The following is a 57671-nucleotide window of genomic DNA, read 5'->3' as shown; positions in this document are numbered from 1 at the left end:
TAACAATGCACGTGCAATTCCGTGACGGATAGCTTGTGCTTGTCCTGTGAAACCTCCACCTTGTACGTTAACTAAAACATCATAGTTTCCTTTAGTTTCAGTTACATCAAATGGTTGGTTTAAATCTAAAATTAATGATTCAAATGGTAAGTAGTCACGTACGTCACGTTTGTTAATTGTTACGTTACCTTCACCAGGTACTAAACGTACACGTGCTACTGAATTTTTACGACGACCTGTGCCTTGATATTCAACTTGTGCCAATGTAGTATCCTCCTCTTAATTAACCACGTAACTCGTAGTTTTCAGGTTGTTGTGCAGCATGTGGATGCTCTGCACCAGCATATACGAATAATTTTTTACCTTGTTTTTCGCCAAGTTTATTTTTAGGTAACATACCTTTAATAGATGTTTCTAATAAACGAACTGGGTTTTTCTCTTTTAATTCACCAGCAGAAACTGATTTGATTCCACCTGGGTGATTTGAGTGACGGTAGTAAATTTTATCTTGTTCTTTGTTACCTGATAAGTAGATTTTTTCAGCGTTAATAATAATAACGTTATCTCCTGTATCAACGTGTGGTGTATAAGTTACTTTATGTTTACCGCGTAAGATTGTTGCGATTTCTGATGATAAACGACCTAACGTTTGTCCTTCAGCATCAACAACATACCATTTGCGATCGATGTTTGCTTCATTAGCCATAAATGTTTGACGCATTGTAGTGTCCTCCTAAAATTTAAAAAAGTTCTTGGTTAAGATGTATGAATTAACCTGTACCAAAGAAAAAAACATACATCTTAAATTCCGTTATCTGATTCCTGCTTCTATATCTTAAAACACAATAAGATTCCGGGGCTTATCGTGGTGGTGGATATAAAACAATACCGTTAACTATAATATAATTTATTTAGCTTTTTGTCAATTGGTTTTAAACATTTTCTGATGAATTTTTATTATATATTTCTATATTTCTTCCAAATTCATTAATTAGTTCTTCTTTGTCTAAATATATTTTTTCTAAATACAGTCCATGTGCTGGCGCAGTATGGGGTATTTTTTTTCTATCACGCTCTTCAAGTAAAGTATGAATTTCGTTGCCGCTTCTCTTTTCTTCACCTACAAGTATTAGATAGGCAACCATCACACGGACCATGTTATAAAGAAAACCCGACCCAGTTACGACAAATTCAAACCCATCTTGTGTTTCGTTTACTTCACTTTGATAGATTGTACGAATTTTATTTTGCACTTCCGTTTTTTGAGAACAAAAACTTGTGAAATCATGTGTTCCTAAAAAGTGTTTTGCTGCTTCTTTCATCTCTTGTATATTTACCGGTTTCTTTTGTTGAACTTTTGTATCATGTTCAAATATATGTTTTGCTTCGTCTATATACACTTTGTACCGATATTTCTTACCTACACAATCATATCTACAATGAAAATCATCTTTAATTTGTTCGACACTTTGTACATATATATCTTTAGGCAATGCAGAATTAAAAGCATACATCCATCTATCTGGCGCGATATTTAAATGTGTATCAAAATGAAAATATTGTTCGATTGCATGAACACCTTTATCTGTTCTACTTGAAGGGTGTATTCTAACAAATGTCTGATGCATTCTCTTTAGAATTCTTTCAAATTCATATTGCACGGTACGCTCATGATGTTGAACTTGAAATCCCATAAACTGACCACCGTGATATGAAATTTTAACTAACATCCTCAAAGTTTGCACCTCAATTCCTTAATAAATATAATAATATGGCTATTAGAAGAATAGTTGCTAATGCAAGGCTATCTCGTAATTTCCATTTTAGTTTACGATATGTTGTTCGTTGATTGGAAGCATTATATCCTCTAGATTCCATGGCCACTGCTAAATCATCAGCCCTTTTAAACGCTGAAATAAACATCGGTATCAATAAAGGTATAATAGCTTTTAGTCTACTGAAAATACTTCCTGCTGTTACATCTGATCCTCTTGAAGTTTGAGCTTTAATAATTCTATCTAATTCATCCATTAACGTTGGAATAAATCTTAGTGATATAGACATCATCATAGCTAATTCATGTACTGGAAACTTTATTTTTTTAAGTGGTCTTAGCATAGATTCTATAGCGTCTGTTAAGCTTATCGGACTTGTAGTTAATGTCATAATTGTTGAAATCATCACTAATAATACAAGTCTTAATACAATAAACGCACCTTGCTTAATACCGTTCTCTTCAATTGTAAATATCTTTAAATCTAATACAACAGGTCCACCTTTAGTTACAATTAAATGCATAATAAATGTAAAAATAAATAAAATCATAACCGGAGTTAAACCTTTAATAAGAAACCAAAATCTTATTTTAGATAAATACATAATAACGAATACAGACAAGAGCATAAAAGCATATGAAGCCCAAGTGTTACAAAAGAAAATTAATACCATAAATAAAAATACGTATATCATTTTCATTCTAGAATCTAAACGATGAATGATTGTATCTCCAGGTATATAACGACCAATTATCATTTTATCAGTCATAACGTTTCACCTGCTTTTCATACATATCTTTAAACATCTCTTCAGAAGTTGCTATCTGATCAAACTTCATATTGTATTTATTTTCAACTGCTCTTTGAAGTTGAATAATTTTAGGCGCTTGCAGGTGAGTTTGATTAAGTAGTTCTTGATTCATAAATATATTAACAGGCTTATCCTCTGCTACTATTTCACCAGCTTTTATAACTTTAACCTCATCTGCATACTTAAGTACAATATCCATTTGATGAGAAATGAGTATTATTGTAATACCTAGAGTTTGATGAATTTCATTAAACAATTCCATCATGTCATGTTGTCCTCTTGGATCTAAGCCAACTGTAGGCTCGTCAAGGACAAGTATCTCAGGTTCCATAGCTAATACACCTGCGATTGCAATCCTTCTCTTTTGGCCTCCTGAAAGCTCAAAAGGAGATCTCTTTAAAATGCTTCTTTCCATTCCTAATAAATCTATTAATTCTTCAGCTTTATTAATAGCAGCTTCTTTTTCTATTCCATAGTTAAGAGGACCAAATATAATATCCTTTTCTACTGTATCTTCAAATAATTGATGTTCAGCAAATTGAAATACGATACCAACCTTCTTACGAACAGGCGCTAACTTCTTAGACTTTGTCTTTTTAGTAATAATTGTATCATCAATTATAAGTTGTCCGTCAGTCGGCTTTAAAATAGCATTTAAATGTTGAATCAATGTCGACTTACCAGAACCAGTTTGACCAACTATTGCATAAAATTTAGATTTATCGAATGTTGTTGAAATATTTTTTAAAGCTCTATATTGAAACGGCGTTTTTATACTATAATCATAAGTTACATTATCAAAGATTATTTTCATAGACGATTCACCAACTGTTCAAAAGTCGTGAATTTATAATTATTATGCAACAAATAATTCATTCTCATTGAGAAAGGCAAGTCTAATCCAATTTCATTTAAATATGCGCCGTCTTTAAATATTTCTTGTGGCACATCTTGTTTATATACTTGACCTTTATTCATCACAATAATTTCATCTGCATTGATAGCCTCTTCTAAATCATGTGTGATAGATATTACAGTTAACTGATGTTGATCTTGGATAGATTTAATTAAATTCATGATACTTTCTTTTCCTTCAGGATCTAACATAGCTGTCGCCTCATCAAGAATCATAATATCTGGAGACATTGCCAAAATACCAGCAATCGCTACTCGTTGTTTTTGACCACCAGATAAATGACTCGGCTCAAAGGACTTCATATCAGACATATCGACTTCATTTAATACTGAGTCAACAGTTTGATGCATGATGTCATATTCAATACTTTGATTTTCCATACCGAAAGCAACGTCATATTCTACTGTAGAACCAATAAATTGATTATCTGGATTTTGAAAGACTATACCAATATGTTTTCTGACTTCATCTATTGAGTCTTCAGAAAGTGTTAGATCACCTACATTAATGCTGCCAATATATTTTTGATTAATACCCATCAATAATTTAGCAATTGTAGATTTCCCTGAACCATTATGCCCCACAATTGACGTCCACTTACCTTTTTCGATATCAAATGTAACATCGCGTAGTGCAGCTGGTTCATTTTCATCATATTTAAATGTAACATTAGCGAACCTAATAATTTTTTCCTGCACCATTTAAATTCATCCTTCAACAAGTTAATTACTTCTTTATTTTACAGCATACATACGAAAATGTAATCATTAATTGCCTCAAAAGTGTGATGAGTTATAGCAGATAAATTTATGCATAAAAAAAATCCGTATAAACGGATTTAAAAATAAAAAAGCGCGCACTCCACCATAGACGAGTTCACGCGATAAGTCATTCAAATGTGGTGGAGTACTCTGAGCTAGACAATATCTATGTGTGGTAAACATTATCATTGCACTCATTTGCTTTGTGTGTGTTAAATAAACTGTATTTATAAAGAATGATTGAAGTGACTTACGCCACTTCAATAAAGAATAAATTATACTAATTCAATAATTACTGATTCAGCACCGTCACCGCGACGTGGACCAACTTTCATGATACGAGTATATCCACCTTGACGCTCTTCATAGCGTGGCGCAACATCATTGAATAATTTTTGTAATACTGTAATTGTTTTGTCATCTTCTAAGATTTTAACGTCACGTAAAGTTTCAGCTGCTCTACGACGTGAAGCTAAATCACCTTTTTTACCTAAAGTAATTAAGTTATCAACAACTTTACGTAGTTCTTTTGCACGAGCTTCTGTAGTCTCAATGCGTTCAGAAACGATAAGTTGAGTAGCTAAGTCACGTAACATTGCTTTACGTTGATCAGAAGTACGACCTAATTTTCTGTAACCCATGAATTAACCTCCTTTATTAGTCTTCTTTTCTTAAACCAAGACCAAGATCTTCTAATTTATATTTAACTTCTTCAAGAGACTTACGACCTAAGTTTCTAACTTTCATCATATCTGCCTCAGATTTGTCTGCTAATTCTTGTACAGAGTTAATACCTGCACGTTTTAGACAATTATAAGAACGTACTGATAAATCTAATTCTTCAATAGACATTTCAAGTACTTTTTCTTTTTGGTCTTCTTCTTTTTCAATCATGATTTCAGCATTTTGTGCTTCATCAGTTAAATTAACAAAAATGTTTAAGTGTTCAGTCATGATTTTAGCACCTAAAGAAACTGCTTCTTGAGGAGATAAAGATCCATCTGTCCAAACATCAAGTGTTAATTTATCATAATCACTACTTTGCCCTACACGCGTATTTTCAACTGTGTAGTTAACACGATTTACTGGAGAATAAAGTGAATCAATTGGAACGACACCAATTGGCAAATCACTTGTGTTATTTTTTTCAGCTAAAGCATATCCGCGACCTTTATTAGCAATTAAGCGCATCTTTAGGTGTCCACCTTTAGAAACAGTTGCAATTTTTAAATCTGGATTTAAAATTTCAACATCACTATCATGCATGATATCTTTCGCAGTAACTTCACCTTCATCTTTAATATCGATTTCCAGTGTTTTGTCTTCTTCTGAATATATTTTAAGAGCTAATTTCTTGATGTTCATAATGATAGTTGTAACATCCTCAACTACATTTTCAACTGCTGAGAATTCGTGAAGAACACCTTCAATTTCGATATTTTTAACTGCCGCACCTGGTAATGAAGATAATAGGATACGACGTAAGGAGTTGCCTAGTGTTGTACCATAACCACGTTCTAGCGGTTCAACAACGAACTTACCGAATGTAGAATCATCACTAACTTCTATTGTTTCAATTCTAGGTTTTTCGATTTCAATCATTTAAATATATCCTCCTTATAAACGTCGATTAAACTTTATTAATTTCTATCCAGTGACTCTTGAACGTTAGAACTAACAAAAATTATACACGACGACGTTTTGGTGGACGACATCCGTTATGAGGAACTGGTGTTACGTCTCTGATAGCTGTAATTTCTAATCCAGCAGATTGTAACGCACGGATCGCTGATTCACGACCTGGGCCAGGACCTTTAACTGTAACTTCTACAGTTTTCAAACCATGTTCCATAGCAGCTTTTGAAGCTGTTTCTGAAGCCATTTGAGCTGCAAAAGGAGTTGATTTTTTTGAACCTTTGAATCCTAACGCACCTGCTGAAGACCATGATAATGCATTACCAAACTCATCAGTGATCGTTACGATTGTATTGTTGAATGTTGAGCGAATGTGAGCCATTCCATTTTCAATATTCTTTTTCACTTTACGTTTACGAGATACTTGTTTACGTGCCATTTATATGTGCCTCCTTTACTTATTATTTTTTCTTGTTCGCTACTGTTTTAACTGGTCCTTTACGCGTACGCGCATTGTTCTTAGTGTTTTGACCACGAACTGGTAAACCACGACGGTGGCGAATTCCACGATATGAAGCGATTTCCATTAAACGTTTGATGTTTAAGTTTCTTTCACGACGAAGGTCCCCTTCAACTTTGTAACCATCTACAACTTCACGGATACGACCTAATTCGTCATCAGTTAAATCACGAACACGTGTGCTTTCAGATACATTTGCTTCTTTAAGAATTTTTTGTGCTGTTGTTTTTCCGATACCATATACGTAAGTTAACGAAATTACTACGCGTTTCTCACGTGGTACGTCAATACCTGCAATACGAGCCATTTATTTACACCTCTCTTTTATTAGCCTTGTTTTTGTTTGTGTTTTGGATTTTCACAAATCACCATTACTTTACCTTTACGACGAATTACTTTACATTTTTCGCAAATTGGTTTTACTGATGGTCTTACTTTCATCTTTGTATACCTCCTTGTATTTGGAGTGACGATTATTTATAACGATAAGTGATTCTTCCGCGTGTTAGGTCATACGGAGACATTTCAACTGTTACTTTGTCGCCAGGTAGAATTCTAATATAGTTCATACGGATTTTACCACTAACGTGTGCTAAAATTTCATGTCCATTTTCTAATTCTACTTTAAACATAGCGTTTGGTAAAGTATCTAATACAGTACCTTCTAATTCGATTACATCTTGTTTAGCCATGATCATTTCCCCCTTTTTCTATTCATTCTCGTGAAATACGGATGTATTTCATGTTATAAAACCTGGTCCAAAATTAGAGACATACTTTAGGTGATTAAATCACATAGAATAAGCACAGGTTTATAAAATTGGGATGATTTAATACTTAAGATTTGCATTCGACAACACTTCAAATACTTATCGCTTCTCGTAATCACTCCGATTGTATTTCAAAAACCTAAATACTATCTTGATTCTTAAAATTGAACGCATTCACGCGTTCAAGAACCACCTAAAGTTAGGCGAATTCGGGGTGAAAGCGTCATTACTATAATGATTCAAGAATTTGAATAACATCTTCAGTAACATTATCAATTTGTCGAGAACCATCGATGTTTTTAAGGACACCTTGATTTTCATAGAAATCTAAAAGTGGTTTTGTTTGTTTAACGTTAACACTTAAACGATTTGCTACTGTTTCAGGGTTATCATCTTCACGTTGGTATAATTTACCTCCGTCTAGATCACAAACACCTTCAACTTTTGGTGGATTAAATACTAAATGATACGTTGTGCCACATACTTCACAAATACGTCTGCCAGTTAAACGATTCATAAGTTCTTCTTCAGCAACTTCAATGTTAATAACAGCATCTACTTTGCGGTCTAATTCACTTAAGATTTCATTTAATGCATCAGCTTGTTCTACTGTACGAGGAAAACCATCTAGCAAGAATCCTTTTTTTGCATCTTCTTCAGCTAGTCTTTCTCTAACGATACCTATAGTCACTTCATCTGGTACAAGTTCTCCACCATCCATGTAAGATTTAGCCTCTTTACCAAGGTCAGTCTCATCTTTGATAGCTTTACGGAACATATCACCAGTTGAGATATGAGGAATAGGGTATTTCTTAACAATTTCACTCGCTTGAGTTCCTTTACCTGCACCAGGTAAACCCATTAAAATGATGTTCATAAAAACCCTCCTACTTGCTTATCGTCTTCTAAAGCCTCTATATTCTCGTTGATTGAGTTGAGCTTCTAAAGTCTTCATTGTTTCAATTGCAACACCGATAACGATTAGTAAGCTTGTACCACCAACTTGTATTGCTTGAGGCAAACTCATTAACTTAATAGCTAATATTGGAATAATAGAAATTAAAGCTAAGAATATTGATCCCACAAACGTTAAACGATAGAGCACTCTAGTGATGTATTTTTTAGTTTGTTCTCCAGGTCTAATACCCGGTACATAACTACCTTGTTTTTGTAAGTTTTCTGCCATTTTCTCAGGATTAACCTGAACAAATGCATAAAAGTATGCGAACGCTATAATTAAAATAACATAAACAATCATACCGATATTATGAGATGGATCTGCGTAAGTCGTAACTGTTTGCGCCCAATCTTGATCAGGGAAGAACAATGTTAATGTCTTCGGAAGCATGAAAAATGCCATCGCAAATATTACAGGAATTACACCAGCTGCATTAACTTTCAAAGGTAAATATGTTGCATTTGCAGATAATGAACCACCAGTACCTTGTTGTTGACGCTTAGCATATTGGATAGGAATTTTACGAATAGCTTGAAGTACATAAACTGCACCGACTGTAAGTAAGATCATTCCAACAAATAAGCCAACCGCTTTTAACCAAGCCATAGTTGTATCATCTGCACCAACAAAACTCTGTTGGTAAAATTGAATTAATGAGTTTGGCATAGAAGATAAAATACCAGCGAAGATAATAATAGAAATACCATTACCAACTCCGAATTGAGTTATCTGCTCACCTAACCACATTAAGAAAGCTGTTCCTGCAGTTAAAACTAATGCTATTAACAAATAATTTAACACTGAAGTATTTTGAATCAAATTACCGCCCAGCATATTATTAAATGAATACGACATACCTAAGCCTTGAACGAATGCTAAAACAATCGTAAAGTAACGCGTAAATTGATTAATCTTTTTACGACCAACTTCACCTTGTTTAGCCCATTCAGTAAACTTAGGTACAACATCCATTTGTAATAATTGCATTACGATTGAAGCAGTAATATAAGGCATAATACCCATTGCTAATATAGAGAAGTTCTGCAAGGCACCTCCACCGAATGTATTAAACAAATCGGTAATACCTTGCGAACCTTTATTTTGATTAAAAGCTTCTGGATTAACACCAGGTGCTGGAATATAAGTTCCAACTTTAAATATAACGAGCATTGCTAGTGTGAATAATATCTTGTTACGAATATCTTTAGTCTTCAAAAAACTAACGATCGTTTCAAACATTAGATCACCTCATGCGTTCCGCCCTTACCTTCGATTGCTTCAATTGCTGAAGCTGAGAATTTATGAGCTTTTATTGTTAATTTCTTTTCTAATGAACCGTTTCCTAAAACTTTAACACCTGATTTTTCAGATTTAACAACACCTGACTCTACTAATAAAGCTGGAGTAATTTCAGTTCCATCTTCGAAACGATTTAATTGATCAAGATTAACAATTGCATATTCTTTACGGTTAATGTTAGTGAATCCACGTTTTGGTAAACGACGGAATAATGGTAATTGTCCACCTTCGAAACCTAAACGAACACCGCCACCTGAACGTGCTTTTTGTCCTTTAGTACCACGACCACTTGTTTTACCATTACCTGTAGCCATACCACGACCAACACGGTTACGTTCTTTACGAGCACCTTTAACTGGTTTCAACTCATGTAATTTCATTTTGGCACCTCCTTAATACTTTAGATGAATTTATTTTTCAGAAACTTTTAGTAAGTGACTTACTTTTTCGATTTGCCCACGAATCGCAGGATTATCTTCAACTACTACAGTTGAGTTTGTTTTTTTAAGTCCTAGCGCTTGAACTGTCTTGCGTTGTGTTTCAGGACGACCAATAACGCTACGAGTGAGGGTAATTTCTAATTTAGCCATAGTCTTTGTTCCCTCCTTAATTTAATAATTCTTCTACTGATTTACCGCGTAGACTAGCTACTTGTTCGGCATTTTTAAGTTCTTTAAGTCCTTCAATTGTAGCACGAACCATATTAATAGGTGTGTTAGAACCTAATGATTTACTTAAGATATCAGTGATACCAGCAAGTTCTAATACCGCACGAACTGGTCCACCTGCAATAACACCTGTACCAGGTGCTGCTGGTTTAATTAAAACACGACCTGCACCAAAACGTCCAATAACTTGGTGAGGAGTAGTTCCTTCAACACGTGGAACTGTTACTAAATCTTTCTTAGCATCTTCCACTGCTTTTTTAATTGCTTCAGGTACCTCTTGAGCTTTACCAGTACCGAAACCTACGCGACCATTTTTATCTCCAACAACTACTAAAGCTGTAAAACGGAAACGACGACCACCTTTAACTACTTTAGCTACACGGTTAATCGTAACTACGCGCTCTTCAAATTCTTTAACTTCTTGTTCTTTACGACGCATGAGTGTCCCTCCTTTAAATTAAAATTGAAGTCCGTTTTCACGAGCTGAATCAGCTAATGCTTTGATACGTCCGTGGTATAAATATCCCCCACGATCAAATACTACAGCTTCAACGCCTTTTTCTGACGCACGTTTTGCAACGATTTCGCCTATTTTAGCTGCTGCTTCTACATTACCTGATTGCTCTAGGTTTAATTCTTTATCTAAACTTGATGCTTGAGCGATTGTTACGCCATTTAAGTCATCAATAATTTGAGCATAAATATGTTTGTTTGAACGATATACATTTAAACGTGGTTTTTCGCTTGTTCCAGCTAATTTTGAACGCACGCGAGCATGTCTTTTCAAACGAACTTTATTTTTGTCGATTTTAGCGATCATGTTAGTGCTCCTTTCTTAATGTTAATGATTACTTACCAGTTTTACCTTCTTTACGACGAACATATTCGCCTTCGTAACGAATACCTTTACCTTTATAAGGTTCTGGTGGACGGATTGAACGAATGTAAGAAGCAGTTGCTCCAACACGTTCTTTTGAAATACCTTCTACTTTAACTTTAGTGTTTTTGTCTACTGATAATGTAATTCCATCTTCAGCAACGATTTCTACAGGATGAGAATAACCAACATTTAAGATGATATTTTTACCTTGCATTTGGGCACGGTAACCAACACCAATAAGTTCTAAGTTTTTCTCGAAACCTTTAGATACACCTTCAATCATGTTAGCGATCAATGCACGAGTTGTACCATGTACAGTTTTGTGCTCTTTAGAGTCAGATGGACGTACAACTTCTAAGCTGTTGTCCTCTTGTTTATATGTCATTTCTTCATTAAAAGTACTAGTTAATTCACCTTTTGATCCTTTAACTGTAACTGTATTATCTTTGATAGTAACAGTAACATCAGCAGGGATCTCAATTATTTTCTTACCAACACGGCTCATTATGTGGGCACCTCCTTATAATTTTATAATTACCAGATATAAGCTAATACTTCTCCACCGATTCCACGTTGTCTAGCATCTTTATCAGTTAAAACACCTTCAGATGTAGAAACAAGTGCAACACCTAAACCGTTAAGAACTTTTGGAAGTTCGTCAGCTTTAGCATAAACACGTAAACCTGGTTTAGAAATACGTTTTAAACCTGTGATAACTCGCTCGTTGTTTTGACCATATTTAAGGAACATACGGATAACACCTTGCTTATCATCTTCGATATATTCTACGCTTTTTACAAATCCTTCTTTTTTAAGGATTTCAGCGATTTCTTTTTTAATGTTTGATGCAGGTAACTCTAATTTTTCGTGACGTACCATGTTTGCGTTACGCACGCGAGTTAACATATCTGCAATTGGATCTGACATTGTCATTTGTGTTTCCTCCTTTCATTCTTTTGAGTTTACCAGCTAGCTTTACGTACGCCAGGAATCTGGCCTTTGTATGCTAGTTCACGGAAACAAATACGGCAAAGTTTGAATTTACGATATACTGAGTGTGGACGTCCACAACGTTCACAACGCGTGTATTCACGAACACCGAATTTTTGTTTACGTTGTTGTTTAGCGATCATTGATTTTTTAGCCACTTAATTAGCCTCCTTTATAATTAGAGATTACTTTTGAAATGGCATACCGAATTGTGATAACAATTCACGAGCTTCCTCGTCAGTGTTAGCAGTTGTAACGATAACGATATCCATTCCTCGTACTTTACTTACTTTATCATAGTCGATTTCAGGGAAAATTAATTGTTCCTTAACACCTAAAGTGTAATTTCCACGACCGTCGAATGCTTTTTTAGAGATACCACGGAAGTCACGTACACGTGGTAATGAAACTGAGATTAATTTATCAAAGAATTCATACATTCTTTCTCCACGTAATGTAACTTTCGCACCGATAGGCATGCCTTCACGAAGACGGAAAGTCGCAATAGATTTTTTAGCTTTAGTTACTAATGGTTTTTGACCTGTGATTGTTTGAAGTTCTTCAACAGCAGAATCTAAAACTTTAGAGTTTTGAACTGCATCACCGATACCCATGTTTACAACTATTTTTTCGATTTTTGGTACTTGCATAACTGAATCATAGTTAAATTTCTTAACTAACTCAGCAGAAATTTCATTATTAAACTTTTCTTTTAAACGTGTCAAAGTGGATCCTCCTTTCACTTAATAATTATTCTTTTGATGATTTAATTTCTTCGCCAGATTTTTTAGCGATACGAACTTTTTTACCATCTACTACTTTAAATCCAACACGAGTTGGTTCATTTGTCTTAGGATCAAGTAATTGAACGTTTGATACGTGGATAGTACCTTCTGTTTCTAAGATACCACCTTCTGGATTTAACTGAGTTGGTTTTTGGTGTTTTTTAATAACGTTAACACCTTCTACCACTACGCGTTCCTTTTTAGGTAATGCTTCTAAAACTTTACCAGTTTTACCTTTATCTTTACCTGAGATAACGATTACGTTGTCACCTTTACGTACGTGCATGTGTAGGCACCTCCTTAGGAATTTTGTTTTTTATCATTATAGATTAAAGTACCTCTGGCGCTAGAGAAACGATCTTCATGAAGTTACCTTCACGTAATTCACGCGCTACAGGACCGAATATACGTGTACCACGTGGACCTTTGTCATCACGGATGATTACACATGCATTTTCGTCAAATTTGATGTAAGAGCCATCTTCACGACGTACACCTGATTTAGTACGTACAACAACAGCTTTAACAACTTCACCTTTTTTAACAACGCCACCTGGTGTAGCATTTTTAACAGTAACGACGATAACATCACCAATGTTAGCTGTCTTACGACCAGATCCGCCTAAAACTTTGATTGTTAATACTTCACGAGCACCAGAGTTGTCTGCTACTTTTAAACGTGTTTCTTGTTGGATCATCTTTGTTTGACCTCCCTTATCTTTATACTTCTATTAAATAATTACTGATTCTTCAACGATTTCAACTAGACGGAAACGCTTAGTTGATGATAAAGGACGTGTTTCTGCAATCTTAACGATATCGCCCATTTTTGCTGAATTGTTTTCATCATGTGTTTTATATTTTTTTGAATATTTTACACGTTTACCATATAATTTATGAGTTTTGTAAGTTTCTACAACTACTGTAATAGTTTTGTCCATTTTATCTGAAACTACTTTACCAACGTAAACTTTGCGGTCATTTCTTTCACTCACAGTAATGAACCTCCTCTACTTGATTATTTATTATCTGCTGCTTTCTCTTCTTCGATTTCTCTTTCACGTACGATTGTTTTAAGACGTGCAATCGTTTTTTTAACTTTTCGAATGTTAGCAGTCTCTTCAAGTTGACCAGTTGCTAACTGAAAGCGTAAGTTGAATAATTGTTCTTTAGCTTCTTTGATTTCTTTTTCAATTTCAGTAGTGGTTAAATTTCTGATATCCTTAGCTTTCATTTGTGTCACCACCCAATTCTTCACGTTTTACAAACTTAGATTTTACTGGAAGTTTGTGTGCAGCAAGACGTAATGCTTCACGTGCTACTTCTTCTTGAACACCAGCGATTTCGAACAAGATACGTCCTGGTTTAACTACTGCTACCCAACCTTCAACTGCACCTTTACCTGAACCCATACGTACTTCTAAAGGTTTTTTAGTATATGGTGTATGTGGGAATATTTTGATCCATACTTTTCCGCCACGTTTCATATAACGTGTCATTGCGATACGAGCTGATTCGATTTGACGAGATGTAATCCAAGCTGCTGTTTGAGCTTGTAAACCATATTCACCAAATGTTACTTCATTTCCGCCTTTTGAACGACCAGTTGTTTTAGGACGATGTTGACGACGGAATTTAACACGTTTTGGTAATAACATTATTATTTTCCTCCTTCACTAGACTTCTTTGTAGGAAGAACTTCTCCACGGTAGATCCATACTTTTACACCTAATTTACCGTAAGTAGTGTCGGCTTCTTCATGTGCGAAATCAATGTCTGCACGTAGTGTATGAAGTGGAACAGTTCCTTCTGAATATTGTTCTGCACGAGCGATATCTGCGCCACCTAAACGACCAGATACTTGTGTTTTGATACCTTTAGCTCCCAATTTCATTGCACGTTGGATAGCTTGTTTTTGAGCACGACGGAAAGATACACGATTTTCTAATTGACGAGCAATGTTATTTGCTACCAATGTTGCATCTAAATCAACTTTTTTGATTTCAATAACGTTGATGTGTACTTTTTTGTTAGTCAATGCGTTTAATTTGTTACGTAATTTTTCGATTTCAGAACCGCCTTTACCAATAACCATACCTGGCTTACCAGTGTGGATTGCGATATTGATACGGTTTGCTGCACGCTCAATTTCAACACTTGAAACTGAAGCTTCTTTTAATGCTTCTGCGATATATTTACGAACTTTTAAGTCTTCATGTAAAAGTGTTGCGAAGTCTTTACCAGCATACCACTTTGCTTCCCAGTCACGAATTACACCGACACGAAGTCCGATTGGATTAATTTTTTGACCCACTATATTCCCTCCTTAATGATTTAGTTAATTATGCTTCTTTAACTTCTTCTTTAGCTTCTTTTTCGCCAACTACGATTGTAATATGACTAGTACGTTTGTTGATCGCACTTGCACGACCTTGTGCACGTGGACGGAAACGTTTTAATGTAGGTCCTTCATTAGCATAAGCTTCTTTGATAACTAATGTGTCAGGATTTAAATCATAATTATGTTCTGCATTTGCTAATGCTGACATTAATAATTTTTCAACTACAGGTGATGTTGCTTTGTTAGTTAATTTTAAGATGGCAATTGCTTCTGCCACTTCTTTACCTCTAATAAGATCTAAAACTAATCTCACTTTACGAGGTGCGATTCTTATTGTTCTAGCAACCGCTTTTGCTTCCATTGTGACTTCCTCCTCTATTTAGAAATTAGCGTTTAGTCTTCTTGTCGTCTGCAGCATGACCTTTATAAGTACGTGTAGGTGCAAACTCTCCTAATTTGTGTCCAACCATATCTTCAGTAATGAATACTGGTACATGTTTACGACCATCATATACTGCTATTGTATGTCCGATGAAGTCAGGAAATACTGTTGAACGACGAGACCATGTTTTAATAACTGATTTTTTTTCACCTTCGTTTTGAGATTCAATTTTTTTCATTAAATGATCATCAACGAAAGGTCCTTTTTTAAGACTACGAGCCATTATGGCGCCTCCCTTCTTATTTATTGCGCGCGGCATCTAAGCCGCACACGTAAATAAGGTATTATTATTTTTTCTTACGACCACGAACGATGAATTTAGATGAACGTTGGCTTTGTTTACGAGTTTTCTTACCAAGTGTTGGTTTGCCCCATGGAGACATTGGTGATTTAAGACCGATTGGTGTACGACCTTCACCACCACCGTGTGGGTGATCGTTAGGGTTCATTACAGAACCACGAACTGTTGGACGTTTGCCCATCCATCTAGAACGACCTGCTTTACCAATTGTGATTAATTCGTGTTGTTCATTACCAACTTGACCGATTGTTGCACGACAAGTAGATAAGATCATACGAACTTCACCTGATTTAAGACGAACTAATACGTATTTACCTTCTTTACCAAGTACTTGAGCACTTGTACCAGCAGAACGGACTAATTGTCCACCTTTACCTGGTTTTAATTCGATATTGTGAATTGTAGTACCAACTGGGATATCTGTTAATGCTAATGCATTACCAACTTTGATATCTGCTTCTGAACCATTGAAAATTTGTTGTCCTACTTTTAAGCCTTTAGGCGCAAGTATATATCTTTTTTCACCATCTGCGTATACAACTAATGCAATATTAGCTGAACGGTTTGGATCATACTCAATAGTTGATACTTTAGCAGGAATTCCATCTTTATTACGTTTGAAATCAATTACACGGTATTGACGTTTATGACCGCCACCTCTGTGACGAACTGTCAATTTACCTTGGTTGTTACGTCCCGCTTTTCTCGGAAGCGGTTGTAATAGTGACTTTTCAGGAGTCGTTGATGTAATTTCAGCGAAATCTGAAGATGTCATATTACGACGACCATTTGTAATTGGCTTATACTTTTTAAGAGCCATTGTCGTTTTACCTCCTTAGTGGTAATTGTTTTTAGTTAAATAGGTCTATTGAAGAACCTTCTTTTAGAGTTACGATTGCTTTACGACGTTTGTTAGTGAAACCATTGTAACGACCAACACGTTTAGCTTTCGCTTTAACGTTCATGATGTTTACTGTGTCTACTTTTACGTCGAAAATTTCTTCGATTGCGATTTTCACTTGTGTTTTGTTAGCACGTGTATCAACATCAAATGTGTATTTATCTAAAGCCATATCTGATGAAGATTTTTCTGTGATTACGGGGCGCTTAATAACATCTCTTGCTTCCATTATGCGAGCACCTCCTCTACTTTATCCACTGCTGCTTTAGTTATTACGACTTTGCTAGAACCTAAAATATCTAATACGTTTAAGCTTTGAGCGTCAATAACTTTAACACCTGGAATGTTACGAGCTGATAATTCAACGTTACTTTCAACAGTATCAACGATGAATAAAACTTTTTTAGAAAGTTCTAAATTGCTCATTACATTTTTGAATTCTTTAGTTTTAGGCGCATCAAAGTTGAATGCTTCTAAAACAGTTAATTCGTTATCACTTACTTTTGCTGATAATGCAGAACGTAATGCTAAACGACGCATTTTCTTAGGCATTTTGTAAGAATAACTTCTTGGTGTAGGACCGAATACGATACCACCACCACGCCATTGTGGCGCACGGATTGTACCTTGACGAGCACGACCTGTACCTTTTTGTTTCCAAGGTTTACGTCCACCACCACGAACTGCTGAACGATTCTTAACTGCGTGAGTACCTTGGCGTAATGAAGCACGTTGTAAGTTGACTGCTTCGAATAATACGTGTTGGTTTGGTTCGATACCAAATACACTATCATTTAATTCGATAGATCCTGATTTAGAACCATCTACTTTTAATACATCAATATTAGCCATAATGTTGTTTCCTCCTTTCACCTAAATAATTATTTATTACCTTTTTTAATTGAAGTTGTAAGTTTTACTAAACCTTTTTTAGGGCCTGGAACGTTACCTTTAACTAAAATTACGTTATTTTCTGCATCAACTTTAACTACTTCTAAGTTTTGCATAGTAACTGTGTTTCCACCCATACGGCCTGGTAATTCTTTACCTTTAAATACTTTAGAAGCATCTGAAGCCATACCCATTGAACCAGAACCTCTATGATAACGAGAACCGTGACTCATTGGTCCACGAGAGAAACCGTGACGTTTAATTGAGCCTTGGAAACCTTTACCTTTAGAAACGCCTGTTGCATCAATAATGTCTCCTGCTTGGAAAGTATCTACAGTGACTTCTTGACCTACCTCGTATGCTGAAACATCAATGTTTCTGAATTCACGAGTGAAGCGCTTAGGTGCTGAACCTGCTTTTTTAGCATGTCCTTCAGCAGCTTTAGTTGCATATTTGTTAGATTTACGATCTTTTTTATATGCTTGTTTGTCTTCAAAACCGATTTGAACAGCGTTGTAGCCGTCTACTTCATCAGTTTTTGTTTGTAATACTACGTTTTGACTAGCTTCTACTACAGTAACTGGTATTAATTCACCGTTTTCTGCGAATACTTGAGTCATTCCAATTTTTCTTCCTAAGATTCCTTTGGTCATCGAAAGTCGCACCTCCTGTTATTTTAATGAATTATAATTTGATTTCGATGTCTACACCAGATGGTAAGTTTAAGCCCATAAGAGCATCAACTGTTTTAGGTGTAGGGTTAAGAATGTCGATTAAACGTTTATGCGTACGTTGTTCGAATTGTTCACGTGAGTCTTTATATTTATGAACGGCACGGATTACAGTATAAACTGATTTCTCAGTTGGTAATGGAATCGGACCAGACACTTGAGCTCCAGAACGTTTAGCTGTTTCAACAATTTTTTCTGCTGATTGATCGATCATACGGTGATCATACGCTTTTAAACGGATACGAATTTTTTGTTTTGCCATAATTTTCCCTCCTTGTTCGTCTACTTTATAGTGATAGACTTCTCCACGAAAACTCTCTTACACACCGCCATGGCAAAGCGGCCGGGTGTGTCAGTAACCTCTCGCTTCATCGCTTCTTAAAGTCCAACATTAGATATGATACATGATTTATACCTATTATGCAATAGATATCCATATATTTTTTCTAAATCCATCTAACACATACCCAAGTATTATAACGGATATTACCACCTATTTCAATAGATAAAATTTAATTAGATAATTTGTAATCTAAATGTTATAATATAACAAGCAATTTTCAATAGGTGGTGAAGTCATGAAAAGAGGAATTAAGTCTGTGTTACTTGTTCTTTCTATTATATTAGTGATATCTGAATTAATATTAGCAATACCATTTCTCGGCGGTGGAATTATACTTTCAACTGGTTACAACGCCCTAGTACTTAACGGTACGCTTTATTTTATTGCTACTCTTATTTTATTAATAGATAATCAAAACTCTGTGAAGGTCATTTTTGTTATACCATTAATAGGGTTAATAGCTAGTTTCGTTGCAGTTATTCCAATTATTGGATGGTTATTACATATTGTAATGGTCGTCTTAATGATTATATTCTTATTCACTATTATAATTGCACCTGTTTATATACCATCTAAATATTACAAGACAACATATAAAAGTTAATATATAAAACGAGGCTGGACATAAATTCTAACTCAAAATAAATAAGCGTATCACTTAACTGATTTTTTAAAGTTTACAGTGATATGCTTATTTTTTAATATCTTACGATTTTGTACGTGCATGCTTGCCTAGGGGTATGGCTCGAGCCTGTAGTCTCTCACTCATACTTTTCCTCAGGCGTCCGCACTTACAAAATCGGTGTAATTATCTATTTTTATAAATCTTACGATTTTGTTCGTGCATGCTTGCCTAGGGGTATGGCTCGAGCCTGTAGTCTCTCACTCATACTTTCCCCTCAGGCGTCCGCACTTACAAAATCGCTAACAATATCTATTTATATAAAAATAAGAGCAGAAATTCAATTTTAATAATGAATTTCTACTCTCAATAGAATTCTAAGATATTAATTGTCTCAGATTCTTTTTATATTTTAACCATGAACAAATACGAAATATGCGACGAACACAAAGAATAAACCATACATTATAGGATGAATCTCTTTATGTCTTTTTGCTACTATCATTGTAATAGGATAGAAAATAAATCCGCAAGCAATACCTGTCGCAATTGAATATGTTAATGGCATCATAATCATTGTTAAGAAAGCAGGTACTGCGATCTCAAATTTTTGCCAATCAATCTTACCTAAGTTACTTACCATCAACACACCGACGATCACTAGTGCTGGCGCTGTTACTGCACTGGTAACAACTGCCATTAATGGAGAGAACAATAACGCTGCTAAGAAACAAGCACCTGTTACAACACTTGCAAATCCTGTTCTTGCCCCTACTGCTACACCTGCACTTGATTCAATATAGCTTGTTGTTGTAGACGTCCCGAAAATTGCACCTACAATTGTTGCTAATGAATCTGCGAATAAAGCCTTCCCTGCTCTTGGTAATTTATTATCTTTCATTAAACCTGCTTGATTGGCTACTGCAACTAATGTACCTGCAGTATCAAAGAAATCTATAAACAAGAAAGTTAATACAACTATTAAGAATTGTACATTAAATATAGTAGATAAATCTCCAAATGCTTCAAAAGATGCTCCGAATGTTGGCGCTACACTTGGTACTTTTCCAATAATACTATCTGGCATAGCGATTAATCCTGTAATTAAACCTGCTACAGCAGTTAATACCATACCTACAAATATTGCACCTGGTAATTTTTTAGCCATCAAAATAACAGTGATAATAATACCAAATACTGCGAGTAATACTTCTGGGTTATGTATTGAACCTAGAGTAACTAATGTAGAATCTTCTTTTTGTACAATACCTGCTCCTTGTAATCCTACAAAAGTAATAAATAAACCTATCCCTGCTGATACAGCCATCTTTAATTCAAATGGAATTGCATTTATAATGACTTCTCGCAAACCACTCATCGTTAATACTGCAAATATAAGTCCAGAGAATAGTACTCCTGTTAATCCAGTTTGCCAAGGTATCCCCATAGTTAATACTACTGTAAATGCAAAAAATGCATTCAATCCCATACCTGGTGCCAATGCAATCGGGTATTTAGCGATAATACCCATAAACAAACAACCTACTAAAGCAGCTAAAGCAGTAGCAACAAATACAGCACCTTGATCCATTCTCATTGAATCAGGTATGTTCTCAACACTTGCTAAACTCAGCATTGATGGATTTATGGCTAATATGTATGCCATTGAAAGGAAAGTTGTTAAACCACCTAATATTTCTCTTTTATAATTAGTTCCCAATTCATCAAACTTAAAGTAACGTTTCATAGTAAGACTCCTTTTTTAATTTCAACACTGTACATTGTATTACTCAGCACATTAAAAATCAATACTTTTTACGAACATTTATTAATATTAAATTATCTATGTTCGTGTTATGCCCCCTACAAAGCTTTTGTGCTCTAATTTCATAATATGAAAAACACCCGTACTCATATTTAAAAGTACGGGTGAACCATATTAGAATTTCAAATCCTTTAATGCATCTTTAAATGGATTGTTTTCTACTTCTTCATTCTTCATGTATTGTTTCATTTCTCTCTTGCCTATTTTGCCAGTCTTTTTATTTTTCAGTCTTTCATCCATGTGTTCTTGTGTTTCTGTATGACCACATACACAACGGTAAGTTGCTTTCTTTCCTGTACCATATAAAGTTAATTTCTTTTTACAATTTGGACATCTTGCATTTGTTTGTCGTTGTTGATTCTTTTTAGTTTTACAAGTTGGATCTTGACATACGAGCATTTGACCATTTTTAGTTTTTACTTTAAGCATGAATTTTCCACAAGTTGGACACTCTGTTGTCGTAATATTATCATGTTTAAATTTATCATCACTATTTTTAATATCTCCAATAATTTCTCTAGTAAACCCTCGCATTTCTTTCATGAAAGTTTCTTTTGAATACTTACCTTTTTCAATTTGGTTTAATTTCATTTCCCAATTTGCAGTAAGTTCAGGTGAAGTCAGTTGTTCTGGAGCTAAGTTTAATAATTGTTTACCTTTAGGCGTAATTTTAATTTTTCCTTGAATTGCTTCTATAACATTAGAGCTATATAACTTTTCTATAATATCTGCTCTTGTTGCTACAGTTCCAATACCACCTGTTTCATTTAAAGTTTGAGCCATCTTTTTATCTTTAAGTTTGAAGAAAAGTTGTGGTGATTCCATAGCTTTAAGTAACGTTCCTTCATTAAAGTATGCTGGTGGCTCTGTATCCTTACTCGTAATGTTCAAGTTCTGAATTTTAACTAGTTGTTGTTCTTTAAATGGTAATTCTTTAACAATTGCTTTTTCTTGGTGAATTGCTTTATAGCCTAATTCAATCGCTACTTCTTGAACAAGTTTAAACTTCTCACCTTCACAAGTTAATTCTACTGTAGTTTCTTCATATTGATATGGTGGTAATAATACTTCTAAAAATCTTTCAGCAACTATCATGTAGATTTTTTCTTCTCTAGGCGATAATTGATCCATGTTAGGTCTTACCTCAGTTGGTACAATAGCATGGTGATCAGACACCTTATTATTATCTACAAAATGTTTTCCAGCTTTTATTTGTTTTTTAAGTAGTGGTACTGCGTAAGACTTTAATGATGTTGCACTTAGCGAAGAGACTCTTTCTTTTAATGAAGAAACCATATCATCAGTTAGATAATTTGAGTCAGTTCTTGGATAAGTTAATACCTTATGTTGCTCATATAAAGACTGCATAGTATTTAATGTTTCTTTTGCACTCATTTTATATCGTTGATACGCTGTTTGTTGCAAACTTGTTAAGTCATATAATTTTTGTGGATACTTTGTTTTCTTTTTCTTATAAACATTTTCAATTGTTCCCGTATTATTTTGTACTTTTTGTTTTATTTGTTCTATTAATTCTGAATCAAATGTTTTATCTCCATTTTGAGTTACCCATTTGAATTTATATCCATCTATATCAACATTCATTTGATAGTACTTTTTCGGCTTAAATGACTGTATTTCATTTTGTCTCATTTGAACAAGATTCAATGTTGGTGTTTGAACTCTCCCACATGACAATTGTGCGTCATATTTAGTTGTTAATGCTCTCGTAGCATTTATTCCAACTATCCAATCTGCTTCACTTCTACACAGTGCAGCTTGGTAAAGATTGTTGTAAGCTGCCCCAGGTTTTAAGTTTTGAAAACCTGCCTTAATCGCTTTTTCAGTAACTGAACTAATCCATAAACGATTCAATGGCTTTTTCACTTTAGCTTTCTCAATAATTAATCTAGCAACAAGTTCCCCTTCTCTACCAGCATCTGTCGCAATAATAATTGAATTTACATCATCACGTTTCATAAGATGTTGAACTGTATTAAACTGACTTCTTGTCTTCTTAATAACAACATGTTTCATATAATCTGGAATAATTGGTAAGACATTTAAATTCCATTCTTTGAACTTTTTATCATATTCTTCTGGTGTTGCATTTGTTACTAGATGCCCTAATGCCCATGTTACGATATATTGTTTATTCTCAAAATATCCTTTCTTTTGATCGTGCACACCTAATGCTTTAGCTATGTCACGACCAACTGAAGGTTTTTCTGCAAGAACTAATGCTTTCATATTCATTTCACCCATTCTTTTTTCATTCGTGTCATTATAACATGAATAAAAACTGTTCTAAAGCTATCAAAAACTTTTATAATTTTTCGTTTAATCGTATAATAGAATAAAATAATCGTTGAATAATAAAGGAGTGACTGTCATGCAAATATTGCCACTTAAGCAAATAGACCCTATCACCTCTTACTTATATGAAAAAAATCTTCAAAATAATTATTACGTTGAGTATATACCTACAGATATAGAAGAGATTAAGTCTGCTTTAACAAATAAATTTAATGAACAATCTTTCTACTATATCGAAGACAACAATAATATTATTGGAATTTTAGGATTTGAAAAAATTGATGATGAGACTGTCAATGTTTGGGGACCGATCGTTAATGATACAACAGAAGAAACTTTAAATGCGTTAAAAGAAATTTGGGGAATGTTACTCAATAATCATCGTGATATTAAATATTGTCATATATCACTACATAAAGACCACATTCTTAACAATAGTAAACTTAAAAGACTTCATGCTGGATATGTAGAAACGCAGTACACATTAGAAATTCAACAACCACCTCTTCCAATAGAGAAACAACATCAAATGACACCTTATAGCAAACCCTATTATTATTCATTTGATAAGTTGCACTCTAATAATTTTAAACATAGTGATATTAGTTCAAGAGATATTGTTAATTCTCTTGGTGAAAATCATGCTCTATATTTATATATTGCAGAAGGCCTTGTTAAAGGTTATATATATTTATCTATTGATATACCTAAAAAATTAGCAACAATACCTAATTTGGCATCTCATCACGATTATAGAAAGCAAGGTATTGCCTTTCAAATGATTCATTTTGCGACAAATAAAGCTTTTACGCATGATGATGTTGAAACTGTAAGAATATATGTAGATAGTAAAAAACATGAACAAATACAACTTCTTTATGAAAAAGTTGGTTTTAAAATTGTTAATGAAACACATCATTTTAAATATGTAAGACCTTTTTAAAGGGCATATGAAGAAGCTGAGACATAATTAATGATCTCAGCTTCTTTCCTTTATTAATATTCAGTGAGCTGTATGTTTTACAACTAATTTGTTTCGCGCGTATAATACACGGGTACTGTTTAAAATACAAATAAATAGAGAAAGCGAGTCGTGTGTATGGAATATCTTATAGCTCTGTTACCAGCATTGTTCTGGGGAAGTGTAGTATTAATCAACGTAAAAGTTGGTGGAGGTCCTTATAACCAAATATTAGGTACTACTATCGGGGCGTTCATCATTGGTTTATGCCTATTTGCATTTGGCGATGTTCAATTTACTGCTACTACAGTTATTATCGGTATGGTTTCTGGTGCTTTCTGGGCATTAGGACAAGGATTTCAACTTAGAAGTGTTGAATTAGTTGGTGTTTCAATTACAATGCCTATTTCCACAGGTTTACAATTACTTGGAACAACATTATTCAGCGCAGCATTTTTAGGAGAATGGTCTACAGGAACTCAAGTAGCACTTGGTTTATCAGGCTTAGCCTTATTAATTGTCGGTGTAATCTTTACTTCTGTTCAGAAAAAAGGTTCTGGAAACAGTGGTAATTCTAAAAAAATCGGTAAAGCTATTCCAATTTTACTTATCTCAACAGTTGGTTATGTTGTCTATGTTGTAATTGGTCAAGTATTTGGAGTTGAAGGTTGGGATGCATTATTCCCTCAATCAATTGGTATGGTAATTGGTGGTATCATTTTATCATTCAAACATAAACCTACAGTGAAATATACAGCATTTAATTTATTACCAGGTATTGTTTGGGCATTAGGTAATATGTTCTTATTCATCTCACAACCAAAAGTTGGTGTGGGTACAAGTTTCTCATTCTCACAAATGTTAGTTATTGTATCTACTTTAGGTGGAATATTCTTATTAGGAGAACAAAAAACAAAACGTCAAATGACATTTATCTGGATCGGTATAGTGTTAATTATAATAGCAGCATTCATTATTGGTGCAGCTAAAGGGTAGATTCAATTAAAAATATAGGAGTGTTTAATATGTATGAAGATTTAAAAGATAAAGTTGTCATTATTACTGGTGGTAACAGTGGTATTGGTAAAGCAACTTCAGAACGTTTCGGTAAAGAAGGTTCAAAAGTCGTGATTGGTTATCTTGATCATGTTGAAGAAGCTGAAAAAGTTGTTCAATCAATTAAAGATTCTGGTGCTGATGCAATCGCAATTAAAGCAGACGTTTCAGTAGAAGAAGATATTAAAAACTTAATACAACAAACACATGAAAAATTTGGACGTATTGATGTACTCATTAATAACGCCGGTTTCGAAAAGCCAATCCCATCACACGAAATGAGTTTAGCTGAATGGTCTAAAGTTATTGATATCAATTTAACTGGTGCATTCATCGGAAGTAGAGAAGTTATTAATTATTATTTAGAACATGATATTAAAGGTCAAATCATTAATACTGCTAGTGTGCATGACGTTATTCCATGGCCAAACTACGTCAATTATGCTGCAAGTAAAGGCGGTTTAAAATTGATGATGGAAACAATGTCTATGGAATATGGTAAAAACGGAATTAGAATTAATAATGTTTCTCCAGGTGCAATTGTTACAGAACATACACGCGAGAAATTCTCTGACCCAGCAACTAGAGAAGAAACATTAGGAATGATTCCTTTAAATGAAATTGGTGAAGCGGATCAAGTAGCTAACATCAATGCATTTCTTGCTTCAGAACAAGCAAGCTACATTCATGGTACAACACTTTATGTTGATGGTGGTATGACTAACTACCCTGCATTTATGGGCGGTAAAGGTTAATTCATTAATACGTAACATTATAATGCTAACAAGGTCTATGACTTTGTTAGCATTTTTTTATGCGCATGCTTACACTTCTTTCCACTTGTGTGAATATAGTTACCCTTGCTTACACTTCTACTGACTTGTGTTAACATAGGCATCCTTAGTTACACTTCTTTCGACTTATGTGACTATGGATACCCTTGCTTACACATCTCTCAACTTATGTGAATACAGATACCATTGCTTACACTTCTACTGACTTGTGTTAACATAGACATCCTTAGTTACACTTCTTTCCACTTATGTGACTATGGACATACTTGCTTACACTTCTCTCCACTTATGTGAATACAGACACTTAAGATTAATTGGCTTTGACATAAATGTCCTAGTATTTTAATGATAATCATTTAGCTAACTCTTAGAGACACCTGTTTTCTATATAAAAATAAATATTTCCAACGATTTTGTAGTGCGGACGCCTGAGGGAATAGTATGTGTGAGAGACTACAGGCTCGAACCATACCCCTAGGCAAGCATGCACATACAAAATCGTAAGATATTATAAAAAAATAAGCATATCACTGTAAAACTGAAAAGTTCAGTTAAGTGATATACTTATTTATTTTAAGTTAGGATTTATGTCCCAAGTTGTTTACTATTTTTTAATTTACCAAATATTTATTTTCAATATTAAACAAAGAAAAATTGATATACATACAATATAACGATGGATATAACGATACTTAAATTTGTTGCCATTCCTACAATTGGCAATGTCTTATATTTAAACGTAATAGCATATGATAATACTGAAACACCAATAGGTAATAACCAACCTATTAATAACGTTGTCTTAATCATTGGATCATCAACTGGTAAGAAGAAATGCACGAGTAAGCCCATTAATAATCCAAAACCATAATGGAATAATAAGTACTTAACAACGATTGGCAAATATGCTTTTTCTATTTTAAAGTTTAAAAATAAACCAAGTAATATCATAGAAAGCGGCATATTCGCATTTGCAATCACTTCAAAGAAATCTATCGCTTTTCCAGGAATTTTAATACTCATTATATTTAATATAAACATAAGCATATATGTCATGAGTGGAACTGTCTTAAATAAATTCAACACCATTTTTTTGAAATCAAATTGATCTCCACCATCATTAAAGTAACTTCCTACAAAGTAAGTTACACCGAACATAATAATTGCTGTACCAATGTCTAACATACCAAAGTATAGCAATCCGTTTTCTGGCCAAATTTGAGCTACAAGTGGATAAGCAAATAATCCTATGTTTACAGATGCTGCCATCATGCCAACTGTACCTCGAATTTGGTTATTATACTTTTTCTTGAACATCCATATAACTAAAAGCTTTGCGATAACTCCATATAAGAGCATCAATATAGGCAACCAACCTAGAGATAAATCTAAATCAGACCCATTTAAATTTACTATTACTAATGAAGGTAAAGTAACATTTAATACAAGTGTTGCTAGCACATTGCCATCCGAGGCTTTAAAGAATTTCATTTTCTTTAATACGTAACCTAAAGCAATTAATAAAATTATCATTATAAATTTTTCTGTCACTTTATCACTTCTTTCATCAAACTCACATTTATATATATTAACAATTGTTTAAATTCTATGCACACTTTTTGTTTGAAATATTAATAATTTATACTAAAATTAGTTTAGTTATCCTTAACAATATTATCAAAGCTTACGTTCAAAACTTTGTCTAAATCATGTGGATTTAGTTCTATTTGATATCCTCGCTTACCTGCACTTATTATAATCGAGGATAGTGATTCAGCACTTAAATCAATTACAGTTTGAAATGATTTTTTCATACCTATTGGTGAACATCCACCTCTTACATATCCAGTTACTTTTGTAAGTTGTTCTAATGGTAGAAGCTCAATTTTCTTCTGTCCAACAGCTTTGCTTGCTTTTTTAATATCTAAATGTTCAACTACAGGTATAACAAAGACAAAATATTCACTTTTGTTGTTCATAAATATAAGTGTTTTAAATACTTGGTTTTCTGGCTTCTGAATTAATTTAGCCACTTGATGACCATCTAAATGATTTTTTCCTATTTTAAATTCATGAGTATGATAAAATATATTATATTGATCAAGAATACGCATTGCGTTAGTTTTTACTTTTTTCAATTTATCACCTACTTCAATGATAATTTTAATTTAAAAGGAGTGTTTAAAATGGATTTAAACCAACAACTTTCTGAACTAAAATATGATTACGTACGTATACAAAATGATTTAGAAAAAAGAGAGTCTACTGGTCATGCAACTGATTTATTAGAAAAACAACTTGTTCAAATAGAAGAAGAAATCAGCAAAGTACGCTCTCAATTAAATCAAGATTAACGAAAGGAAAACATTATGTTAATTCTCATACTTTTATTATTTACCCTTACTTATCTTATTATAAGTTATTTAAGTATATATCAACTACATACAATGCTTACTCAAGCTTTAAGATTCATAATGGGACTCATGCTTATAGTATTTCTTGGAAGTATCGTGTTTGGGTTCTCCATACAAATTTGGTGGATTGTAGCAGTTCTTTTTTGTTTAGTCATTAACATAGAAATTACAGCATTCAAATATCGAATTAAAGATAAAAAAGCAACCAAGTTATTGAATTATATGACAATATTCATACTTATTATTTATGTCATATTATTATTTATTACTTTTTAGAATGACATTGTGGGTGGGACAACGAAATCTTTTTTATAAAATTAGATTTCTGTCCCACTCCTTTTTTATTTATATAAATGAGCAAGTTCTTGTAACCTTGAAGCACCTTCTGACAATTCTGAATCACTTAAAGCTAATGATATTCTTACATAGTTCTTTCCATTATCACCAAACGGAATGCCCGGTGCCACTAAAATGGATTGTTCTTTCAAGAGATATTCGACGAACGCTTCTCCATCATATTTAGGAGGAGTCTGTAACCATAAGAATATACCACCTTTCATTGGTTCAAAAGGTAAATTGGCTTCTCTTAAAGATGCTTCAAATTTATTTCTTCTGTTTTTAAAAATTTCATTTTGCTTAATAAGAAAATCATCACATTCATTTAAAGCGACCGTACTAGCATCTTGTAAAGCACCAAACATACCAGCATGAGTATGTGTTTGATACTTTTTCATGGCAGCTATCATTTCTTTATTACCTACTGCAAATCCAACCCTATAACCTGACATATTATAACCTTTAGACAGCGAATATACTTCTATTGCAGTATCTTTTGCACCTTCTGACTGAAGTATACTTGGATTTTTCTTATCAAATCCAAATGCACTATACGCAAAATCATGTACGATATTCGTTTGACTATTCTTAAATTTGTTAATTGTATCATCAAAAAATTGTTTACTAGCTACAGAACCAGTCGGATTGTTTGGATACGTTAAATAAATAAGTTTTGTGTTATCTATTATTTCACCCTCTATATCATCCCATATAGGTAAGTAGTGATTTTCTGAAGTTAATTCTAAAGAATATGGCTTAGCTCTAGCAAGTAATACACCAGCTAAATAATCTGTATATCCTGGATTTGGCAATAATACATAATCATCAGGTTCAACAACACAAAGAGGTAATTCAACTAATCCATTTTTCGTACCAAACAAAATACATACTTCCTCTTCTTTATCTAATGTCACGTCATAATGCCTTTTATAAAAATCAACTATAGCTTGTTTAAAAGCATCTTTACCATGAAATGCACCATATTTTTGATTTTCAGTTTTTTGAATAGCATTAATAAATTCATCAACAATAACTTTAGGTGTTTCACCATCAGGTATTCCTACAGCCATATTTATAAGAGGTAGTGGACCATGTTCAACCTTACGCCCCATTGTCTTTCCAAAGTAACTGTCTGGTATTTCTGATAATAGTTTTGATATCGGCACAGTAACGACTCCTCAAAATTAAAATTTTCTGACTAAAATTGTATATGAATATATTCTATCAAAGTATGAAAGTCGTACAAGCTTTTTCTTATTAACGTACTAAGAAATAAATAATAGAACATATAAAACCTCTCAATCCAGCAAGTGGATTGAGAGGTTAAAGTTTAGTCTATTTGTTCTTTAGAACCTTTAAATATTTTCTTTTTAAATTTCATAATAATTTCATAAGAGATTGGTACTACAAGTAAAGTTAAAATTGTAGATGAAATTAATCCACCGATTACTGTAATTGCTAATGCTTTAGAAATCAATACTGAACTACCTCCACCAAATAATAGTGGCACTAGTGCTCCTATTGTAGCGATTGCAGTCATGAGAATAGGTCTTAAACGGGTACCAGCCGCTTCAATTAATGCTTCCCTTGTTGACATTCCTGCTTGTTCCATATTAATTACTCTATCAATTAATACAATAGCATTGGTTACAACGATACCGATTAACATCAACATACCGATCATACTTGGTACTGAGATCGTTTCTTGAGTTACTAATAGTCCGACGATTACACCAATTATAGATACTGGTAATGAGAATAATATAGCAAATGGTGCTAATCCACCTTTGAATGTTAATACAATAACTAAGTAGACGATAAGAATTGCTGCCGCCATTGCCAATACTAACTGTTCTATTGCTTCATTAATATCATCATTCGTACCACCAACATTTAAATCTACATCAGATGGTGTATCGATATTTGATACTTTTTGATTTACATCTGTTGTTACTTTTGCAACATCATCTGCTGTAATTTTAGCATCTACAGATACTGAGATTTTATCATTTTCTCTAGTAATTGTATCCGGTGAAGTTGTTTTTTCTAGTGTTGCGATATCACTCAATGTAACATCTTTTCCTAATGGTGAAGTGATTTTTGTATCTTTCAACTTCTCTTCTGACCAATCTGTTTCTTTTTTCTTAGTCAGTTTTACATCAATAGACTTACCATCATCATTTAATTTAGTTACAACTTTATCTTGAGTTGTTTGATTAAGCGTCATCGCTATCTGACCTGCGGATAGACCTAGCTTACTTGCTTTATTTTGATCCACTTTTAAATCGTATTGCTCATATGACTCTGAAAGGTTTGAACTAACATTTTCAACACCTTTAACTTTCTTCATTTCATTTTCAACGTCTTTAACTGTTCCTTCTATTGATTCTGTAGATGGTCCAGAAACATTCACTGAAACTTCATTAGCTGTTCCACCAGTTGAAAAGTCTTGTTGTTTCCATTCGCCTTTATGGTTTAATGAGCCTACATGGTCCATTACATCTTTACCAACTTGATCCCAATTAGGTGTGTCTTTATCATACTTCACCATTAAAGCCATATCATTTTTAGCAGATGGATTGAATGGATTTTCCCCACCTACACTGTATTGTACAAACTCTACATTTTTATCTTTTGATAAATATTTCTCAGCTTGTTCTCCATTTTTTACTACTTGTTCTTCTTTCTCACCTGGAGATGGTTTATATGTGAGAGCTAACATTTTGTCTTCGCCTGTATCAATGAATGATTTACCTATATAAGGTGTAAATACAAGTGCAATACTTGCAACTACAAGTACTATACTCAATAAGATAACTAACCATTTATGATTTAAATTCCATTTTAAAATACCTTTATATTTATTAGCTAACCACTGACCTTTTTCTTTCTTCGCCTTTTTAATACCATTTCTAAAGAATATATGTGATAACACAGGTACAATAGTTAATGCTATAAGCAGTGAAGCTAATAAACTAAATGCAACTGCTAAAGCAAATGGTCTAAACATCTCACCTATTTGACCTGTTACAAATGCTAATGGTAAGAACACAACTATTGTAACGATAGTTGAAGACATGATCGGAATAAACATTTCTTTTGTTGCACTTGTTATGAGTTTACTACCTCTTAATGTTTCACCTTTATCTGACATTCTCCGATATATATTTTCTATAACAACAATGGAATCATCTATAACTCGTCCAATTGCAACTGTTAATGCTCCTAATGTTAAAATATTGAGCGAAACATCCATTGCCTTTAATCCTATTAATGCCATTAATAATGACATTGGAATTGAAACCATTGCTATAATGGTAGACTTAATATCTCTTAAGAAGAATAAGATAATAATAACTGCCACGATTGAACCAATTAAAGCTTTTTCTACCATGGTAGACACTGAATCTTTGATCGTAGATGCTGTTTCCATTAACTGAACAGATTCTATATTTTTATGATCTTTTTTATATGCTTCTACTTCTTTGTCTACGTTATCTACTACGTCTACTAAGTTTGCATCAGTTGCCTTTGTAACTTGTAATGCTAATGCATCTTTACCGTTTGTTTTAGAGATTGAGTCACGTTTTTTCTCTTTTTTCACATCTGCAATGTCTGATAATTTAACGGATGGGATACTTTGAGATGCGCTTGATTCTTCATCTCCTGATTGACTAGCTTGTTGTGCTTGACCTGCATCACCTTGTGAAGCTTGTTGTCCTCCACTAGACGCGCCACCAGTCATTGGAATTTCTAAATCATTTAATGCTTTTATTGAAGTGAATCTACCATCAACTACAATAGATTTTAAATCATCACCAAAAGTATATAAGCCCAGTGGTGATTCTTTTGTCGCACCATCAATATATTGAAGTACTTCATCTTCACTCATGCCGCGTTTTGTTAATTCATTTTGATCAAATTCTAAATTGACTTCTTCTAAAGTTTGACCAGATAATGAAACACTCTGTACACCATCAACTTTTTCAAGCTTCGGAATTAAGTCTGATTGCATTTGTTTTGTAGCTTTTTCTAAATTATTCTTCTTATCAGAAATAGAGTAACTTACGACTGGGAATGAATACATAGACATTCTACTCATGTCAGGGTCTTGTACACCTTCTGGTAAATCAAGTGCCTCTAATTTCTTTCTTAATTCTGTTTCTGCTTCATCCATGTCTGTTTGGTATGTATATTCTAACGTAATTGCTGAAGCATTTTCTAAAGATTGACTTGTTACATTTTGTACACCTTCCAGATTTTGTACTTCTTTCTCAACTGGTTCAGTTACGTTCTCCAAAACACTTTCAGGCGTTGCTCCTGGATAAGGTGTTGTAACTGTAATAACAGGTGTCGTTACATCCGGTAATAACTCTAGTTTCATTTTAAAAGCTGAATATATTCCACCAAGCAATATAATAATCGTCATTAACAAAATTGCGAACTTATTATTCAGCGAAAACTTAATCATTTTTTGGACCACTCAATTTCCTCCTATTTCTACTTTTGTAAATTATTTTATATTAAACTTCATTGTAATAACACCTTTACAGAAAGAAAGCACTAAAATTTAAATAATTTAAAGTTTTAGTGCTTTTAATCTATATTAGTTTCTTTTGATTTTCTTTTCTATTTTTCGCTTATAAGTTGTAAAAGCTGGCTTAACCTTTTCTATTGCTGTATATAATGGTCTATTCAGTACATAATCGAACTCACCAATCTTCTCACTTAAGTATGTTCCCCATACTCTCTTGAATGCCCATAAACCATAATGTTCGTGATCTTGATCTGGGTCGTTGTCTGTACCACCAAAATCAAATTTATCAGCACCTTTTTCTTTAGCAAAACGCATCATTTCGATTATCATACGGTGATTTGGTAAAAACTCACGATATTCATTAGATGAAGCTCCATATAAGTAATACGATTTCTTACCGGAGAAGATAAGTATTCCACCAGATAAATAAACACCATCAGGCTTTTTCTCTTTTAATTCTTCCATTTCTTGAATACGCTTTTCGTAATTACCTAATTTTTCATCAGCATCATTCAATTGGTTAACAACTTTTTTAGTTTGTCTTCTACCTTCAAGTTTTTCTTTTTCTTCTAATAATGCATCTCTTTCTTTAAATAAATCTTCCAACACATTATCAGGTACAACTTTCACTAAAAATAGTTCACAGTCTCCATCAGGATGTAAGTGATCATAAATATTCTCAAAATAAGACACATCTCTCGTTAAGAAGTTGTCTCTTTCTCCTGTTTCTTCCATGATTTGAGCGAAGATTTTTAAATCATCACGATTCCCGATAATTAACTCTGTTCCTCGTTTTAAAGAGTTTCTTACACGTGAGCGATTTCTTTTATCAAAACTTTGCATTAAATCTTCTTCAGATTGATCAATTTTAGTAATCATTGTCATACGTGGTTGAATATAAGTCTTACTTAATCCATCTTCAAATCCTTTATGTTCAAATCCTAAAGAAGTTAAATACTCAAGTACGCCTTCTGATTGGTCCACTTCTATATCTGGATCAATTTTGATTGCATAACTTTTTTCATGCCTTGCCATCTCTTTAGACAATTCAAAAAGTACTTTAACAGAAGTTTCATCTTTATAATCTACAACAAATCCTCTAGATATATAACATAGAGTATATGGTAATTTTGGTACTTTTTTAAATAATAGTTGTGCAACTCCTGTTAACGCTTCGCCATCACCAACAGCAATACGACGAGAATACCAACCTGTAAGCTTTTTGGATTCTGCCCACTTTGTAAGTTGCAACATATCACCATTTGGATGTTGCTTTACAAATTCATCATGTTGCTCATGAGTGATATTCATTTTCTTTATCGTCATTTATAAATCTCCTTTTTATCAATTCGTCTCTCAATTATACAATGAAACATACTACAATTTCACGCAAAAGCCCATTATTTGTTATACTTGTTTCATAAACCATACAGTTAGGATTGAAATACATGAGACAATTATTTCTATCACTTTTTATTATCCTAAATATTATATTGATTATCATTAGCCTTAACTTTGATGTCACTATTAATTATTTAAGTTATCGTATTATAGTTGTAGCTTTTACATTCTTATTAAGTATCGTATTTATACTTGAAAATGCTCGAAAATCCGTTTTATTTATAGCCATTCTCAGTACTATTATAGCATTAATCCATTTATCACTTATTATTCAAAGTGTTTACGTTAATGTTTATGCAAATTAAATTTTAATAAATAATACGCGCCTTTTAAAAAAATGCGCGTTTCTTATTCTCTATTACGTTGTTCTAAAAACTCTACTATTTATGAAATATAATATTATCAATAAAATAGACACAATAATAATTGTAAACACATAAGGAAATACATCATGTTCTCCTCTAATCCCAACTAACGGTGATACTAAGCCACCAAATAAGAATTGAGATAATCCTAATAAGCTAGCTGCACTACCTGCCCCGCCTTTATTGTTAGCCATAGCAATTGAAAATCCAGTCGTCCCAATTGCTGAAACCGGACTAACTAGAATAAAGAATCCAATTATTAACAGCCATAGTGGCCATCCATTTATTAAAGTTATTGACACAATGACAACACCTACTATTTGTATCATACCGAATAAACGCATTAATAAGTGTTCATCATAATAATCAACTAGTTTATTAATGACTTGACCTGATAATATTAATCCAAGTCCGTTAAAAGCAAACATCCAACTAAATGCGAGTGGTGAAATATGATATACAGACTGTGTGATAAATGATGAAGCGGATATGTAACTAAAAAGTAATGCATATGTACACCCTTGAATAAATAAAGGTAATAAAAACTTTGGACTTTGTAACAAGTTTTTAAAATCATTTAAAACTTCACTTATTCTGCCTGATGAACGTTCCTCTTCCGGCAAAGATTCCGTTAATTTGATTGATGACAAACTAAACATAATTAATCCAAACACAGTCAAAAGAATAAACACCATTTTCCAAGTTGAAAATGATAAAATAACGCCTCCTAATACTGGCGCTAATATCGGCGCTATACCATTCACTAACATCAATATAGCTAAAAATTTCGTCAGTGCTTTACCTTTATATAAATCGCTGGATATTGCCCGGGAAATAACCGCTCCTGCTCCACCTGTAAATCCTTGAATAAATCTAAGTGCCATCATGATGTATATATTCGGTGCAAACACACATAAAACTGATGCTATCGTATAAACAATTAAAGCAACCATTAGTGGTTTTTTTCTTCCAATAAAGTCTGAAAGTGGTCCGACAAAGACTTGCCCAATCGCTAGACCAATCATAAATAATGTTAATGTTAACTGAGTATTAGAAGTCGTCGTATCAAAGTCGTGACTAATTTCAGGTAACGCTGGTAAATACATATCAATTGAAAATGGCCCAAATGCTGTTAATAAACCTAAAATCACTATTAAAAATAGTGAGGGCTTTGTCATCTTTTGTTCATTCATGAAATACGCTCCTTTTATCACTCTTACCTTTCATTATATGCTTATCAAAATTCAAAAGGCAATGTAAATATAATCAATTACTAAATTGCTTTACTTTCATTATGTCATCATTCAAAATATAATAAGAAACTTAGAATCGGAGTGGAATCATGAACATCTTTTTAACTGGTGCAACGGGTTTTGTAGGTGCTGAATTAATAAAATCACTTTCAAAAGATGCACAGAAACATTTTTACATTTTATACAGATCTGAACAGAAAAAAACATTACTATTAGAAAAATTAGACCCTCAATTTCATTCAAGAATCCATTTTATTCACGGGGACATTACAAATGAATTTTGTGGAGTTAATAATCAAGTCATAAGTAATTTACCTCAAATAGATAAGTTTTATCACTTAGCTGCATTAGTCAAATTCAACTTTGAATTAGCAAATGAACTTTATCAAATCAACTACATTGGAACAAAGCATGCTTTGGATTTAGCTGAACGATTACATACTAAACATTTTATTTATGTATCAACAGCCTATACAGTCGGAGAGAAAAACAAAGCCGAAGAAACTTTACATTCACTTGAGTCACCTACACATAATCCATACGAAGCTACAAAAATAAGAGCAGAACATATCGTAGCACAACGAGAAACGATGGCAACTTCAATTATTAGACCAGCTATTGTTATAGGAGACTCTAAAACTGGAGAAGCAGATTCAAACTTTACTTTATATGGCTTTATGAAAGCATTAAAAGTTTTCAAAAGAAAAATAGAAAGACAACATGACAACAAAATTTATAGACTGTTTGGAAATGCGAGCCATACTTCAAATTTTGTGCCAGTCGATTATGTTGTTGACGTATTAACTGTAGCTAGTGATTACGCTGAAAATCATAAAATATATCATGCTACAAATAATCATCCACCATCGAATGAATTTATATTCCAAACAATAAAAAAACATTTAGACTTTCAACAATTAGAAGTTGCCCCACTTTCTGAAATCAACACAATTACAGATGATGAAAGAGTGCTTAATAGTTTTATTGATGTATTTGCGCCATATTTCTCGAAATCAATAGAATTTAATGATGATAATACAGCAGCAATGATGCAAAAAGCAGGACAAAGCACTTTAAAACTTTCTGAAGATACATTAGATATGATAATAGGAAAGTATTTTAATAAGTAGTCGTTGAAGATATCAGACAGAATGATATATGTATTGAACAAAAAGCTCGCCAATCCGTCATTTATAGTATACGGATTGGCGAGTTATTTATAATGTGAATTATATCGTACTTTTTATCCACCTATATAATTCATATTAATTTTATTATTTTTACGTCTTGCAACAGTAGCTTCTGTACGTTCATCTGAATATTTATCATCTCTTATATTCCACAAATGTTTCAAAGTAGCCAATAATTCAACATCTGTTTTATCGCTGCGTAGTTCCGACTTAATGTCATATCCATTTTTCTCAGCGAATAGACATCCATAAAATTTACCGTCTGAAGAAATTCTTGCTCTCGTACAAGAGGAACAGAATGATGCTGACACACTTGTTATTAGCCCAAATTGGGCATGATTGTCTTTATGACGGTAGTAAGTTGCAACCTCACCGAAATAACTCGAATCAACAGGTTCAATATCAAATGATGATTCAATTTTATTCAGCATTTCTTTCTTCGTCACCACTTTATCAAAGTTCCATCCATTATCGTTTCCTACATCCATAAATTCAATAAATCTCACAATGATATTTTTATCTTTAAAATATTGTACAAGTGGCAATATTTCTTGGTCATTAACACCTTTTTGAATAACAACATTAACTTTGACTTTCAGACCAATACTTGCTGCGTAATCTATTTGTTCAAGTATTTGAGAAGCGGATATATTGCGATTATTTATTGATTTAAACAAGTTATCATCTAATGCATCAATACTAACATTTACCCTTCTTAATCCCGCATTATACAAATTTAAACCATGTTTTTTTAACAAAAGGCCGTTTGTCGTTAACCCAATATCTTCAATGCCCTCTATGTTGTTTAATTCTTGAATCAATTTATATAAATTACGTCTTAGCAGTGGCTCTCCACCAGTAATTCTAATTTTTTGAACACCTAAAGAACTATACAATTTAGAAAGACGTACAATTTCTTCAAAACTTAACAATTCTTGTTTAGGTAAAAATACAAAATCATCACCAAAAATTTCTTTTGGCATACAATAATCACAGCGGAAATTACAACGATCAGTAACGGAAATTCTTAAATCCCTAATCGGTCTTCCTAATTTATCTTTGATAGGTTGATTCATCGTAACGCCTCCTTACCTAAACAATAGCTAAAGTTCGTTTTTTTCTAGGTCTTCAATGTAATTAATATTTTGATACCAGTTTGTTGGATCATTAACAAATTCTACATTTAACCACTGTGAAGGCTTATTTTGATATATTTTTTTCATTCTAAATTCTTCTTGATCTAGAGCATCTTTAATATCCTCTTCTACACGGTGACTGTAAAATGCTAATGTCGGCATCTTTTTACCATCAACTTCATATCCAGCAATATCTAACTGTTCTTCCATTACGCGCGAAATAAAAAATTGATACAAATAACTTATTGCTTTTTCTGTTATTTTTGGTGTATCACATGCAATAACAAAGTAGCATTCTGTATCATACTTCTTCATCACGCTGTAAATACCTCCTAAAGGTCCATTGTTCTCATACTCAGGCAAATCTACTACAATGTCTTGATAGTTGTTAAACGAATCTTTTAAATCATCACTAGAACTTATGACAACTTTTTCGAATAAATTAGTTTGATTTAAAGTTTGAATGATTTTTTCGTAAAAGACTTCTCCTTCTATTGTAGCTAATGCTTTTGGTGAACCAAATCTACTGGATTTTCCTCCAGCTAGAATTATTGCTATCATTTTCTTTTTACCCTCCACTGACTGGTGGAATAAGTGCAACGATATCTTGATCAGATACAATAGCAGTATCTTGCACAAATTCCTCATTTACAGCAAGTTGAAAAGTTTCAGTTTCTAGTTCTGGATGCTTTTCAACTAAATATTGCTTAAATTTTAACACAGAGTAGTCATTGTTAAGAGAGATTTGCTCCTCATTTGTGTTTACTATTTCTTTTAAATGAGCAAAATACAATACTTTCATCATTCACCCTCCATTTTAATTGAAGAATGGTATTTTTTTTGACTTCCTTGCCATTCTTCTCCATCTTCCCATATTTCTTTCTTCCAAATGGGTACAATTTCTTTAATTCTTTCAATCGCATATTCATTTGCTTCGTAAGCATCTTGTCTATGCGGTGAAGAAACGCTAATGACAACAGCAATATCAGAAATTTGTAACTCCCCAATTCTATGTGCTATCGCAACAATCGTTCCTGGCCATTTTTCATATATTTCATCACCAATTTGTGACAATTTTTTCTCTGCCATTGGTATATATGCTTCATATGATAAATATTCTGTTTTAATACCTTTAGTCCATTCTCGAACGTGACCTGTGAATACAACTACTGCGCCTTGCTTCTCATTTAACGTCCATTCTCTATATTGTTCTGGATTGATAGGATCGTTAACAATTTCAAACTGCTTCATTTGTTCACCTACTCTTTTTTTATCCAATTTTGAAACCAGTCAATAAATGATTTGTTTTCCTTTTTATCAAAAGCATTTAGTATATAAATGACATTTTGCAGTTCATGCTCTAACCCATTTTTCCCATTTTGTAAAAGTACTTTTGGAAATTTTTCGTGTTTAAATCCCTCAATCAAAAGTACATCTGGTTCAATAGATAAATCCTCATCTATTATTTGTTGTAATGATTTATCTACTTTAGTAACTCTTTCTATTAATTGTTTACCTAATACAATGCTTTCCTCTGCACCACTTGATATGAATGATAAACTATCAACTTCTTTATGGTTCATTGAAATATCTTCTATACCATGGCCATGATGTTTGATAGTAGATACAGTCATTTTATTTTCATGACAAACTTTAATTAGTTCATTTATTAAAGTTGTCTTACCACTATTTTTATAGCCTACTACTTGTAATTGTTTCATAGATTTAATTCACTTTCATATGATAGATGATCGGTTAGTAATACTTTTACTGTATCACCTTTAGCATACCCTCTTGTTCCACTAGGTAAAATAATCATACCGTTACTATTTGCAATAGCGACAATTGCATTAGATTTATTGAAACCAGATGGCTCTGCATATACACCTTCATTAGTGAAATGAGCCTTTCCTCTTATAAATCTCGTAAACGGGTTAGCTTTCTTAAAATCTTCAGCAAGTATAGCATCAATAATAACCGGATAAACTTCTTGAGCTGCCATCATTTTCTGGATAGTCGGCTTTGTAAACAATTGAAACCCTGAATAACATGCAGAAGGATTACCAGACAAACCAAATAATATATTATGGTCTTTATAAGCTACTGTTGTTACGCTTCCCGGTCTCATTTGTACTTTGTTAAATAATACATTTGCACCGATAGCTTCATAAACTTTAGGTAAGTAATCAAAATCTCCTACAGATACACCACCAGTTGTAATCACGATATCATGTTCTGACATTGCTTTTTCAACTATATCTATACATCCTTTGAGATTATCTTCTTGTATTTGAAATGTAGTTGCTTCAATGTTAATCCCTCTACATAATGATTCAATCATTGGACCGTTTGAATTTCTTATCTTTCCAGGTTCTAAAGGTTCATTTGGACCTACTAATTCACTTCCAGTTGCAATAATGGCAACTGTTGGTTTTTGATAAACTTTCACATTTTGATATCCAAATGTAGCTAAGACAGCAATGACTCCACTATTAATAAGTTTACCCTTGTTTAATACAATGTCATTTTCTTTGCATTCTTCACCTTTAAATGCGATGTTTTCACCTTGTTTAAAAGCCTTGCGTATCGTAAATCCTTTTTCATTTTCTGTCGTTTGCTCGAACATTACAACTGCGTCAGCACCATTTGGTATCGGTGCTCCTGTCATAATTCGAACTGCTTCGCCATTTTTTATTGTGACATCTGAAGCTGTTCCTGCTCCAATATGATCTATAACTTTAAATTGAATTCTATTATCACCATTAGCTCCTTGTGAATCTTTACTATTAATAGCAAAGCCGTCATAAGGTGATTTATCAAATCTAGGTATATCATACGTCGCTTTTACATCTTCAGCTAATATAGAATTTAAACTTTGTTCAATTGGTAACGTGCTTACTTCTTTATGTTTCGCTATTTTTATAACACGTTCTATCGCTTCTTTAACAGGTATTGGTGTTCGCATTTCAACAGCCATTTATTAGCACTCCTTGTCAATTTTTCTTTGCTTACATGTTATAATATTTTTAAGAAAGGATGATTATAGTGTCTGATTTTACACATTTTAATGAGCAAGGCCATGCAAAAATGGTTGATGTCTCTAATAAAGAAACAAGCACGCGTATTGCAATTGCAAACACTAGTATTAAAGTTAATCAAACAATTTATAACCAAATACAAAACGCAACAAATAAAAAGGGCGATGTACTCGGTACTGCACAAATTGCAGGTATTATGGCTGCTAAAAATACAAGCCAACTTATACCGATGTGTCATCCACTCCAATTAACCGGCATTGATATTTCATTTGACTGGGATAATGATAAGACATACACATTAAACATCTCTGCTACTGTTAAGACTAAAGGCCAAACAGGTGTAGAAATGGAAGCATTAACTGCTGCTAGTGTTACTGCTTTAACAATTTATGATATGTGTAAAGCTGTTGATAAAGGCATGATAATCGGCGAAACATATCTATCACATAAATCTGGTGGCGTTAATGGCGACTTCAACCGACAATAATTACTTATTAAGCTCATGTACTAAATGATTGATCTCTTTAGTGATGAGCTTTTCCATTGCCAACTTGACAGCACCTGTTGATCCTGGGATGGATATAATGACTTGCCTTCCTTTAGTTCCAGCAATTGCTCTCGAAAGCAATGCTCTAGATCCTACATCTTCTGTATAACTTAAGTATCTAAATATTTCCCCAAAACCTTCAATTTCTTTATCTAATAATGGTTTAACCGCTTCTATCGTTACATCTCTTTGACTTATACCAGTTCCACCAGTAGTTATGATGACATCAACATTTGTATTCAACCACTTATTAATTTGATTTTGAATTTGTATGATATCATCTTTAACAATTTTATAATGATCGTTATGAACCTCAACGTTTAAATTTTTCAAATGTTGCTGAACAAGTTGGCCACCTTTATCAGTCTCTTTCGTTCTCGTATCACTCACAGTCAAAATAGCTACATTTATATTTCCGTCTATTCTATCAATGACACTCATCCCAGCATCTCCTAACCAAACATATTCTCTACAAATTGTCTTCCTTCTTCTACTGAATCAATATCATGAATTAATAATCTCCCATTATTAAAAGCGACCACTCTATGATCATCATATAAATATTGAATCATATATGCATTTGATCTATGCAATAATCCATTCTTTGCTATAAATTTCTCAATTGCTGGACGGTTTAACTTTTCATTAATATATTGAACCGTATGACGTCCACATAATTCAGTAATTTGTTGTTCTGATGCAGAAAGTTTAGAATACGTCGGATGATCACCACACGTTTCACAATCATTCCGTCTCATTTGATCAAAACCAAATGTTTGATGCTCTCCATACCATACGTCTCCGTATGTGATTTTAGGTGTAAATTCAAATCCTGATAATATTTTTAAACCATCTGCGACTTGTAAACTCGTAGCCATCGTTACAGCAGGATTTATTACGCCCACTGTGTCGCATGTTCTATTGATAACAGGTAATTGAGGGAGTACACAATCAAAGCAAGGTGTAACGCCTGGTATAAATGTAGCTTGAACATATGTTGATTCTAAACATGCACCGTATATCCAAGGTATGTTCATTTTATAAGCAAAGTCATTGATTATCAGTCTAGTATTAAAATTATCTGTTGCATCGATAATGATGTCAGAATATCTCGCTACTTCTTGTAATAACTTTGCATCACATTGAGCGATATAAGTTTTTATTTGAATGTCTTCACGTATCTTTTTTAAATGTCTTTCTGCAGCAACAACTTTAGGTAACATTTCTTTAATATCTTTTTCGACAAATAAAGTTTGTCTTTGTAAATTAGATGATTCTACATAATCTCGATCGATAATGTTTAATCTATTTACGCCTGATCTTGCAAATTGTTCAGCAACATGTGTGCCTAAAGCACCCATTCCTACTATAGTGACATTACTCTTTTCTATTTTTTCTTGTCCTTGTTCTCCAATTTTATCGAATAAAATTTGACGAGAATAACGTTCGTTCATTTTTATCAACCTTTCACGAATCTCTTTAACTCTATTATAGAATGAAAGCACTTTATCCTCAATTAATAGAGAACCTACTCTTACTTAAAAGAGCAGGTTATACTATTATAATATCCTTTTTTCTATTTTTGTCATATGCATCATTGAGATAAGTGCAATTATTCCAGTTAAAGCTAACAAGAAAAATGCTAAATGATTTGAACCCATAAAGCTTGTAACGAACGAAATGATTAAAGGCGGGAAGAATCCACCAAGTCCTCCCATCATAGATACGACACCATTAACAACGCCTGCTTCTTTATTGAAATATGTAGGTACAAGTTTGAAAATCAAACCATTTCCAATACCGGCACAAATACTGATAGTTAAACATCCAATCGTAAATAATAAAATATTATGTGCTATCGAAAGTATGAAAGCTCCTGAAATCATTCCAATGAAGAAAATTTTAAGAACATTTAAAGCGTTAAATTTATCGCCTAACATTCCCCCTATTGGTCTTAATAAAGTTGCTATAGCTATGAATACGCCTGTTCTAATACCTGCGTCTACTTTATCTATTTCAAAATGATCAACTAAAAAGTTTGGTAAAAATAATCCAAATGCTACAAACGAACCAAAAGTGATAAAGTACCAGAAACTAAAGTAATGAAGCTTATAATTATTTATAACTTGTTTAGTTTGTGACACCATTGGTATTTTAACTTTAGGTTCATCTTTATCACCAAAAATAAACATTAACACTGCAAATAGAGCCATAATGATTAAATATAATTGCACAGTATGTTGCCAACCTATCGTACCAGCAATAGGTGGTGCTAAAAATGAAGAAACTGCTGTTCCTAAATTCCCCATTCCATATATACCATTCGCAAAACCATGTTTTTCTTTAGGATAATATTTAGGAATAGAAGTTACACCAACCGAAAATACTGCTCCACCAAGACCGATGAAGAAACCAGCCACCATTAAACCAGCTGTTGATTGCGCTTGACTCAAATAAAATACTGGAAATAATAAAATAATAAAACTGATTAAAAATACTAGTCGTGAACCTAATAAATTAGTATAGTATCCAATTGGTATTCTCAAAATGGATCCTAATATAACTGGTATCGCTAAAATAATTGCTTTTTGTCCTTCTTGCACATTAATGTCTTGCGTAATGTAAGGCATTAAAGGTGCTAATATACTCCAAACCATAAAACCTGCCATTAAACTCAAAGTTTGAAGCGGTAACTGAACTTTGCCTATGTTGTTTCTCATCTCTTTTCACCCTTTTTTTCATTTGAACTTTATTAACATTCATTTCATGCTAATTGTAGGTTATTTGTGAAAAGATGCACATAAGGATATACCCTTAGAAAAATAAGTAAAATCCCTATATTACAAATGAGGTGGATTTCGATATTTAGGCAAAGCTAAATTCATAACTTCTTTTGAGTTTAGATTATATGGGTAGCGTGCTAATATGCAATTTTTCCTAGATTTTCTAATTATAAAACTACATAATTTATTAATAAAAAAAGCCAGACGACTATGACGATATTAAATCGTTAGTTGTCTGGCTTATTCAATACTTTTTAAAAGTCTAATAATTTTTTCTTCATAGCATATTCAACGAGTTCTGGACGAGATTTTAAATCTAGTTTGTCCATAATGCGTGCTTTGTGTGCTTCTATCGTTTTGACTGAAACAAATAGTTTTTCAGCAATTTCTTTATTACCAAATCCTTTTGCAATTAAAGGAAGAATCTCTAATTCTCTTTGAGATAATATTTTAAAAGGATCAGAATGATGCACGCCATCTTGTTTAGGATTAACTAATTCATTTACTAATGAACTTGTTACTTTTGAATCTATATACATGTTTCCTCTATGAATTGTTCTGACTGCATTTATTAATTCTTCATCTGGCGCATTTTTTAATATATAGCCTTTTGCACCACTTCTTAGAACATGGAATAAATATTCTTCATCATCAAACATCGTTAATATTAATATTTTTGTATTTTTAAAATCATCCGAAATCTTTCCTGTCGCTATTAGACCTGATTCTCCTGGAGGCATGCTCAAATCCATTATTAGAACATCTGGTTCATGTTTTGCCACCATTTGATATGCTTCTATCCCGTCAGCAGCTGTAGCTACTACTTCCATATCTTCTTGATAATTTAATATCATTGAAAAACCAGTTCTCACTACTGCATGATCATCTGCAATTACGAGTTTCATGTTTCTTCCCCCACTGTTATCCTATTGGCACATTTAATTTTATATTCGTGCCTTTTCCCAGTTTACTTTCGATATTAATTTTACCACCAACAATTTCTGCACGTTCTTTCATGCCATAAATACCAAGTCCTGAACCTTTTGGCTCACTACCCAATATAAAGCCATTGCCTTGATCTGCAATTTCAACTTCAATCATTTGACCATCACATGTCATATGGACATCTACACTGTCTACATTAGCATATTTTAATGAATTAAATACGGCTTCTTGCACAATTCTATAAACGACAGTCTCTATTTCTGGATTAAAGCGTTTAATTGATGAATCATAATGATAAAGAACCGAAAATCCAAAATTTTTCTCAAGCTGTTTAAAGTATGATTTAAATGCTGCATTTAAACCTAAATCATCTAAAGACGATGGTCTTAATTCTAATGATAAATTTCGAATGTCATCAATCAATCTAGACATTAAACTTTCAATTTGTTGTGACTGTAACTTTAACTGGTCAATGTCATCTTGATATTTGAGTAATCTTAATTCAACACTAACATTTAATAATTCTTGGACAACTCCATCGTGCAATTCTCTTGAAATACGTTTACGTTCATTTTCTTGTGCTGAAATTGTTTTTTGCATCATTGTTTGTTGATGAAGTTTTTGTTGTCTCTCAATTTGTGGTGACACATTTTGTAAAGTATATACTTTTACATCATCTTCTTGGCTAATTGTTTGGTAAGTTGCTGTAAATGGTTCAACTGTGCCGCTATTTGTTTGCATAAATACTTGGAAACTCGTGTTACCAATTTTTGAAGATTCTAAAAAACAATCTTTACATGATTGAAGTGCATACTCATTAGAATAACCTTCACAACGACTACATATCGCATGCGTTAACGATGGTTGATTATCTTCTGAGATCACTCTTCTAGCAGCTTGATTCATATTTATAATTTGGCCATTACTATTTAAAAACACGATCATCTCGCTCGTTTTCTCGTAGTACTGTTTTAATATATTCGTCAAGATGGATGAATCTTGTGAACTCATGAATTAATCATATCCTTTCCATAAAATGGTCCAAAACGTGTGAACTGGTCAATATCAATTTCAGGTAATGGTTTGTTGTCTCGTTGCCCAGATAAGAGGACACCACAAACTCTATTGTGTTTCCATAAAGGCATGGCTATAAGTGCTGTTAGTTGTTCACTTTGAATTATTGGATAGTTGAACAATTGATCGTTATATGGACTTTCTTCCATATTATTAATAATGATTGGTTTCCCACTTTTCATTACTATTCCCGCTATGCCTCGGCCCGTTCTTAATTCGATGTTTTTATATCTATGATTCAGATTTCCAGACACATATTGCCACTTTATGTGACATGGCGCAGACTGTTCTGAAGACATGGCTAATCCTACAAAATCAAAATCATATGTATTACGAATTTGATTAAGTTGTTCCTGAAAATTAAAATCATTAGACATATTATCACACCTCTATCCATTTTAAGTATATTTTAATTTGTTTTATGTTTTCTGTAAATGATATAACTTCTACTAAAGTAGTTTAATGGCACACTCCAAACATGTACCAATCTAGTGAATGGCCAAATACTTGTAATTAATAAACCTAAAATAATATGTGCCTTAAAAGTCCACGGTACATTTGTCATTAATGAAGCATCAGGATTAAATATTAATAATCCTCTAAACCATACTGATATCGTTTGTCTGTAATCAAATTCAGGCGTTGTTGCATTTGTCCATAGTGTTGCAACACATCCCATCATTACGATTACTAACAATAATATATTTACAATAATATCTGATGCTGAGCTTAACCTTCTTACATTATCTTTTGTTATTCTTCTAGAAGTTAACAGAAACATTCCAATTAAAGTCGCAATTCCGAATAAACTTCCTATATATACTGCACCAATATGATACATGTGGTCACTTACACCAATTGCACTTAACCATTCAGCAGGTATACCCAATCCAACAATATGCCCACAAATGACAGGAATGATACCTAGATGAAACAGAATACTTCCCCACATTAATTGTTTTTTCTCTATAAATTCACTTGATTTTGCTGTCCAAGAAAATTGATCATATTTAAACCTAAAGATATGACCTACAATAAATATCGCAACACATAAATAAGGAAATATAACCCATATAAATTGATTAATCACAATTTGTCACCTTCTCTTGTTCTACCACACATGATTTTAAAGTTTCTCGTAATGCTTTTATAAGGTGGAAATATGGACTATTTTGTTCTCCTAATGCTTTTAATAATTCAAAAGTACCGTCCTCTATTACCATCACTACAAGTGTTAAACTTTCTTGTGCTCTACTGTCACCTCTCCATTCTGCAGCATATAAAAATTCCAGCATAAGAGGCAAAAAGTCTGATAGTTCACTTTTAGGCATTTCTAGACCAAACATTTCATACAAAACTTTCAATCTCGCTAACATCTGACCTCTTTCTTTTTGTTCAGTTAATTTATTATATGTCATATATAAAGTTGTCTTCTTTTCAAAATCAAAAGTTCTTGTATACACTTCTTGAATATCATCTAATGATATATCGTGCATGTTTGTCCAATATTGTTGAACTTCTTCAAATCCTGGATGTTGTTCATTAAATGCTTTTTCAAATGCTTTAGGATGGAAATCTAATTTTTCTGGATAAGTTAATTGATTACTGAAGAATCCAAAGCTTTCTTTTAATTGATATAAGGCATTTAAATTAATCACGGAAAATCCCTCCATAGAAGTTTTCGTTATAAATCTCTTGTCCAGATTTATTTTCTGGTATGCTCTGAACACCACAACCATCACAATTAGAACCGAACATTTCGTCTCCATACCCTTGACTTCCTTGCGCTCTATACGTATCCATGTATCCCTCTTTATGAGAAGTCGGAACTACGAAACGGTCTTCATGTTTCGCAATAGCAAGCAATCGATACATATCATTCGTTTGTCTTTCTGATAGTCCAACACGACTTAATCTAGAAGTATCAAATTCTTTGCCACTTGATTTAGCTCTCATATAGCTACGCATCATTGCCATTTTTTGCAATGCATTTTTAACTGTTTTCGTATCTCCAGCAGTTAACATATTAGCTAAATACTGAACTGGCAATCTCATTTCTTCAATTGCAGGGAAAATCATATCTGGATTTCTAATAGAATCTTTACCTTCAAAGTAATTCATAATAGGACTTAATGGTGGGCAATACCAAACCATTGGCAACGTTCTATATTCTGGATGTAAAGGAAACGCTAATTTATATTCAATAGCTAATTTATATACTGGTGAATTTTGAGCCGCTTCAATCCAATCTTGAGATATGCCATCTTTTTCAGCTTGTTGTATAATATTTTCATCATATGGATCTAAAAATAAATCAAGTTGGTTCTGATATAAATCTTGTTCATTTTCAGCTGAAGCCGCTTCTTGAACTTTATCTGCATCATAAAGTAGCACACCTAAATAACGCATACGTCCCGTACAAGTTTCAGAACATACAGTTGGTAAACCAGCTTCAACTCTAGGGAAACAGAATGTACATTTTTCAGCTTTATTTGTCTTCCAATTAAAATACACTTTTTTATAAGGACAGCCTGTCATACAATGTCTCCAACCTCGACATGCATCTTGGTCTACCAACACAATTCCATCTTCATCTCTTTTATACATTGCGCCTGAAGGACATGATGCAACACAACTTGGATTTAAACAGTGTTCACATAATCTAGGTAAATACATCATAAAAGTTTGGTCAAAATTAAATTTAATTTCTTCTTCTATTTTTTGAATGTTAGGATCAGTAGGTCCAGTTACATGTCCACCTGCTAAATCATCTTCCCAGTTAGGGCCCCATTTAATATCTAATTTTTTACCTGAAATGACTGATTCTGCTTTTGCAACTGGTGAATGTTCACTTTCTTTAGCTGTTGTTAAATGATTATAATTGTATGTCCAAGGTTCGTAATAATCTTTCATTTCTGGCATATCTGGGTTATAAAATATTTTACCAAGCGCCATTTTAGACAATTTGCTACCTGATTTTAATTCTAATTTTCCTTTTTTATTAAGCGTCCAACCGCCTTTATATGTTTCTTGGTCTTCCCATCTTTTTGGATAACCTATTCCCGGTTTCGTTTCAACATTATTAAACCAAATATATTCAGCACCAGGTCTGTTCGTCCATGTACTTTTACACGTTACACTACATGTATGACACCCTATACATTTATCTAAATTCATAACCATAGCTACTTGAGCTTTAATCTTCAAGCCAATCTACCTCCTTCATTTTTCTAACTGCAACATATACATCTCTTTGGTTACCGATAGGACCATAGTAATTAAAACCGTAACTAATTTGAGCGTAACCACCGACTAATTGCGTTGGTTTTAAATGTATGCGGGTTGGTGCATTATGTGATCCACCACGAGTATCAGTTATTTCTGAACCTGGTGTTTCAATATGTTTGTCTTGTGCATGATACATAAACATTGTTCCTCTAGGCATTCTATGTGATACAACTGCTCTTGCTGTTACAACACCATTTCTGTTATAAACTTCAAGCCAATCATTATCATTAATGTCATTTGCTATTGCGTCTTCTTTAGAAATCCAAACTGTTGGACCACCTCTAAATAATGTCAACATATGCAAATTATCTTGATAAGTTGAATGTATATTCCACTTCCCGTGAGGTGTTAAGTATCTTAATACAAGTGTATCCACGCCACCTTTTATTTGTTTGTCTTTCGTTCCGAACACCATTGGCGGTAATGTCGGTTTATAAACTGGTAAGTTCTCACCAAACTGTAAAAATACTTCGTGATCAATATAGTAACTTTGTCTACCAGTTAATGTTCTAAATGGTACATATCGTTCAATATTAGTTGTAAAAGGAGAATATCTTCTGCCTAATTTATTAGACCCCGGAAAGACTGCTGTTGGTATAACTTCTCTTGGTTGAGCCGTAATATTTTGGAATGTGATTTTTTCAGAAGCTCGTTCTGCTGAAATATCTTTTAAAGGCATACCAGTTTGTTCTTCCAAGTCATCATATGATTTTTGCGATACTTTACCATTCGAAGCTGATGAAACGTTTAATATTACATCTGCTACTTTTCTTGCTGTATCCATTCTAGGTAAACCATTCTTAACTGTGTCATCTTCCCACGTATCTAACATAATTTTTAATTCATCATATTGTTCTTTTACTGAAAAGCTTACTCCATGAGCACCTATTTTCCCTTTTTCTAATAATGGTCCCACTGAAACGTACTTATCATAAATTGCTGTATAGTCTCTTTCTACTACTGCAAATCCAGGCATCGTTTTGCCTGGTATCGGTTCTATTTCACCTTTTGACCAGTCTTTTACAATACCGTATGGCGTTGAAATCTCTTGTTTAGAATCGTGTGCTAAAGGTGTTGTAACAACATCTTTAAATGTGCCTTTCATATGCGTCTTAGATAATTCTGAAACGGATTTAGACAATGTTTTAAAGATATCCCAATCCGTCTTAGATTCCCATAGTGGATCTACTGCTGGATTAAATGGGTGAATAAATGGATGCATATCTGTTGATGAAATATCGTGCTTTTCATACCATGTTGCAGCAGGTAAAACGATATCTGCATATAAAGGTGTAGACGTCATTCTGAAGTCTATAGCGACTAATAAGTCTAACTTACCGTTTGTTTCTTCTCTCCAAATAATTTCTTCTGGCTTTTCTGTTTCATTAGGATTAGCTAACAAACCTGATTTAGCTCCTAATAAATGTTTCATGAAATATTCTTGTCCCTTAGCAGAACTTGAAATTAAATTTGAGCGCCAAACAAATAATGTCTTAGGATGATTTTGTTTAGCATCTGGATCTTCTATAGCAAACTTAGTCTTTTTATTTTTCACTGAATCTACAGCATTTTTAATGATTGTTTCGTTTGAATCATCTCCTGATTCTTTTGCTTCTTCACCAAACAATAAACTATTACAATCAAATTGTGGATATGAAGGCAACCACCCTAATCTTGCAGCCAATACATTGTAATCAGCAGGATGTTGATGTTTGAGTTCGTTAGATAAAGGTGATTGTAATTTATCTACACCTGATTCTTCATATTTCCATTGATCAGTAGCAAAATAGAACCAGCTTGTTGCATTCTGTAATCTAGGAGGACCTTGCCAGTCTTTTGCAAAAGCAATCGTTGACCAACCTTCAATAGGTCTACATTTTTCTTGGCCGACATAGTGTGCCCATCCGCCTCCGTTTACTCCTTGACATCCACATAACATCACAAGATTTAAAATCGAACGGTATATTGTATCTGAGTTAAACCAATGATTTATTCCAGCACCCATAATAATCATCGAGCGTCCATTAGTATCAATTGCATTTTGAGCAAATTCTCTAGCAACTTGTGTAACAACTGATGATTTAACTCCTGTTATTTTTTCTTGCCATTTAGGAGAATACATTGAATTTTCATCTTCATAACTTGACGCTTCAAGTGGATGATCAAATCTTTTGATACCATATTGACTTGTCATTAAATCATATATAGTCGCTATATAAATTTTTTCTCCATGTTGATTTTCAATTTCTTTAGCTAAAATAGGTCTTTCAAAAATACCGTTTCCTGAGTTATCAAAATATGGGAATTGTACAGTCATAATTTTTGAATTATAATCTTTTAACGTTAGAGCTGGATCAATAAATGTGCCATCTTCATTTTCTAAATTTAGATTCCACTTAGCACCTTCTTCATAACGTTGACCCATAGTTCCATTAGGTATCACAAGTTTCTCTGTATTTTCATCATAAACAACAGGTTTCCATTCAGCATGTTCTGTTTCCATACCAACATCACTTGATCTTAAAAATCTACCTGCTTTATAACCATCACCATGTTTTTCTAATTGAATAACAAATGGCATATCTGTATATTGTTTAGAATAATTTATAAACATTTCTTCTTTATTATCTTCGTAATATTCTTGAAGTATTACGTGTGTCATAGCTTGAGCTAATGCTGCATCAGTACCAGGATTTGGTGCTAACCAATTATCAGCAAATTTCACATTTTCCGCATAATCTGGTGCTACTGAAACAACTTTCGTACCTTTATAACGTACTTCAGTCATAAAATGCGCATCAGGTGTTCTTGTTAAAGGAACATTTGAACCCCACATAATAATATATCCAGCATTATACCAATCACTTGATTCAGGTACATCTGTCTGTTCACCCCAAATTTGTGGAGAGGCTGGAGGTAAATCTGCATACCAATCATAAAAGCTCAACATTTCTCCACCCAATAAAGAGATGAAACGTGCACCAGAGGCATAGCTAATCATAGACATTGCAGGTATAGGCGTAAATCCAGCAATTCTATCTGGTCCAAACTTTTTAATAGTATATATAAGTTGTGCAGCAATAAGTTGTGTGACATCTCTCCAATTAACTCTTACGTGTCCACCTTTACCTCTAGCACTTTTATACATTTCAGCTTTAGTTTCATCTTCTACAATAGATGACCAAGCAACGACAGGATCACCATATTCACTTAAAGCAGCTTTCCATAATTTCCATAGTTTTCCCCTAACATAAGGAAATTTCACACGTAACGGACTATATTCATACCATGAAAAAGAAGCACCACGAGGACAGCCCCTAGGTTCGAACTCTGGCATATCAGGTCCACAAGATGGATAATCAATCTGTTGATTTTCCCAAGTTATAACACCATTTTTCACAAAAACTTTCCATGAACACGAACCCGTACAGTTGACACCATGAGTAGTTCTGACCACTTTGTCATGACTCCAACGCTCTCTATACATCTTTTCCCATTCTCTACTTTTCTCTTCTAAAATCGACCAGTTACCATTAAATTTCTCTGTTGGCTTAAAAAATTTCAAACCTAACTTAGACATAGATAGTACCTCCTAATATTTGCCCTTTATAAACTACTTAAATTGTAAAATTTTTCACAAACTTTTTATATTAGGGGATTACCTATACATTGTTACGAAATCCCTATTGTCTTAGTTACGACATTTTGTAAAGTATGTAAAAGTAATCTATATGATAGAAGAATTATTTTTCTTAAGAGGTGTTGTTAAGGACATAATTATGAGTAATGTCCGTAAGAGGTGTTGTTAGGGACATAATTCCGAGTAATGTCCGTAAGAGGTGTTGTTCGGGACATAATTCTGAGAAATGTCCGTAAGAGGTAGTGTTAGGGACATAATTACGAGAAATGTCCGTAAGAGGTGCTTTCTAAGGAGCACTATTTGAAATTCTGCCAGTTAGATCTTTCTAAGGAGCACTATTCGGAATTATGCCAGTTAGATCTTTCTAAGGAGCATAATCCAGAATTATGCCAGTTAGATCTTTCTAAGGAGCACTATTCGGAATTTTGCTAGTTAGAACTTTCTTAGGATCACTATTTATATTCAAAACTAAAAACCCCCAACCCGAAATATTGTTTCGGATTGGGGGCTTAGCTTTATTAAATATATACTGATCTATACTATTTTATTTCAATTACTTCGTCTGCTAGTGTTTGAACTTCTTTTTTTGAATGAGATACAAGTATAATTGGAATTTGCCATGTTTTAAATATATATTTTATAAGTTCCATACCTTCTTCTTTAGTTTCATCGTCTAAACTTGAAAATGGCTCGTCTAATAAAAGTAAGTTTGGCTTTACGCTGAGCACTCTACATAATGCAACTCTTTGTGATTCTCCACCTGACAATGTTGATGGATATTGGTTTAAGCAATTTGCTATACGTAAATGATTGATTAACTGCTCTGTTTCTTTATTTGGTGACTTCATATAATGTATATTTTCTTGTACGGTCATATGGGGAAATAGTTGATAATCTTGAAATAAATATCCAATTTTTCTATCTTGAACTTTTATAAGGTGTTGTTGATAACTTAATTTTTCTTTTTGAATTTCAATATTATATTCTTCCGCTTCTTCTAAACCAGCAATAATGTTTAATAACGTAGATTTACCTATACCTGATTTCCCTACTATGGCATAAATTTTAGGTTCTGTAGATTGGATATTTAATGTGATTGTTCTATTTTTAATTAGCTTTTTTATAAAAATTTTAATCATAAATACCTACTCCCACTTATGACTCTTTTGATTTAATAAATTGAGTGAACTGATTACGCATATCGCAAATGCTATGAGTACAATAACCCATAACCAAGCTTTATGCTCTTCACCAGCTTGTACTAAGAAATATATTTCTAAAGGAAGTGTGTTGGTTAATCCTGGTATATAACCAGCCACCATAAGTGTTGCACCAAATTCTCCTAATCCTCTAGCAAAGCTCATTACAATTCCTGAGAAGATAGACCGCTTTGATAAAGGTAAGATAATTGTTCTAAATATTTTACCTTCACTCGCTCCCATTGTTCTTGCTGAGTTGAGCATTTTCGGATTAATTGATTGAAAGCCATTTATAACATGTTGATACATTAAAGGTAAACTTACGATCACTGCTGCAATTACTGCACCAACCCATGTAAAAATGACATTAATCTGAAACACATCATCTAAAAACTGTCCAAAAACCTTATTTTTAGAAAATACAATTAATAATACAAATCCCATAACAGTTGGAGGTAAGACAATTGGTAGCATAATTACACTTTCAATAATTGGTTTTAATTTACCTTTATAGTTGAACATCAATTTAGCCAGAATTATACCTAAGATACATACGATGATTGTACTTATTAATGTTACTTTTATCGATATCCATAATGGCGTTAAATCTGGCATAGTCTTATCCCCTAACCTTCAAAGTGATATGCTTTAAATATTTCTTTTGCTTCTTTAGATTTCAAAAATTCAAACCATGCTTTTGCTTCTTTCTTATCTGTAACAAGTCCTGCTCTATATATAATTGGTTCATCTAGTGGTGCATCTGCTAACTTAACTACATTATCTACTTTTTTATCTTTTCCTTTATACATATCAGTAGCATATACAAATCCAGCTTCAGCATTTTCTTTTTGGACGTAATTCAATACTTGTTTCACATCTTTTGCAAATACAAAAGTACTTGTCATACCTTCATATAAATCTTCTTTTTTCATATAATCTATCGCATAACGACCTGCTGGTACACTTTTCGCTTCTCCGATAGCTACTTTATCTGGTGAGCTAACGTCTCTTAATTCTTTAACAGTAGAATTCTTATATTTTATGATAATGAGTTTGTTTTTAGCATAATCATAAACTTTAGAAACTTTATTTTCATCTTGTAGTTTATCAATATCTGAAGTATTGGCAGACATCATAACGTCTACATCTGCTCCAGCTTCTACTTGTTTACGTAAACTACCTGAACCACCATAATTAAATTTGATATTTGTATTAGGATGTTTTTTGTTAAATTCTTTTTCCAGTGCTTTCGTTACATCAGTTAAACTTGCTGCAGCTGACACAGTTAATGTCTTACTTTCAGATTCCTTTTTAACTTTATCTTGATTAGACTCTGTGTTACAGCCAGCTAATACTAATAGTAAAGCTATTACTAACATTAATAATCTTTTCATTATTTTGTTCCTCTCTATAGTAAAGAATGTATAAACTTAATTTACACCTTTCAATATGTTTATGAAACCCTTGTGTATATTTTTTCACAAATACTCCTTAAAATCTATCTTAATTTTTATAAATAGGCATTTCTCATTGATTTTTAAGGACACTCCCTTACTTTGTTATTATATAAAAATTTGCTAAAAGTTCTTTTTCTTTAACTATCAACCATTTATAAGTAATATTAACTTATCGAGAAATATATAAATGGGGAATATATATGAAAAATAATATGACTTATAATCAACCAATTTTAAAATTTAAAAACAATAAATTTATAGATACAACAGATTGTTACGTAAGTGAATTCCCTCTCACAATCATGATTAATGGCGAAGAGTTTGCTACTATTATTTGTTCACCAAATAATTTAAAAGAACTCGTTATTGGATTTATTGCATCAGAAGGTGTCATCATAAAAAAAGATGAAATTAAACAGATTTTAATAGATGATTCTAAAGGCTTTGCCCACGTAGAACTCACTAAAGAAATCAATCCTGATAATAAAAAGTATACACAACGAATGATTTCCTCTTGTTGTGGTAAAAGTAGAGCGTTTTATTTTAATAACGATGCCGTAACTGCTAAAGTATCTCAATCAAATTTAACCATTAGTCCTGAACAAATTATAAACATGATGGATAAGCTACATACAGAAAGCAAGATATTCAAAGAAACGGGTGGATTGCACAATGCAGCTATAAGTGATGGACATTATTTTTATGAACACCGTTCTGATATCGGTAGACATAATGCCCTTGATAAGTTATTCGGATATTGTATAGAACATGATATT

72 protein-coding genes (2 of these 72 running past the window's edge) are annotated in these 57671 nt (G+C 33.1%); 10 read left to right on the top strand and 62 right to left on the bottom strand.

Annotated elements, in window-relative coordinates:
- The 35 genes from rpsI to rpsJ all read right to left on the bottom strand — a co-directional run.
- Positions 1 to 264, bottom strand: partial view of a 30S ribosomal protein S9 gene (gene rpsI, locus LQ608_RS07215; protein ID WP_078356937.1) — the 5' portion only. The gene continues 129 nt to the left of window position 1, outside the view; only the first 264 of its 393 coding nucleotides appear in the window; it begins with the start codon at positions 262 to 264; its stop codon lies off the left edge, out of view.
- Between the two features lie 19 nt (positions 265 to 283).
- Positions 284 to 721, bottom strand: a complete 438-nt coding sequence (gene rplM, locus LQ608_RS07210; RefSeq protein ID WP_016911123.1) for a 50S ribosomal protein L13 — start codon at positions 719 to 721, stop codon at positions 284 to 286.
- A 211-nt stretch (positions 722 to 932) separates the two neighbouring features.
- Positions 933 to 1736: a tRNA pseudouridine(38-40) synthase TruA gene (truA, locus tag LQ608_RS07205; RefSeq protein WP_107509255.1), complete on the bottom strand. Its 804-nt coding sequence runs from the start codon at positions 1734 to 1736 to the stop codon at positions 933 to 935.
- A 10-nt stretch (positions 1737 to 1746) separates the two neighbouring features.
- Positions 1747 to 2544 carry an energy-coupling factor transporter transmembrane component T family protein gene (locus tag LQ608_RS07200; RefSeq protein WP_078356940.1) on the bottom strand — a complete coding sequence of 266 codons (798 nt, stop codon included), beginning with the start codon at positions 2542 to 2544 and terminating at the stop codon, positions 1747 to 1749.
- On the bottom strand, positions 2537 to 3400 hold the full coding sequence (locus LQ608_RS07195) for an energy-coupling factor transporter ATPase (protein WP_239750983.1): 864 nt from the start codon (positions 3398 to 3400) through the stop codon (positions 2537 to 2539). Before LQ608_RS07195 ends, LQ608_RS07200 begins: the two co-directional genes overlap by 8 nt.
- Positions 3397 to 4203 carry an energy-coupling factor transporter ATPase gene (locus LQ608_RS07190; RefSeq protein WP_239750982.1) on the bottom strand — a complete coding sequence of 269 codons (807 nt, stop codon included), beginning with the start codon at positions 4201 to 4203 and terminating at the stop codon, positions 3397 to 3399. The genes LQ608_RS07195 and LQ608_RS07190 overlap by 4 nt, the downstream gene beginning before the upstream one ends.
- Before the next feature lie 335 nt (positions 4204 to 4538).
- Entirely contained in the window at positions 4539 to 4904 is a 366-nt protein-coding gene (gene rplQ, locus LQ608_RS07185; protein WP_078356943.1) for a 50S ribosomal protein L17, read from the bottom strand.
- 16 nt (positions 4905 to 4920) lie between these two features.
- Entirely contained in the window at positions 4921 to 5865 is a 945-nt protein-coding gene (locus LQ608_RS07180; RefSeq protein ID WP_078356944.1) for a DNA-directed RNA polymerase subunit alpha, read from the bottom strand.
- Positions 5866 to 5947: 82 nt separating this feature from the next.
- Positions 5948 to 6337, bottom strand: coding sequence for a 30S ribosomal protein S11 (gene rpsK / locus LQ608_RS07175; protein WP_239750980.1), 390 nt, complete (start codon positions 6335 to 6337; stop codon positions 5948 to 5950).
- 22 nt (positions 6338 to 6359) lie between these two features.
- Complete coding sequence (rpsM, locus tag LQ608_RS07170) at positions 6360 to 6725, bottom strand: 30S ribosomal protein S13 (RefSeq protein ID WP_078356946.1); 366 nt, start codon at positions 6723 to 6725, stop codon at positions 6360 to 6362.
- A gap of 20 nt (positions 6726 to 6745) precedes the next feature.
- Positions 6746 to 6859 carry a 50S ribosomal protein L36 gene (rpmJ, locus tag LQ608_RS07165; protein WP_003156543.1) on the bottom strand — a complete coding sequence of 38 codons (114 nt, stop codon included), beginning with the start codon at positions 6857 to 6859 and terminating at the stop codon, positions 6746 to 6748.
- 32 nt (positions 6860 to 6891) lie between these two features.
- Positions 6892 to 7110, bottom strand: a complete 219-nt coding sequence (infA, locus tag LQ608_RS07160; RefSeq protein ID WP_001118443.1) for a translation initiation factor IF-1 — start codon at positions 7108 to 7110, stop codon at positions 6892 to 6894.
- Between the two features lie 307 nt (positions 7111 to 7417).
- On the bottom strand, positions 7418 to 8065 hold the full coding sequence (locus tag LQ608_RS07155) for an adenylate kinase (RefSeq protein ID WP_078356947.1): 648 nt from the start codon (positions 8063 to 8065) through the stop codon (positions 7418 to 7420).
- A gap of 18 nt (positions 8066 to 8083) precedes the next feature.
- Positions 8084 to 9385 (bottom strand): preprotein translocase subunit SecY, encoded by a 1302-nt coding sequence (gene secY / locus LQ608_RS07150; protein ID WP_078356948.1) that lies wholly within the window; start codon positions 9383 to 9385, stop codon positions 8084 to 8086.
- On the bottom strand, positions 9385 to 9825 hold the full coding sequence (gene rplO / locus LQ608_RS07145) for a 50S ribosomal protein L15 (RefSeq protein ID WP_107509253.1): 441 nt from the start codon (positions 9823 to 9825) through the stop codon (positions 9385 to 9387). The genes secY and rplO overlap by 1 nt, the downstream gene beginning before the upstream one ends.
- 30 nt (positions 9826 to 9855) lie before the next feature.
- The gene (gene rpmD / locus LQ608_RS07140; protein WP_078356950.1) at positions 9856 to 10035 is read right to left on the bottom strand and encodes a 50S ribosomal protein L30; all 180 of its coding nucleotides are present in this window, start codon (positions 10033 to 10035) and stop codon (positions 9856 to 9858) included.
- Between the two features lie 16 nt (positions 10036 to 10051).
- A complete protein-coding gene (gene rpsE, locus LQ608_RS07135) occupies positions 10052 to 10552 on the bottom strand; it encodes a 30S ribosomal protein S5 (protein ID WP_078356951.1) in 501 nt (166 codons plus the stop codon).
- 18 nt (positions 10553 to 10570) lie between these two features.
- Positions 10571 to 10933, bottom strand: a complete 363-nt coding sequence (gene rplR, locus LQ608_RS07130; protein WP_078356952.1) for a 50S ribosomal protein L18 — start codon at positions 10931 to 10933, stop codon at positions 10571 to 10573.
- Positions 10934 to 10961: 28 nt separating this feature from the next.
- Positions 10962 to 11498: a 50S ribosomal protein L6 gene (rplF, locus tag LQ608_RS07125; RefSeq protein WP_078356953.1), complete on the bottom strand. Its 537-nt coding sequence runs from the start codon at positions 11496 to 11498 to the stop codon at positions 10962 to 10964.
- A gap of 29 nt (positions 11499 to 11527) precedes the next feature.
- The gene (gene rpsH / locus LQ608_RS07120; protein ID WP_078356954.1) at positions 11528 to 11926 is read right to left on the bottom strand and encodes a 30S ribosomal protein S8; all 399 of its coding nucleotides are present in this window, start codon (positions 11924 to 11926) and stop codon (positions 11528 to 11530) included.
- Between the two features lie 29 nt (positions 11927 to 11955).
- Entirely contained in the window at positions 11956 to 12141 is a 186-nt protein-coding gene (locus LQ608_RS07115; RefSeq protein WP_016998812.1) for a type Z 30S ribosomal protein S14, read from the bottom strand.
- A 27-nt stretch (positions 12142 to 12168) separates the two neighbouring features.
- The gene (gene rplE / locus LQ608_RS07110; RefSeq protein ID WP_078356955.1) at positions 12169 to 12708 is read right to left on the bottom strand and encodes a 50S ribosomal protein L5; all 540 of its coding nucleotides are present in this window, start codon (positions 12706 to 12708) and stop codon (positions 12169 to 12171) included.
- 25 nt (positions 12709 to 12733) lie between these two features.
- Positions 12734 to 13054 (bottom strand): 50S ribosomal protein L24, encoded by a 321-nt coding sequence (gene rplX, locus LQ608_RS07105; protein ID WP_078356956.1) that lies wholly within the window; start codon positions 13052 to 13054, stop codon positions 12734 to 12736.
- A 43-nt stretch (positions 13055 to 13097) separates the two neighbouring features.
- Positions 13098 to 13466: a 50S ribosomal protein L14 gene (gene rplN / locus LQ608_RS07100; RefSeq protein ID WP_016911102.1), complete on the bottom strand. Its 369-nt coding sequence runs from the start codon at positions 13464 to 13466 to the stop codon at positions 13098 to 13100.
- A 33-nt stretch (positions 13467 to 13499) separates the two neighbouring features.
- On the bottom strand, positions 13500 to 13763 hold the full coding sequence (gene rpsQ / locus LQ608_RS07095) for a 30S ribosomal protein S17 (RefSeq protein WP_016911101.1): 264 nt from the start codon (positions 13761 to 13763) through the stop codon (positions 13500 to 13502).
- 23 nt (positions 13764 to 13786) lie between these two features.
- On the bottom strand, positions 13787 to 14002 hold the full coding sequence (gene rpmC / locus LQ608_RS07090; RefSeq protein WP_016998808.1) for a 50S ribosomal protein L29: 216 nt from the start codon (positions 14000 to 14002) through the stop codon (positions 13787 to 13789).
- Positions 13992 to 14426 (bottom strand): 50S ribosomal protein L16, encoded by a 435-nt coding sequence (gene rplP, locus LQ608_RS07085; protein WP_016911099.1) that lies wholly within the window; start codon positions 14424 to 14426, stop codon positions 13992 to 13994. The genes rpmC and rplP overlap by 11 nt, the downstream gene beginning before the upstream one ends.
- A 2-nt stretch (positions 14427 to 14428) precedes the next feature.
- Entirely contained in the window at positions 14429 to 15082 is a 654-nt protein-coding gene (gene rpsC, locus LQ608_RS07080; RefSeq protein ID WP_025906790.1) for a 30S ribosomal protein S3, read from the bottom strand.
- Between the two features lie 28 nt (positions 15083 to 15110).
- Positions 15111 to 15470 (bottom strand): 50S ribosomal protein L22, encoded by a 360-nt coding sequence (rplV, locus tag LQ608_RS07075; protein ID WP_078356957.1) that lies wholly within the window; start codon positions 15468 to 15470, stop codon positions 15111 to 15113.
- Positions 15471 to 15495: 25 nt separating this feature from the next.
- A complete protein-coding gene (gene rpsS, locus LQ608_RS07070; RefSeq protein WP_078356958.1) occupies positions 15496 to 15774 on the bottom strand; it encodes a 30S ribosomal protein S19 in 279 nt (92 codons plus the stop codon).
- 64 nt (positions 15775 to 15838) lie between these two features.
- Positions 15839 to 16672 carry a 50S ribosomal protein L2 gene (gene rplB / locus LQ608_RS07065; RefSeq protein WP_078356959.1) on the bottom strand — a complete coding sequence of 278 codons (834 nt, stop codon included), beginning with the start codon at positions 16670 to 16672 and terminating at the stop codon, positions 15839 to 15841.
- Positions 16673 to 16703: 31 nt separating this feature from the next.
- Positions 16704 to 16982, bottom strand: a complete 279-nt coding sequence (rplW, locus tag LQ608_RS07060) for a 50S ribosomal protein L23 (protein ID WP_025906794.1) — start codon at positions 16980 to 16982, stop codon at positions 16704 to 16706.
- Complete coding sequence (gene rplD, locus LQ608_RS07055; protein WP_078356960.1) at positions 16982 to 17605, bottom strand: 50S ribosomal protein L4; 624 nt, start codon at positions 17603 to 17605, stop codon at positions 16982 to 16984. The genes rplW and rplD overlap by 1 nt, the downstream gene beginning before the upstream one ends.
- A gap of 29 nt (positions 17606 to 17634) precedes the next feature.
- On the bottom strand, positions 17635 to 18297 hold the full coding sequence (gene rplC / locus LQ608_RS07050; RefSeq protein ID WP_078356961.1) for a 50S ribosomal protein L3: 663 nt from the start codon (positions 18295 to 18297) through the stop codon (positions 17635 to 17637).
- Positions 18298 to 18328: 31 nt separating this feature from the next.
- On the bottom strand, positions 18329 to 18637 hold the full coding sequence (gene rpsJ / locus LQ608_RS07045) for a 30S ribosomal protein S10 (RefSeq protein WP_016998799.1): 309 nt from the start codon (positions 18635 to 18637) through the stop codon (positions 18329 to 18331).
- A 316-nt stretch (positions 18638 to 18953) separates the two neighbouring features.
- Between rpsJ and LQ608_RS07040 the strand changes: the two genes are divergently transcribed.
- A complete protein-coding gene (locus LQ608_RS07040; protein WP_107509252.1) occupies positions 18954 to 19322 on the top strand; it encodes a hypothetical protein in 369 nt (122 codons plus the stop codon).
- A gap of 430 nt (positions 19323 to 19752) precedes the next feature.
- Here LQ608_RS07040 and LQ608_RS07035 read toward each other — a convergent pair whose 3' ends face one another.
- Positions 19753 to 21087, bottom strand: coding sequence for an NCS2 family permease (locus tag LQ608_RS07035; protein ID WP_107509251.1), 1335 nt, complete (start codon positions 21085 to 21087; stop codon positions 19753 to 19755).
- A 192-nt stretch (positions 21088 to 21279) separates the two neighbouring features.
- On the bottom strand, positions 21280 to 23415 hold the full coding sequence (locus tag LQ608_RS07030) for a DNA topoisomerase III (protein ID WP_239750979.1): 2136 nt from the start codon (positions 23413 to 23415) through the stop codon (positions 21280 to 21282).
- 142 nt (positions 23416 to 23557) lie between these two features.
- Between LQ608_RS07030 and LQ608_RS07025 the strand changes: the two genes are divergently transcribed.
- The 3 genes from LQ608_RS07025 to LQ608_RS07015 all read left to right on the top strand — a co-directional run bounded on the left by LQ608_RS07025 (position 23558) and on the right by LQ608_RS07015 (position 26253).
- A complete protein-coding gene (locus LQ608_RS07025) occupies positions 23558 to 24424 on the top strand; it encodes a GNAT family N-acetyltransferase (RefSeq protein WP_239750977.1) in 867 nt (288 codons plus the stop codon).
- 156 nt (positions 24425 to 24580) lie between these two features.
- Positions 24581 to 25438 (top strand): GRP family sugar transporter, encoded by an 858-nt coding sequence (locus LQ608_RS07020; protein ID WP_107509248.1) that lies wholly within the window; start codon positions 24581 to 24583, stop codon positions 25436 to 25438.
- A gap of 29 nt (positions 25439 to 25467) precedes the next feature.
- The gene (locus LQ608_RS07015) at positions 25468 to 26253 is read left to right on the top strand and encodes a glucose 1-dehydrogenase (protein ID WP_078356967.1); all 786 of its coding nucleotides are present in this window, start codon (positions 25468 to 25470) and stop codon (positions 26251 to 26253) included.
- Positions 26254 to 26931: 678 nt separating this feature from the next.
- Here the strand turns inward: LQ608_RS07015 and LQ608_RS07010 are convergent.
- Together LQ608_RS07010 and ybaK are read right to left on the bottom strand one after the other, a co-directional pair.
- Positions 26932 to 27843 carry an AEC family transporter gene (locus LQ608_RS07010; protein ID WP_078356968.1) on the bottom strand — a complete coding sequence of 304 codons (912 nt, stop codon included), beginning with the start codon at positions 27841 to 27843 and terminating at the stop codon, positions 26932 to 26934.
- 104 nt (positions 27844 to 27947) lie between these two features.
- Entirely contained in the window at positions 27948 to 28430 is a 483-nt protein-coding gene (gene ybaK / locus LQ608_RS07005) for a Cys-tRNA(Pro) deacylase (protein ID WP_078356969.1), read from the bottom strand.
- A gap of 48 nt (positions 28431 to 28478) precedes the next feature.
- On the opposite strand from ybaK, the gene LQ608_RS07000 reads away from it, so the two are divergent.
- A complete protein-coding gene (locus LQ608_RS07000; RefSeq protein ID WP_016911506.1) occupies positions 28479 to 28646 on the top strand; it encodes an SE1832 family protein in 168 nt (55 codons plus the stop codon).
- A 15-nt stretch (positions 28647 to 28661) separates the two neighbouring features.
- Positions 28662 to 28982: a membrane stabilizing protein MspA gene (mspA, locus tag LQ608_RS06995; protein ID WP_239750975.1), complete on the top strand. Its 321-nt coding sequence runs from the start codon at positions 28662 to 28664 to the stop codon at positions 28980 to 28982.
- A gap of 65 nt (positions 28983 to 29047) precedes the next feature.
- Here mspA and LQ608_RS06990 read toward each other — a convergent pair whose 3' ends face one another.
- The 3 genes from LQ608_RS06990 to LQ608_RS06980 all read right to left on the bottom strand — a co-directional run bounded on the left by LQ608_RS06990 (position 29048) and on the right by LQ608_RS06980 (position 34899).
- The gene (locus LQ608_RS06990; protein ID WP_239750973.1) at positions 29048 to 30208 is read right to left on the bottom strand and encodes an aminotransferase class I/II-fold pyridoxal phosphate-dependent enzyme; all 1161 of its coding nucleotides are present in this window, start codon (positions 30206 to 30208) and stop codon (positions 29048 to 29050) included.
- 164 nt (positions 30209 to 30372) lie between these two features.
- Positions 30373 to 33525, bottom strand: a complete 3153-nt coding sequence (locus LQ608_RS06985; RefSeq protein WP_345773100.1) for an efflux RND transporter permease subunit — start codon at positions 33523 to 33525, stop codon at positions 30373 to 30375.
- 123 nt (positions 33526 to 33648) lie between these two features.
- Positions 33649 to 34899, bottom strand: a complete 1251-nt coding sequence (locus LQ608_RS06980; RefSeq protein WP_239751111.1) for a lipid II:glycine glycyltransferase FemX — start codon at positions 34897 to 34899, stop codon at positions 33649 to 33651.
- Positions 34900 to 35027: 128 nt separating this feature from the next.
- Here LQ608_RS06980 and LQ608_RS06975 point away from each other — a divergent pair, with 128 nt between their 5' ends.
- Positions 35028 to 35285 carry a hypothetical protein gene (locus LQ608_RS06975; RefSeq protein ID WP_239750971.1) on the top strand — a complete coding sequence of 86 codons (258 nt, stop codon included), beginning with the start codon at positions 35028 to 35030 and terminating at the stop codon, positions 35283 to 35285.
- 53 nt (positions 35286 to 35338) lie between these two features.
- On the opposite strand, the gene LQ608_RS06970 is transcribed toward LQ608_RS06975, so the two are convergent.
- Positions 35339 to 36538: a putative multidrug effflux MFS transporter TcaB gene (locus LQ608_RS06970; protein ID WP_239750968.1), complete on the bottom strand. Its 1200-nt coding sequence runs from the start codon at positions 36536 to 36538 to the stop codon at positions 35339 to 35341.
- Positions 36539 to 36687: 149 nt separating this feature from the next.
- On the opposite strand from LQ608_RS06970, the gene LQ608_RS06965 reads away from it, so the two are divergent.
- Complete coding sequence (locus LQ608_RS06965; protein ID WP_239750966.1) at positions 36688 to 37728, top strand: SDR family oxidoreductase; 1041 nt, start codon at positions 36688 to 36690, stop codon at positions 37726 to 37728.
- A 113-nt stretch (positions 37729 to 37841) separates the two neighbouring features.
- On the opposite strand, the gene moaA is transcribed toward LQ608_RS06965, so the two are convergent.
- The 6 genes from moaA to LQ608_RS06935 are packed head-to-tail and all read right to left on the bottom strand — an operon-like array spanning position 37842 to position 41901.
- The gene (gene moaA / locus LQ608_RS06960; RefSeq protein WP_239750964.1) at positions 37842 to 38864 is read right to left on the bottom strand and encodes a GTP 3',8-cyclase MoaA; all 1023 of its coding nucleotides are present in this window, start codon (positions 38862 to 38864) and stop codon (positions 37842 to 37844) included.
- Between the two features lie 27 nt (positions 38865 to 38891).
- On the bottom strand, positions 38892 to 39485 hold the full coding sequence (gene mobA, locus LQ608_RS06955) for a molybdenum cofactor guanylyltransferase MobA (protein WP_078356977.1): 594 nt from the start codon (positions 39483 to 39485) through the stop codon (positions 38892 to 38894).
- A 7-nt stretch (positions 39486 to 39492) separates the two neighbouring features.
- Positions 39493 to 39726, bottom strand: a complete 234-nt coding sequence (gene moaD / locus LQ608_RS06950) for a molybdopterin converting factor subunit 1 (protein WP_208143612.1) — start codon at positions 39724 to 39726, stop codon at positions 39493 to 39495.
- Positions 39726 to 40175: a molybdenum cofactor biosynthesis protein MoaE gene (locus tag LQ608_RS06945; RefSeq protein WP_078356979.1), complete on the bottom strand. Its 450-nt coding sequence runs from the start codon at positions 40173 to 40175 to the stop codon at positions 39726 to 39728. The genes moaD and LQ608_RS06945 overlap by 1 nt, the downstream gene beginning before the upstream one ends.
- A gap of 8 nt (positions 40176 to 40183) precedes the next feature.
- Positions 40184 to 40645 carry a molybdopterin-guanine dinucleotide biosynthesis protein B gene (gene mobB / locus LQ608_RS06940; protein WP_239750962.1) on the bottom strand — a complete coding sequence of 154 codons (462 nt, stop codon included), beginning with the start codon at positions 40643 to 40645 and terminating at the stop codon, positions 40184 to 40186.
- Positions 40642 to 41901, bottom strand: a complete 1260-nt coding sequence (locus LQ608_RS06935) for a molybdopterin molybdotransferase MoeA (RefSeq protein WP_239750960.1) — start codon at positions 41899 to 41901, stop codon at positions 40642 to 40644. The genes mobB and LQ608_RS06935 overlap by 4 nt, the downstream gene beginning before the upstream one ends.
- 68 nt (positions 41902 to 41969) lie before the next feature.
- Here LQ608_RS06935 and moaC point away from each other — a divergent pair, with 68 nt between their 5' ends.
- Positions 41970 to 42449 (top strand): cyclic pyranopterin monophosphate synthase MoaC, encoded by a 480-nt coding sequence (gene moaC, locus LQ608_RS06930; RefSeq protein ID WP_078356982.1) that lies wholly within the window; start codon positions 41970 to 41972, stop codon positions 42447 to 42449.
- On the opposite strand, the gene LQ608_RS06925 is transcribed toward moaC, so the two are convergent.
- The 13 genes from LQ608_RS06925 to modA all read right to left on the bottom strand — a co-directional run bounded on the left by LQ608_RS06925 (position 42450) and on the right by modA (position 56832).
- Complete coding sequence (locus LQ608_RS06925; RefSeq protein WP_239750958.1) at positions 42450 to 42950, bottom strand: MogA/MoaB family molybdenum cofactor biosynthesis protein; 501 nt, start codon at positions 42948 to 42950, stop codon at positions 42450 to 42452.
- Between the two features lie 11 nt (positions 42951 to 42961).
- Entirely contained in the window at positions 42962 to 43963 is a 1002-nt protein-coding gene (locus tag LQ608_RS06920; protein WP_115337173.1) for a ThiF family adenylyltransferase, read from the bottom strand.
- Between the two features lie 105 nt (positions 43964 to 44068).
- Positions 44069 to 45229: a nitrate/nitrite transporter gene (locus LQ608_RS06915; protein WP_239750957.1), complete on the bottom strand. Its 1161-nt coding sequence runs from the start codon at positions 45227 to 45229 to the stop codon at positions 44069 to 44071.
- A 317-nt stretch (positions 45230 to 45546) separates the two neighbouring features.
- Positions 45547 to 46197 (bottom strand): nitrate respiration regulation response regulator NreC, encoded by a 651-nt coding sequence (nreC, locus tag LQ608_RS06910; protein ID WP_078356986.1) that lies wholly within the window; start codon positions 46195 to 46197, stop codon positions 45547 to 45549.
- A 16-nt stretch (positions 46198 to 46213) separates the two neighbouring features.
- Positions 46214 to 47248 carry a sensor histidine kinase gene (locus tag LQ608_RS06905; protein ID WP_239750955.1) on the bottom strand — a complete coding sequence of 345 codons (1035 nt, stop codon included), beginning with the start codon at positions 47246 to 47248 and terminating at the stop codon, positions 46214 to 46216.
- The gene (gene nreA, locus LQ608_RS06900) at positions 47245 to 47688 is read right to left on the bottom strand and encodes a nitrate respiration regulation accessory nitrate sensor NreA (RefSeq protein WP_239750953.1); all 444 of its coding nucleotides are present in this window, start codon (positions 47686 to 47688) and stop codon (positions 47245 to 47247) included. Before nreA ends, LQ608_RS06905 begins: the two co-directional genes overlap by 4 nt.
- A gap of 32 nt (positions 47689 to 47720) precedes the next feature.
- A complete protein-coding gene (narI, locus tag LQ608_RS06895) occupies positions 47721 to 48401 on the bottom strand; it encodes a respiratory nitrate reductase subunit gamma (RefSeq protein WP_239750951.1) in 681 nt (226 codons plus the stop codon).
- Complete coding sequence (gene narJ, locus LQ608_RS06890) at positions 48394 to 48969, bottom strand: nitrate reductase molybdenum cofactor assembly chaperone (RefSeq protein ID WP_239750950.1); 576 nt, start codon at positions 48967 to 48969, stop codon at positions 48394 to 48396. Before narJ ends, narI begins: the two co-directional genes overlap by 8 nt.
- Positions 48962 to 50518, bottom strand: a complete 1557-nt coding sequence (gene narH / locus LQ608_RS06885) for a nitrate reductase subunit beta (RefSeq protein ID WP_239750948.1) — start codon at positions 50516 to 50518, stop codon at positions 48962 to 48964. The genes narJ and narH overlap by 8 nt, the downstream gene beginning before the upstream one ends.
- On the bottom strand, positions 50508 to 54179 hold the full coding sequence (locus LQ608_RS06880) for a nitrate reductase subunit alpha (protein WP_239750947.1): 3672 nt from the start codon (positions 54177 to 54179) through the stop codon (positions 50508 to 50510). The genes narH and LQ608_RS06880 overlap by 11 nt, the downstream gene beginning before the upstream one ends.
- A 599-nt stretch (positions 54180 to 54778) precedes the next feature.
- Positions 54779 to 55378 carry an ATP-binding cassette domain-containing protein gene (locus LQ608_RS06875; RefSeq protein ID WP_078356993.1) on the bottom strand — a complete coding sequence of 200 codons (600 nt, stop codon included), beginning with the start codon at positions 55376 to 55378 and terminating at the stop codon, positions 54779 to 54781.
- A gap of 6 nt (positions 55379 to 55384) precedes the next feature.
- Positions 55385 to 56053, bottom strand: a complete 669-nt coding sequence (modB, locus tag LQ608_RS06870; RefSeq protein ID WP_239750946.1) for a molybdate ABC transporter permease subunit — start codon at positions 56051 to 56053, stop codon at positions 55385 to 55387.
- Between the two features lie 11 nt (positions 56054 to 56064).
- Positions 56065 to 56832, bottom strand: a complete 768-nt coding sequence (gene modA / locus LQ608_RS06865; RefSeq protein ID WP_239734438.1) for a molybdate ABC transporter substrate-binding protein — start codon at positions 56830 to 56832, stop codon at positions 56065 to 56067.
- 263 nt (positions 56833 to 57095) lie between these two features.
- Between modA and fdhD the strand changes: the two genes are divergently transcribed.
- Positions 57096 to 57671 carry the 5' portion of a formate dehydrogenase accessory sulfurtransferase FdhD gene (gene fdhD, locus LQ608_RS06860; protein WP_239734439.1) on the top strand. It continues 225 nt past the right edge of the window, so only the first 576 of its 801 coding nucleotides appear in the window; its start codon is at positions 57096 to 57098; its stop codon lies beyond the right edge, outside the window.

This window comes from Mammaliicoccus sp. H-M34 (assembly GCF_022386495.1).
GTDB lineage: Bacteria > Bacillota > Bacilli > Staphylococcales > Staphylococcaceae > Mammaliicoccus > Mammaliicoccus fleurettii.
This window is presented reverse-complemented; position numbering and strand designations above follow the sequence as displayed.

Coding starts and splice junctions, on each gene's coding strand:
- rpsS (WP_078356958.1), bottom strand. CDS start 15,774: ATGGCTCGTAGTCTTAAAAAAGGACCTTTCGTTGATGATCATTTAATG.
- rplC (WP_078356961.1), bottom strand. CDS start 18,297: ATGACCAAAGGAATCTTAGGAAGAAAAATTGGAATGACTCAAGTATTC.
- rpmJ (WP_003156543.1), bottom strand. CDS start 6,859: ATGAAAGTAAGACCATCAGTAAAACCAATTTGCGAAAAATGTAAAGTA.
- rpmD (WP_078356950.1), bottom strand. CDS start 10,035: ATGGCTAAATTAGAAATTACCCTCACTCGTAGCGTTATTGGTCGTCCT.
- rplM (WP_016911123.1), bottom strand. CDS start 721: ATGCGTCAAACATTTATGGCTAATGAAGCAAACATCGATCGCAAATGG.
- rplD (WP_078356960.1), bottom strand. CDS start 17,605: ATGGCTAATATTGATGTATTAAAAGTAGATGGTTCTAAATCAGGATCT.
- LQ608_RS06915 (WP_239750957.1), bottom strand. CDS start 45,229: ATGAGAAACAACATAGGCAAAGTTCAGTTACCGCTTCAAACTTTGAGT.
- secY (WP_078356948.1), bottom strand. CDS start 9,385: ATGTTTGAAACGATCGTTAGTTTTTTGAAGACTAAAGATATTCGTAAC.
- rplP (WP_016911099.1), bottom strand. CDS start 14,426: ATGTTATTACCAAAACGTGTTAAATTCCGTCGTCAACATCGTCCTAAA.
- LQ608_RS06905 (WP_239750955.1), bottom strand. CDS start 47,248: ATGAGTTCACAAGATTCATCCATCTTGACGAATATATTAAAACAGTAC.
- LQ608_RS06965 (WP_239750966.1), top strand. CDS start 36,688: ATGAACATCTTTTTAACTGGTGCAACGGGTTTTGTAGGTGCTGAATTA.
- rpsE (WP_078356951.1), bottom strand. CDS start 10,552: ATGCGTCGTAAAGAACAAGAAGTTAAAGAATTTGAAGAGCGCGTAGTT.
- moaD (WP_208143612.1), bottom strand. CDS start 39,726: ATGAAAGTATTGTATTTTGCTCATTTAAAAGAAATAGTAAACACAAAT.
- nreA (WP_239750953.1), bottom strand. CDS start 47,688: ATGTCTAATGATTTTAATTTTCAGGAACAACTTAATCAAATTCGTAAT.
- LQ608_RS07035 (WP_107509251.1), bottom strand. CDS start 21,087: ATGAAACGTTACTTTAAGTTTGATGAATTGGGAACTAATTATAAAAGA.
- rpmC (WP_016998808.1), bottom strand. CDS start 14,002: ATGAAAGCTAAGGATATCAGAAATTTAACCACTACTGAAATTGAAAAA.
- mobB (WP_239750962.1), bottom strand. CDS start 40,645: ATGAAACAATTACAAGTAGTAGGCTATAAAAATAGTGGTAAGACAACT.
- rplF (WP_078356953.1), bottom strand. CDS start 11,498: ATGAGCCGTGTTGGTAAGAAAATAATTGAGATCCCTGCTGATGTTACT.
- rpsM (WP_078356946.1), bottom strand. CDS start 6,725: ATGGCTCGTATTGCAGGTATTGACGTACCACGTGAGAAACGCGTAGTA.
- LQ608_RS06875 (WP_078356993.1), bottom strand. CDS start 55,378: ATGATTAAAATTTTTATAAAAAAGCTAATTAAAAATAGAACAATCACA.
- nreC (WP_078356986.1), bottom strand. CDS start 46,197: ATGAAACTCGTAATTGCAGATGATCATGCAGTAGTGAGAACTGGTTTT.
- mobA (WP_078356977.1), bottom strand. CDS start 39,485: ATGATAGCAATAATTCTAGCTGGAGGAAAATCCAGTAGATTTGGTTCA.
- LQ608_RS06920 (WP_115337173.1), bottom strand. CDS start 43,963: ATGAACGAACGTTATTCTCGTCAAATTTTATTCGATAAAATTGGAGAA.
- rplV (WP_078356957.1), bottom strand. CDS start 15,470: ATGGAAGCAAAAGCGGTTGCTAGAACAATAAGAATCGCACCTCGTAAA.
- rplN (WP_016911102.1), bottom strand. CDS start 13,466: ATGATCCAACAAGAAACACGTTTAAAAGTAGCAGACAACTCTGGTGCT.
- modB (WP_239750946.1), bottom strand. CDS start 56,053: ATGCCAGATTTAACGCCATTATGGATATCGATAAAAGTAACATTAATA.
- LQ608_RS06970 (WP_239750968.1), bottom strand. CDS start 36,538: ATGAATGAACAAAAGATGACAAAGCCCTCACTATTTTTAATAGTGATT.
- mspA (WP_239750975.1), top strand. CDS start 28,662: ATGTTAATTCTCATACTTTTATTATTTACCCTTACTTATCTTATTATA.
- rplW (WP_025906794.1), bottom strand. CDS start 16,982: ATGGAAGCAAGAGATGTTATTAAGCGCCCCGTAATCACAGAAAAATCT.
- LQ608_RS07180 (WP_078356944.1), bottom strand. CDS start 5,865: ATGATTGAAATCGAAAAACCTAGAATTGAAACAATAGAAGTTAGTGAT.
- rpsH (WP_078356954.1), bottom strand. CDS start 11,926: ATGACAATGTCAGATCCAATTGCAGATATGTTAACTCGCGTGCGTAAC.
- LQ608_RS07000 (WP_016911506.1), top strand. CDS start 28,479: ATGGATTTAAACCAACAACTTTCTGAACTAAAATATGATTACGTACGT.
- LQ608_RS07155 (WP_078356947.1), bottom strand. CDS start 8,065: ATGAACATCATTTTAATGGGTTTACCTGGTGCAGGTAAAGGAACTCAA.
- LQ608_RS07025 (WP_239750977.1), top strand. CDS start 23,558: ATGCAAATATTGCCACTTAAGCAAATAGACCCTATCACCTCTTACTTA.
- rplO (WP_107509253.1), bottom strand. CDS start 9,825: ATGAAATTACATGAGTTGAAACCAGTTAAAGGTGCTCGTAAAGAACGT.
- LQ608_RS07200 (WP_078356940.1), bottom strand. CDS start 2,544: ATGACTGATAAAATGATAATTGGTCGTTATATACCTGGAGATACAATC.
- moaA (WP_239750964.1), bottom strand. CDS start 38,864: ATGAATCAACCTATCAAAGATAAATTAGGAAGACCGATTAGGGATTTA.
- LQ608_RS07030 (WP_239750979.1), bottom strand. CDS start 23,415: ATGAAAGCATTAGTTCTTGCAGAAAAACCTTCAGTTGGTCGTGACATA.
- LQ608_RS06975 (WP_239750971.1), top strand. CDS start 35,028: ATGAGACAATTATTTCTATCACTTTTTATTATCCTAAATATTATATTG.
- LQ608_RS06925 (WP_239750958.1), bottom strand. CDS start 42,950: ATGAGTGTCATTGATAGAATAGACGGAAATATAAATGTAGCTATTTTG.
- rplX (WP_078356956.1), bottom strand. CDS start 13,054: ATGCACGTACGTAAAGGTGACAACGTAATCGTTATCTCAGGTAAAGAT.
- LQ608_RS07020 (WP_107509248.1), top strand. CDS start 24,581: ATGGAATATCTTATAGCTCTGTTACCAGCATTGTTCTGGGGAAGTGTA.
- LQ608_RS06880 (WP_239750947.1), bottom strand. CDS start 54,179: ATGTCTAAGTTAGGTTTGAAATTTTTTAAGCCAACAGAGAAATTTAAT.
- rplB (WP_078356959.1), bottom strand. CDS start 16,672: ATGGCTCTTAAAAAGTATAAGCCAATTACAAATGGTCGTCGTAATATG.
- modA (WP_239734438.1), bottom strand. CDS start 56,832: ATGAAAAGATTATTAATGTTAGTAATAGCTTTACTATTAGTATTAGCT.
- LQ608_RS07015 (WP_078356967.1), top strand. CDS start 25,468: ATGTATGAAGATTTAAAAGATAAAGTTGTCATTATTACTGGTGGTAAC.
- LQ608_RS07195 (WP_239750983.1), bottom strand. CDS start 3,400: ATGAAAATAATCTTTGATAATGTAACTTATGATTATAGTATAAAAACG.
- rpsK (WP_239750980.1), bottom strand. CDS start 6,337: ATGGCACGTAAACAAGTATCTCGTAAACGTAAAGTGAAAAAGAATATT.
- LQ608_RS07190 (WP_239750982.1), bottom strand. CDS start 4,203: ATGGTGCAGGAAAAAATTATTAGGTTCGCTAATGTTACATTTAAATAT.
- LQ608_RS06945 (WP_078356979.1), bottom strand. CDS start 40,175: ATGAAGCAGTTTGAAATTGTTAACGATCCTATCAATCCAGAACAATAT.
- LQ608_RS06935 (WP_239750960.1), bottom strand. CDS start 41,901: ATGGCTGTTGAAATGCGAACACCAATACCTGTTAAAGAAGCGATAGAA.
- infA (WP_001118443.1), bottom strand. CDS start 7,110: ATGGCTAAACAAGATGTAATCGAATTAGAAGGTACTGTATTAGATACT.
- LQ608_RS07040 (WP_107509252.1), top strand. CDS start 18,954: ATGAAAAGAGGAATTAAGTCTGTGTTACTTGTTCTTTCTATTATATTA.
- rpsJ (WP_016998799.1), bottom strand. CDS start 18,637: ATGGCAAAACAAAAAATTCGTATCCGTTTAAAAGCGTATGATCACCGT.
- rplQ (WP_078356943.1), bottom strand. CDS start 4,904: ATGGGTTACAGAAAATTAGGTCGTACTTCTGATCAACGTAAAGCAATG.
- rplR (WP_078356952.1), bottom strand. CDS start 10,933: ATGATCGCTAAAATCGACAAAAATAAAGTTCGTTTGAAAAGACATGCT.